This window comes from Novosphingobium aeonii (assembly GCF_052279045.1).
Lineage (GTDB): Bacteria > Pseudomonadota > Alphaproteobacteria > Sphingomonadales > Sphingomonadaceae > Novosphingobium.
The window spans coordinates 594,038-651,545 of sequence record NZ_CP176833.1; the positions used below are offsets into that span (position 1 = coordinate 594,038).

Here is a 57,508-nt window from a genome sequence, read left to right on the forward strand (position 1 = left end):
ATCCGATCGAACAGGCCGGGGCCACTGGCGATCGATGCAGCAAACCTCCTGCATGTAAGTCCAGATGCCGCGCTGCTGGCGGTGCTGATCGGCGCCTCGTCGGATTTCCTGACGCCGATCGGTCATCAGAACAATCTCCTGGTCATGGGGCCCGGAGGCTACCGGTTAAGCGACTACGCGCACATGGGTGCGCCGCTGGTTGCGCTCGTCGTGGGCTGCGCCGCGCTAACCCTCTCGCTCCTTTACGCCTGATCCGGGATTTCCCGGTGCGCCAGGCGCAAAACGATGAAGCCGGCCAGCCCCGAGAGGAGGGAGCCTGCAAGTATACCGATTTTCGCTTCTGACTGGAGTATCGGAGCACCGGGGAACGCCAGGAGCGTGATGAACACGCTCATGGTGAAACCGATGCCGCACAGCAGGGCAACCCCCAGCATCTGCATCCGGCTTGCGTGGGCAGGCGCATCGGCAAGACCAAACCAGACAGCAAGCGCGGTAAATCCGAAGACGCCAATCGGCTTGCCGAGAAACAACCCCACTGCGACGCCAAGCGTCACCGGCTCGGCAAGCGCGCGAAGCGGCAGGGTGAGTACCGGGACACCTGCGTTTACGAGCGCGAACAGCGGGACGATGATGAAGCCCACCGGCACGTGCAGCGCCTTTTCGAGCCGGTGCAGTGGACTGGCGGCGTCGCTGTCGTGCTTCCTCGGCGTGATATCAAGCGGAATGGTCAGGGCCATCGCGACACCGGCCATGTTCCATGGATACCCGAGCGGAAAACAAAGAACCACAGCAATGCGCCGACGAGTAGGTAAGGCAGCAGCCTGAGCACTTTCAGGCGGTTGAGAGCGATCAGGATCGTCACGACCCCGACCGCGCAAGCGAGGTCAACCATGGAGATTGTATAGAGGAGCGCGATGATGATGACAGCGCCGAGGTCGTCAATGATCGCCAAGGCAGCAAGGAATACCTTTAGCGATGCCGGAACACGGGTGCCGAGCAGCGAGATGACACCCAGCGCAAAAGCAATATCCGTCGCAGTAGGAATGGCCCATCCGCGTGCCGTTTCACCGCTATTGAGGCCAAAGAACAGCAATGCGGGGACAAGCATTCCGCCAAGCGCGGCGATGCCGGGCAAGAGACGCCGAGGCCACGAGGCGAGCTGCCCGTCGAGCATTTCGCGCTTGATTTCCAGTCCGACCAGCAGGAAGAACGCCGCCATGAGCGCATCGTTGATCCAATGCGCCAGCGAAAGTGGTCCGACATGAAAACGCAGGATTGCCTCATAGTCCGGGGCAAGAGGGGAATTGTCGAGGACGAGCGCAAGCGCTGCCATCGCCATTAGGATCAGGCCGGCATTGGCCTGACCGTCGAGAAAACGACGAAGCGCACTGGGGGATTTGAAGCGAGCGAGGCCATACGGACTCCGGGCGTGGTCTGACATGCAACGGCGGCCCGACCGATGCTACAAAACCTGCCGCCATTAATGGCGAACACCCGGCTGTCGCTATTGAAGACCGGAAAAGCATGACGCAAGGGCCATGGTTTCTGAAACTGACAACGTTCGCTTGTCCTTGAAACTTCAAGCAGTGCCGAGATAGGGGTTCGCGGTTTTCCCGAAACCTTTCCACGGGATCCACCGATCTCTTCACGGCCCGTCTCGAAAATCCTGAATGGGCAAACAAATCTGGACGCACGAAGGCTAGAAAGATCAGCGACCGAAAGACCGGTAAGCGGCGCTGTAGACGGACATAGGAGTTCGATCAGGCCGCACCTCTCGGTCAACAGCACGCAAGCCGGCATCGACGTAGTTCTTTCTGGCCACGGGATCGTCCGGAGTTTTGCTTATCAGGTAATGGATCATCTGAAGAACGGCAGGTTGCAGGAGATATTACCCAAGATTCCGAACCCGATCCTGCCGCTCATGCCATGAAGGATCGTCTCGAAGTGCTCCGGCCAGCGCGACAGTTAGAGGCAGCCATGCTCCAAGAAGCCGAAGCCGACGATCAGCCGAAGTGGCACCGCGGTCCCGTCTCCCTGAAGGAACAGTGCGGCAGTCGTCAATCTGCTCAAATCCGCGATAATAGCTCCTTCCTTTAAAGGAAGGCCTACGCAATGCAACTTTGCCGAGTTACAGTTTGGCGTCAGCTATTTCGGCAACGATGCTGTCGGACAGCCATTGCCCGAGGTAGGCGCCTGCCATTGCAGGGCCTGCTTTCTCCCCAAGATGCGCCACCAATTCGGCACAGAATGCGCCAAACGTGCCCCCCTTCGACAGGCCTGCCAACGCGTGCCCTTCGGCCGGTTCGAGTGTGCGGAAGGCCGGCGTGAACCCTTCACGCCAGACGAGGATCGTCGTCGGTTCAGGAAGCGGCTGCGCTGCCGGTGGCGCCGTGCCCTGCGAAAGGGCCGACCAAATCGCGGCGGCATTGCTGGTCGTGGTCAGCAGGGTCAGACTGGGGACGAAGTGCAGCCGGGCGTGATCCCACTCGATCGCGCCCAGACTGGCCGGATCGAGTGGAGCGGCATCCGGCGCGGTGAAGGCCTGTGCCAGCGCGTGTTCCAGAACAGCCAGATCCGCGACCTCCGGATCGCCCGGATAGAGCCGCCGGAGCGTGACTGCAAAGTCCGCACCGTAGGCATCCAGCGTCCAGCTGGTCGGCGCGGCGCGGTCGATATGCGTGGCTGCCGCAGCCTCGAAAGCGGCATCGCCCAGCCAGGCGTGGACGGTGCCATAGCTTTCTTGCAGGCAGTCCATCAGCTGGGCACGGTAGTTATTGAGATAGATGCTTAAGCCGGCCTCGAACCGGGCTGCGCAGAGAGGAGCGGGCCGCGCTTCGTTGGTGAGCCACTCGCGGAATCCTGCCTGCAGGGCCAGAAGGCTCATGCTGTCCTCCTCGCCGGATCGCAGGCGATACGGCGTGCCGTGTCCAGTTCGGCCAGCAGGTCGGCAAGCGGGGGGATCGCGTCGTCACGTTCGATCATCGTCGCGACCTGGCCGATGTGGGCGATCGCTTCGGCATAGAGCGACCAGACCGACGGCGGCACCAGCTTGTCGTGGGTGTCGATCAGCAGCTCGCGGCCTTGGCTGTGGCCGGCCAGATGGATCTGACGCACCCTGTCTGCCGGAATGCCTGCAAGGTAAGCGACGGGATCGAACCCGTGGTTGCGGGCGCTGACATAGATGTTGTTCACGTCCAGCAACAGCTCGCAGCCGGTTCGCTGGCACAGTGCGGCGAGAAAGGCCCATTCGCTCATCTCACCCTCAAGTGCCAGATAGCTCGACGGGTTCTCGATCAGAATCGTGCGGCCCAGACAGTCCTGCGCCCGATCGATATTAGCGCAGACCACGTCCAGCGCCTCGGCCGTATAGGGCAGCGGCAGCAGGTCGTGCGAGTTGAAACCACAGATTCGCGACCAACTCAGGTGATCAGAGACGAACAGCGGATCAATCGCATCGACCAGCGAGCGCAGGCGCCCGAGGTAGTCCAGATCTAGACCATCTGCCGAGCCGATCGACATCGAGACGCCGTGCAGGGCCACCAGATGACGCTCCCGAACGCGGCGCAGCACATCGAGGGGGCGCCCGCCATCGACCATGAAATTCTCCGAGATTACCTCGACGAAATCGACCGGGACGGCTGCTTCGCCGTCCAGGAAATCGCTGTAGTGCGGCTTGCGCAGGCCAAGGCCGAACTGGTGGGTCGCGAACATCGTATTGCTCCTGAAAAAATAGCCCGGCCAACGACAGAAGCGACGGCCGGGCCGCTCGATCACTTCGGCGGGGTCAGGCTGCCGCCATCGGCTGCGCACTGCTTGGCGCTCTCGGACTTGAAACCCTGTCCCTTGCAGTCGTTCTGGCCTTTGCAGTCATGGCTGGCGGTCTTGCAGTCTGACTGGCCCTTGCAGGCGTTGACGCCGAAACATTCGACCTGCTTGGCGCTGCTCTTGGCAAAGGCAGGCGCGGTGGCTGCGGTGCCGGACAGGGCGATGAGGGCGGCCATGGCGGCGAAACCTGCGGTGGCAGTGCTTTTGGATGGGGTCATGATGCTCTCCTGTAGGTAGATTTGCCGGATTGGCCCTTCTCCTACGCAGGTGCGTCGGTCCCGGTTACACACACCTACCAACGAAGAAGACGCGGCCCCAGAAAGGCACCGGCAAGTGCGGCCAACAGGATGCCCAGGCTGTACCAGGTGAGCACGAAGATCGCCGATACTTCAGGGCAATGCAGGCAATAGATCGTCGCTGCCCATGCCCCTGCCGCAAGTCCCGCAGCAGCGCCCGCTTCGCGCAGGCGCGTGGGCGCGAGACGGCGGAAGGACCACAGCAGGCCGATGAAGATCGGCATTGCCAACGTCAGCACCAGCCACGGACAGACCTTCCAGCTCGCCCCCAGCCACATGCCGAGCCATTCGCGCGACGGGGTGGCGGCAAGCTCGGCGATGCCGATCCCGGCAAGCAGCAGGACCGGCACGATCAGCCACCACAATCCGCGCAAGCCGGAGGATGTCGGGCGCGACAGGCGAATGACGGCAACGATTGCGCCGATGCCCAGCGAAGCGGTGTAGGTCCACTTCATCCAGAACGAGAAGCCGTGCATTGCGGTGTGGAGATCGGGCCGGATGCCCAGAACCTTCGCAACCAGCAGCGCCGTGACGAGCCTGATCTGCCCCCTTCTGAGTGGCCCAAAATCTGTTTTAGATTTGGCCACGAAGGAGGACTTGAATGGCGAGGAAGCACAAGCCGGAAGAGATCATCGGCAAGCTGCGTGAAGCGGAGATCGTGCTGGCGCAGGGCGGAACGGTGGCGGATGCGTGTCGCCGGATCGGCGTCACCGAGCAGAGCTACTACCGCTGGCGCAAGGAGTATGGCGGCCTGAAGATGGACCAGGCTCGGCGCATGAAAGAGCTTGAGAAGGAAAACGCTCGGTTGCGGCGGGCGGTGTCAGATCTGACGCTGGACAAGTTGATCCTACAGGAGGCCTCGCGGGGAAACTTCTGAGCCCCGCGCGCCGCAGGCGCTGTATCGATCATATCCGGGGCATGATGCCGGTGTCCGAGCGGCGGGTCTGCCGCGTGCTCGGGCAACATCGATCGACGCAGCGCAAAACGCCGCGTGGGGCGGATGACGAAGCAGCCCTGACCGAGGATATCATCGCGCTTGCCCGGCAGTATGGCCGCTATGGCTATCGCCGGGTGACGGCCTTGCTGCGCGATGCCGGTTGGCATGTGAACCGCAAACGGGTGGAGCGCATCTGGCGCCGTGAAGGGCTCAAGGTGCCGCAGAAGCAACCGAAGCGTGGAAGGCTCTGGCTCAACGACGGATCATGTATCCGCCTGCGACCGGAATATCCGGGCCATGTGTGGTCTTACGACTTCGTCGAGGGACGCACACATGATGGCCGCAAGTTCCGCATCCTGTCGATCATCGACGAGGCCAGCCGCGAGTGCCTCGCCTTACCCATCGCGCGACGGCTGCGCAGCGAGGACGTGCTGGCGACTCTCGCCGAGTTGTTCGTCACACGGGGGCCGCCGGCGCACATACGGTCAGACAATGGCCCTGAATTTATCGCCAATGCCGTGCAGCAATGGCTGGCGAAGATCGGCGTGAAAACGCTCTACATTACACCCGGCAGCCCATGGGAAAATGGCTACTGTGAGTCCTTCAACGGCTCGATGCGTGATGAGCTCTTGAACGGGGAGATCTTCTACACCTTGGCCGAGGCGAAGATCCTGATCGAGGCCTGGCGGCGGCACTACAACACCGTCAGGCCTCATAGTTCGCTGGGGTATCGACCGCCGGCCCCGGAGACGGCGACGGCGCCATGGCTGCCCTCCGGTTCCGCTACGCTGCACCTACGGCCAGCCATGGCGCCGGAGGCAATCTTACACTAACAAACAACCCGGACCACTCGGTGGGGGCCGGTCACGAGGGCGCGGGTTCAGGCCCGCAGCTCCGGACCATCCTGCGCCCTTCGCGACGATGACGGGCGCGAAAAGGGATTTTCACAGATGGCAGGCCATTCTCCCCAGCGGATCGACTGGGGCACATTCCTGGGTTGGGCGCGGGGCGTGCTGGCGCCAGACCGCGCTTTCATGACGATGGCGATGATCTACGGCGCTGCGATCGGCCTGCTGTCGCTGGCGACGCCGATCTCCGTGCAGATGCTGATCAACTCGGTGGCCAATACGGCGCTGCCGGTGCCGCTGTTCACGCTGGCCGCCGTGCTGTTCGGCCTGCTGGCGCTGTGGTCGCTGCTCGGCGCGCTGCGCACTTACGTGATGGAAATTTTCCGTCGCCGCCTCTTCGCGCGTTCAGTGGCCGAGATCACTCTGCAGGCGGTCCATGCCCAGAACCCGTTCTTCCAGGACGAGCGCCGCAGCGACCTGTTCAACCGCTTCTTCGAAGTGGCCACTGTCCAGAAAGCGGTGCCCTCCCTGCTGATCGGCGGCTTCACGATCTTCTTTCAGGCGATGATCGGCTTCATCGTCACTTCGTTTTACCACCCGGTATTCCTGGCCTTCAACCTGCTCTTCGTGCTGGCGGTCTGGATCATCTGGAAGATCTGGGCGCGCAGCGCGATGGAAAGCGGCGTGGCGCTGAGCCACCGCAAGTACGAGACCGCGCACTGGCTGGAAAGTGTGGGCGCCTCCAACGGCTTCTACAAGTCAAGCCGTCATCTCGACTATGCGATGGACATGTCGGAGATGCGCACGGCGGCCTATGTCGATGCGCACCGCGAGCATTTTCGCGCGACCTTCCCGCAGAGCGTGGCGCTGCTGCTGCTCTATGCGCTGGCCAGCGCGGCGCTGCTGGCGCTGGGCGGCTGGCTGGTCATTCGCGGCCAGCTCTCGATCGGCCAGCTGGTCGCGGCGGAGCTGATCCTGTCGAGCGTGTTCTACGGCGCCGCGCAGCTCGGGCCATATCTAGATACCTTCTACGACCTGGTTGCGGCGGTCGAGGAACTCTCGCTGTTCCATGCCATTCCGGTCGAGGACATGGCTCCGCGCGGGGAGGGCGATGCGCGGCCGCGCGACGGGGGCCTGTCGCTGCGCCGGGTGGCGATCGCAGCCGGGGGCGACCGCGCCCGCTTCGATCTCGACATTCCCTCGGGCACCCGTGCGGTGGCGGCAAGCGATCCGGGGATCGACCGGCTGCTCAGCCGGATGCTCAAGCGCCATTACCGCCCCGACGAGGGCCTCGTCACCCTGGGCGGTGCCGATATCGCCGCCCTCAACATCTACCGTCTGCGCAGCGACGTGATCGTGCTCGACCGCACGGACATCGTCGAGAGCACCATCCGCGACTACTTGCGCCTCGCCAATCCGCAGGCCGACCCGGCGCGCGTGCTGGACGTGCTGGATCTTGTAGGGCTGGGCGACCGGATCGTCAGCCTCGACGGCGGTATGGACTGCCTGCTGTCCTCCAGCGGCTGGCCGCTGACGCGCGCCGAGACCATGCGCCTCAAGTTGGCGGGCGCCCTGCTGGCCCGCCCGCGGGTACTCATTCTCTCGGGCCTGTTCGACATGGTGCCGGTGGAGGAACTGCGCCCCGCGCTGCGCCAGCTCGACGACCGCGAGACGACGATCATCGTCTTCACCTGCCGCCCCGATGCTTTCGAGTTCGACCACATGCTCTGGCTTGGACGGGATTCCCAATTGCTGACACAGGACCGCGCGGCCTTCGCCGCCGCCCGCAATGCCGCAAAGGCGCGTAACTCCGCGAAAGGAGGTTTCCATGCCCTTCCGCGATGACCATATCGTCCATTTCAAGACCCTCCAGGGCCTGCATCCGCCGCGTCCCGCGCGCGTGCTTGCCTGGATACTGCTGATCGCGATGGCCATTGTCGTCGCCTTCCTGCTGCTGGTGCCCTGGCAGCAGACGTCGAACGGCAACGGCTCGGTCATCGCGCTCGACCCGCGCGACCGCGTGCAGAACATCACCGCGCTAGTCCCCGGCCGGGTCGAGGAATGGTATGTCACCGACGGCGAACTGGTGAAGAAGGGCGACCGTATCGCCCGCATCGCCGACAACGATCCCAACCTGATCGCGCGCCTCCAGGCCGAGCGCGCGCAAGTCGATGACGAGATCGCCGCAACCCGCCAGGCGATGGGCGTCGCCCAGCGCGACGTCGGGCGCATGCAGCAGCTCTACGGCGAAGGTCTGGCGCCGCGCCGCGACCTCGAACTCGCGCAGATCAAGGTGGCCGACTACGGCGCCAAGGTCGCCAAGAGCCTGGCCGACCGCAACCGGCTGGACATCAACATCAACCGCCAGTCGGTTCAGATGGTCCATGCCCCGCGCGACGGGCGAATCCTGCGCATCCTTGGCGGCGACAATGCCACGATGGTCAAGGAAGGCGATGTGATCGCCACGTTCGCTCCCGAACAGGCGGTGCGCGTGGTGGAGCTCTACGTCGATGGGCGCGACGTGCCTCTGATCTATCCGGGCCGCCCGGTGCGGATGGAGTTCGAGGGCTGGCCCGCGATCCAGTTCAGCGGCTGGCCCTCGGTAGCGGTCGGCATGTTCGACGGGCAGGTGCGGGCCATAGACGTTTCCGCTTCGGCCAACGGACTGTTTCGCGTGCTGGTGGAGCAGAAGCCCGGCGCGCGGCCATGGCCGAAGGAGCCGTTCGTGCGCCTCGGCGCGAAAGTACGCGGCTGGGTGATGATGGATACCGTGTCGAGCGGCTATGAACTCTGGCGCCTGCTCAACGACTTCCCGCTGCAATATCCGGTGAGTGCCCTTGAAGCGGGCACTTATGCGGGCAGCGTGAGCGGAAACGGCGGCTCGGCGGAAAAGGAAGGCGGCAATGCCAAGTAAGCGCCTTTCCCTGTGGTCGCTGGCTGCTGGTCTCTGCGCACTTGCTGCGCCGGGGGTAGCCCAGCAAATCGCGCCCTTGCCCCGGCCTGCGCCGCTCGATGCGCCGGTGCTGCAACTGGACGACCTGCTCGCCAACTCCGCCCGGCAATCGCCGCAGATCATCGAGGCGCTGGCCCGCACCCGCGCTTCCGATGCCAAACGGCTGACCGCGGAAGGTGCGTTCGATACGGTCTTCTCCGCCGAGGGCGGATCGCGGCTGGTCGGCTATTACGGCGGCACTTATGCAGATGCGAAACTGGCGCGTCCGCTGGAGAACTGGGGCGGCCAGATCTATGGCGGCTACCGCGCATCCAGCGGCCGGTTCCCGATCTACGAGGACAAGAACTACACTAACGAGTTCGGCGAGATCCGCGCTGGTGCGGTGTTCTCCCTGCTGCGCGACCGGATGATCGACGATCGCCGCTTCGGCCGGGTGACGGCGGATGCCGATCGCGCAGTGGCCGATGCCGAGCGGCAGATGGTGGCCATCGGCGTGCAGCGCAAGGCGCTCGACGCTTACCTGAACTGGGTGGCGAGCGGCGAGCGGCTCAAGGTCTATCGCCATCTCCTCGATCTTGCGCAGGAACGCCAGCGAGGCCTCGATCGTGCCTATAGGGCCGGGCTGCGCCCGCGTATCGTCCTGACCGAGAACGACCAGATGGTGCTGCGCCGTCAGGCCATGGTCGTCCAGTCCGAGCAGGCCATGGCCGCCGCCGCCAATGCCCTCTCGCTCTACTGGCGCGACAGCGAGGGCAATCCCACGATCCCACGCCGCGAACAGTTGCCCGCCTCCCTGCCGGATCCGGTCGTCACGGCCATACCGCACGATCTGCAGCGGCCGGACCTGCTGGTCGCCGAACTGAAGACCCGGCTGGTGCAGGATCGTCTCGCGCTCGACCGCAATGCCCTGCTGCCACGCCTCGACCTCAACATGGAAGTGGCGCGCGACATCGGCGATATCGGTCCCGGCGGCGCCTCGCGCAGCGGCAACGACGTGCGTTTCGGTATCAAGTTCTCGGTCCCGCTCGAACAGCGTACGGCGCGCGGCAAGCTGATGCAGACGCAGGCGGAACTCGATGCCAACCAGACCCGCGCGCGCTGGCTGGACGAGCAGATCCGCGCCGAAGTGGACGGCATCGCCATCGCCTTCGATGCCGCGACGCAGCTTATCGCCCTGTCCCAGCAGGAAAAGCAGCGCGCGGATACGATGGCGGTGGCGGAGCGGCGCCGCTTCGAGATGGGCGCCAGCGACCTGTTCCTCGTCAACACGCGCGAGGAAGCGGCGGCCAGCGTTGCCCTGAACCTGCTAGACGGCCATCTCAAACGCCTCGCATCGAGCGCCGACTTGGCGGCCTCGTCCGGCAATGCCGCAGCATTGGGGCTTTAGAGGTCTGAACGCGCTTTTCAGTTGAGGTCCACACGTTCAACCGGACGAGGTGAAAACTACGGTATTGCGCGATTCACTTCTGGGCAAAGTAGATCGGGTTGGAATAGAACCAGAGATCACGCCAGGGATCTTCTCCGACGAAGTCAGGCTCGGGTTCGCCCTGCGGCGTGTTGGTGCCACGAATTCGCAGATAGGTGATTCCCTCCAAGACCTTCATCCGATGCGATACGATCAGACTATCGCCGTCGGCCCGAAAATCGCGCGACGTAAAGCGCTTCACGAGCCGAGTGCTGCGGTTGCGATCCCCCTCGACGCCGGAAGCGCCGCCCGCGATCAAATCGACATGATCGACCTTGGGAACTTGCCCGGCGGCATGATGGGGGGGCGCGGGGCGGAATCGAATAGTGATGGTGAGTTCATCACCTTTGTGTACCATCAGGGTTTCCCCCATGGCCGCCGCCCGTGACGGCCTCGGTCCAACCGCCGCCGTCACATCTAGTCGGTCCACCAAATTGCCGGTGGTTACGAAGACGCGCCCGTTGCGCAGTCCATCGAGTATGTCTGGGGCGTTCCGCTCGGCGAAGACCCAGGTCCTGGAATATTCCCCCGGCCAGAAGTCCGCGCCGCCTTCCCGCCAATGCCCGTGCGAATCCGAGTTGGCGGTAATGGTCCAGTGCATACCCTTCCCCAGTAGTGCATCCCATGCTCCTCCTAGCCGGGCGACCATCTGATCGAAACCACCCATGGTCGGGAAGCCGCCGTACAGACCACGCGAGCTATGCGCCTTGTCCGCGCCCGCTTCCGGTCTGGCAGCCTGATGCCCCGGTGCACCTTCCATGCCGATCACGACATTCGGAGCGGCGTTCTGCCAAGCAAGGTACTCGGCAGGCGTATGCAGGCCCCATTCGCCATGGCCTGTCGCTGTTCGCGATGGATGATTGCCGATCAGCACCGGCGGATGCTGAAGACCGGCCATGTATCGCAGCGCTGCGATCATCTGAGGCTTGGTGTTGCGGGTCGGATCGGCCGGAAACGCCTCGCGCTTGCCGAAGCGGGATTCGATATCGCGCAGCATCGCGCGCTCGGCGGCATCGGTCGGCAGGATCAGGCTGGCATGCTCTCCGCCCGGAACGTCGAATTCCATGCCGTAGAACAGGACCATGTCCGGCACCGCCTTGCGTGCTGCCACGACATCCGGCCAGGCACGGTCATGATTGAGCGCGGAATGCCCGGGCCCGCCGTGATCCGTCGCGACCATCCAGTCCAGGCCGAAGCGACGCGCCATCTGAATGTTCTGCAGGATCGTGTGGGAAGAATCGCCGCCGATGACGGACTCCGGCACGCGCTCGGGATGTTCGGGATCCGCTTCATAGCGGGCGCTGTAGATGCTGTGCACATGATGATCACCGGCTAGCCAGCGTCTTTGAGCCGCCTCTTCGGCACAGGCCGGCATGACATTTACCATGGTGATAGCCGGGGCGAGAAGCCATCCTGAACGCATCATCGATCGCATAGGCCTTCAATAGGAATACGGGGGACCGGTTCGAAACTCCGGCACGGTCCCCGCAATTCGTGGGGGCAGCAGGATCAGAACTTGGCGCGAACGCCGAAATTCACCGTCCGGCCGAACGTATGGATCTCGCTGACTTCGCTCTTGCTTCCGGCGAAGGAGACCTGCCGTTCGTCGAGGACGTTCACGGCCTGCATGAACATTTCAATGTTCGGTCTGATCTTGTAGCTGGCGCCAAGGTCGACGATGCCGAAACCCTTCTGGTAATATGCCACGACATCCTCGGGGCTGGGCAGCGAGGTCACATTGGCGCCGGAATCGGTCATGTAGTTGCTGCGATACGTGTAGCTGAGGTTGATCTCGAACGGCCCGGTCTCGAAGAAGGGCGTGATCGAGTAGCTGACATCCGACACACCCTGGATTCCGGCCGACTGGATGCCGACGCCCGTAGTGTTCAACTCCAGCTTGGATGTCGCGAAGGTCGCTGTTGCAGTGACGCCGAGGCCGAAAGGCAGCTTGTTGGTATAGCCGAACTCGACGCCCGAGATCGCCGCGTCGCCCACGTTGGTCGGGGTGGCCACCAGAATATCCACCGGCAGCGTGGAGCCGTCGTTGACGGCGAAAGCCAGCGTGCGCGTCTCGAAGTCCGATGCGATATAGTTGCTGATGTCCTTGTGGAAGGCGGCCACCGTGAACGCGCCGAACTTGTCGAAGTACCATTCGAACGATGCGTCAAAATTCCACGAGGTGTAGGGGCGCAGGTTGGGGTTGCCGCCCGACGCCTGCAAATTGAGCGTCGGATCATCCAGCGCCGCCGCACCCTGGTTGTAGATGCTCGTCACGGTAACACTGTTCGTATTGATCGAATTACGCAGTTCCGAGAGCGACGGGCGCGTCATCGTGCGCGCCACGCCCAGACGCAACTGCACATTGTCCGAGAACTTGAACATCGCATTGGCGCTGGGCAGGAACTCGCCATAAGTGGCGCGCGTGGTCGTGGGCAGGACTTCGGTGGTCACGCCGCCCGAACCGTTCGGGACGGGCGCTATGGCGGTGCCGCGCACTTCGGTTTCGGTACGCACGTAACGCAGGCCGAAATTGCCGGAGACCGGCACATCACCTACATCGGATTCGAAATCGATGCGGCCGTACAGCGCTTGGATCTTCTCGCCGATGCGGTAGGAGTTCTGAAGGTCGGCGGCTGTAGGCTCCAGATCAGATGCATTGGGGCTGACACCGTCATACTCGCTACCGAGCGTGTAGGCCTGGTTGAACAGCGCCCAGTCCACGTTGGTCCAGGCCTGCCGGTTCACAATCGACTGGTCGAAGGCATTACCTGGCACCGGATATTGCAGGAAGGCGTCGGTAAGTGTGAACCCGTCGCGCAGGCTCGCACTGTTGCGATCGCGGCGCTGATAGTCGCGGTAACGGTCCGAGATTTGCCCGCCGAAACGCAGCCTCGACAGGCGGATGCCCCCGACATCGAAATTCATCTCGCGCGAGACGTTGAGAATGAAGCTCTTGTCCTCGTCGATCGAATTGATCGGGCGGACGGCGAAGCTCTCGAACGGCATGAGCGAGGGATCGGTCAGGTCGAGATCGGTATAGAGTGAGGTGACACGGCCTTTGTTCAGGACATCGCCGCTGAAATCGAACGTGAGATTGCCGCCCCGTCCGCTGGCCGTGCGGTACTGCACGCGCTGGATCGGCGTATCGAGGTCACTGCTCGCGCGGGCATAGCTGACGCGCGGCTCGATATGCCAGTCGCCGAGGTCCAGCTTGATCGTTGTGTTCAGTTGGAGGTTCTGGTGCGACTGGTCCATGTATTCGCTGTAGTTGCGAACGCGCGCGCCGCGGATCGTGCCTGCAACAAGTCTGCCGTCCTCGACCACCGCGGTAGACAGGTCGAGCCGCGAAAGCTGGCTCGGGATGTAATACGTAAGGCGGCGCTCGGTCGTCTCGTTGTTGAACTGCGAGAACAGGCCGTCGACGTCGATCTCGAAACTAGGGGACGGGCGCCACTGCAGGCCGACGACGGCGCTGATGCGTTCGCGATCCTCGGTCTCCAGATAGGGCTGCGCATCGCCGGGGACCCGCAGCGTTCCGAGGCCTTCCACTTCGGCATCCTGCCATCCCATGCGCAGGCGATCGAACTGGATCTTGCGACGTGAATAGGACAGGCCCGCCAGTACGCCGAAGGTCTTGTCCTCATTGCGCCAGCCGGCAGAGATCGTGCCATTCGGATTTACCGTATCGGTACGTTCCTCATAGCCCGCATAGGAATTGGCGACGACGAAAGATGCGCGGTCAAGCGGCTTGATGAGACGAATGTCGACGGTCGAACCGATGCCGCTCTCGACCAGATCGGCCGTGGGCGACTTGGTAACGACGACGCTGTCGATCAGCGTGGCCGGCAGCACCTGAAGGCGGAACTGGCGGCCGGACTGGCCAGAGTTGCGGATGTTCTCATTGTAGGCGAGCGGCATGCCGTCGAACGTCACCGCCTGGAAGTTCGGCCCCAGACCGCGCACGCTGATGAACTGGCCTTCGCCGGCTTCGCGCACGATGGTGACGCCAGGCACGCGCTGCAGCGCCTCGGCCACGTTGAACGCCGGCAGCTTGCCGATATCGGCGGCGACGACCGCATCCGCGATCGAGTCCGCGTTGCGCTTCACGCCGAGCGAGCGCTCGACACCGTCCGAAAACGGCGCGGTTACGACGATTTCACTGGCCGGGGCCGGTTCGCCGTTCGCGATTTCGGGCGTTTGTGCGGCCGCCGCCGTCAGAGGGCGGACGATGAGCGCGCCGGAGCCGTCGCGCACGACGGTGAGCGACGTACCCGCGATCAGACGGCGAACGGCCGTCTCCGCATCGAACTCACCGGAAACGGGAGGTGCGTTCAGACGCGCCACCGTGTCGCGAGTGAACAGGATATCCTCTCCGCTCTGCCGCGCAAGCTGCTCCAGCGCCTGGTCCATCGGCTGAGCAGCAATCGCGATGCGCGCCTGGCGCGCCTGAGCATGTACAGAAGTCGCCAGAGATGCGCTTGAAAGAGCCAGCGCAAGCGCCGCCGATCGGCAAAGCTGCCGTTTGAAAGAAGTCATGTCCGATACCCCGTCCGGGCGCCCATCGTGAGCGCCGCTTACCTCGTCGTCGCTCTGGACGGGGTTTTCCTCACCCCCCGATGAATATAATTTTCAGCGGGTAGCTGTTATGCGGATCATGTCCGGCGCTGCCGTGATCTCTACGGGCAAAAGAACTTCCAGCGAGCGCGCGAAAGCCTCCGGATCGCCGACGCGGTAGACGCCGCTCAGGCGCAGGTTGGCTGCGCGAGGATCTGCGACGACCAGTTCGCGACGGCTATAGCGGTTCATTTCCGCCACGGCCTGCGCCACGGTTTCGTCGCGAAATGCCAGTCGCCCGCTCTGCCACGCCAGCAAGTCGTCAATCTCGGGACGGTCGAGGTTGTCCCGCCGACCCGGTTCCATGGCGATGCGATGTCCCGCCGAGAGCTCGACACGGGCATCGACCGACTGCACCTGCGCGCTGCCCTGAATCGCGGTGATCAGCACGACATCGTCGTCCCGGCGCAAGTCCAGCCTGCCCGATTGCGCGACGACGCTTCTGTCGCCCGCCTCGATGACGAAGGGCCGCACATCCCGTGCGATCTCGACGTCTACGCGGCCCGATGCCAGCGTCAACAGGCGCCGAGAATTACTCGCCGTGAAGCGCACCCGGGTGTTCGTGTCGAGCATTATGCGCGTATTATCGTCCAGCACGAAGCGCCGCTGCTCGCCGACTGCGGTCTCGTACACACCCGCAAGGGCCTGCTGCCAGCCTAGGCCCAGCCCGCAAGTCAGGGCCAGACCGGCTCCGCCCGCAAGGACCGCGCGCCGGGACATGCGGTCCGGCTGACGCAAGCGCGCAGGCCGAGGATCGTCGCGAAGACCGCCAACCGCGTCCCAGATCGTGGACGCATTCTCGAATGCGGGGGGGTGTGACGGATCAGCCTTCAGCCACGCATGGAATGCCGCCTCGTCCCGGGAGGATCGGTCATCCGCGTGCAGTCGAGCCAGCCAGTCCGCCGCCTGCCGGTTCAAATTCTCCGGCTTGCTGCGGAAGATCACGTCACCAATTCTCCATCCACTCGGCCAGATGCACCATCGCCTTGGCAATATGCTTTTCTACGGCGCTTTGGCTGATGCCGAGTTCCTCGGCGATCTCACGATATTTACGGCCGTCCAGTCGATACATCAAGAAAATCTGCCGCGTACGCGGGCTAAGCGCTTCGACCCCGACGCGCAACCGGTCGAGCCGCTCGCGAGCGATGAGCACCTCATCCTGCAGTGGATGGTTGTCTGCAACCGCAGCAACATCGGGACACCACACGAGAGTTTCCCCTGCCCGTTGTTCGCGTCGATAAGCATCGATACCTCGGCTCGTCGCAGCGCGGGCGAGTAGTGCATCGGCATTCCGAGCGAGGGTCGAGCCGGTGGTGACGTTGACCCATGCGTCGTGAAGCAGATCCTCAGCGTCGTCACGCCGCGTCATGCGAGCGACCTGATCCCGCAATCGTGCCCAACTGAACGCCGAGCCCGGAGCGCACTTCGGTGCATTCGAAAACCCCATCGGCGGCACTTAGAAAAACCAAAATGCGATTTGATGACACATCCAAGTCCATAGCATGACGCTTAAGCGCAACGACGCGGCATCCGATTGCGGGTGCTTGCATGGCTTGCCATTGCAGTCGGATATGTAGCCCGGCCTACGCCCTCATACGAGATTCCGCTCCCCCGATGGAGCTTGCCGGTGCGGGTCCTGACCCTAGGCTCTGTCGGCAATCTGGCGGTCGGCGACAAGCGAAGCATCGATGAGATTGCGGCCGGTCTGAGCAGCCGCCTCTGCGGTCATCGTCACCGCTACGCCATTGGGGCCGTCGAGCATGACGAGGCCGTCCTCGGCGATGGCAATTCCGGGGTCGGACCGCGGCTGCGGCGGGTTGGGAGATGATGGTGCGGTCATGGAACGGCTTCCGTGGTTGCAGGGGGGAGGGGCGTATCGTCGATGTAGAGATAGGATGGATCGAACTGCCCTCGGGCGGCCAAACGTGCAGGATCGGGTATTTCCACAAGGGAGGAACGGAACACGCACAGACCCTCTTCGCGCATCTGGCGCAGGACCCGGTTGACGTGGATATTGGTAAGGCCGCAGATTTCGGCGAGGTCGGTCTGGGTCAGGCCCAGCGCGAAACGATGCCCATCGCTGAGCCCGGCCGACACAAGGCGAACGTTGATTTCGCACAGGAAGTGAGCCACCCGCCCCATTGCATCGAGCCTGCCGAGGCGGAACAGCCACGCCCTGTGTATCGCAGCATCGATGAGCGTCGAGAACCACAGTTTGCGGGCCAGTTGCGGGCACTCGGCAATGATGGCGTCCAAGTGGGCATGCGGCACGATCGCTACGGTCGCCGCAGTCATCGTGGCCACGTCGTGGTCGAGAACCTTCAACGGATAGGCATGAAGGTCAACGAAGTCGCCCGGTACGTGAACGGCTACCAGTTGCCGCAGGCCCTGGCGATCGTCGATGTAGCGTGACAGGATTCCTTCGATCAGCAGAGTGCTGTCATTCAGATCTTGCCCGGCCCGAACCACGATCTTGCGCGGTTCAATCGTCCTGACTTCCGTTATCGAAGCTTCCAGCCTTGCGCGCTCTTCGGGCGAGAGGCTGACACCCCGTTTGTATCGCAGGAAGCGGTCGGTGAACACGGCTTGGTCCTTCAAAACGGTATAGGAGACGGGCTCTCTTCCGGCATAACCTCCCGCGGGGGAGCGCGTTGCAAGGCTGCGGACCGAAACGTGCTGATGCAGGTTAATATCCGGCCGGCCGGCGCAACTGAACGGTCATGGCTACTGTTACCTTCGGACTAGTCCCATCCAATGCCGCATTCGCGTGCCGCCCTCAGGCCGGTCAGGCGCTGCCGCATGACCTTTGATCTGGAGGAATGCCCCATGGCCAAGAAGCCAGCGAACCCGCATGCTCGATCGTCCGACACGCTGACCCCGACCGATCTGTCCGGGGCCGATGTGGGCGGCGAATCCCCGAACAAGGCATCTCCGGTGCCAGCCGACGCCGAGATATCACTGGCTTACGCAGAACCCCAAAAAGCAGGCGGCGAAACACATCAGGAGGCCGGCGGCGAAGTGCCCACGCTGACCACCCAGCAGGGCATCCCGGTCGCGGACGACCAGAACAGCCTGAAGCAGGGCGCGCGGGGGCCGACGCTGCTGGAGGACTTCCATTTTCGCGAGAAGATCTTCCATTTCGATCACGAACGCATACCCGAACGTGTGGTTCATGCGCGCGGATATGGCGCGCACGGGTTTTTCGAACTGACCGACAGCCTGTCGGACGTCAGCCGCGCCGACGTTTTCCAGCGGGTGGGCGAGCGTACGCCTGCCTTCGTGCGCTTTTCCACGGTCGCGGGTTCCAAGGGTTCCTTCGATCTCGCCCGCGACGTGCGCGGTTTCGCGGTCAAGCTCTATACCCAGGAAGGCAACTGGGACCTCGTGGGCAACAATATCCCGGTGTTCTTCATCCAGGATGCCATCAAGTTTCCCGACCTGATCCATGCCGCCAAGCCCGAGCCCGACCGTGCCTTCCCGCAAGCCCAGACCGCGCACGACAACTTCTGGGACTTCGTCAGCCTGACGCCGGAAAGCTTCCACATGCTCATGTGGACCATGTCCGACCGCGCCATCCCCCGTTCGTTCCGCACGATGGAGGGTTTCGGCGTCCACACTTTCCGGCTGTTGGACGCCGAGGGTAACTCCACTTTCGTCAAGTTCCACTGGAAGCCCAAGCAAGGCCTTCAGTCTGTGGTGTGGAACGAGGCCGTGAAGATCAACGGCGCCGATCCCGACTTTCACCGCCGCGACTTGTGGGAGGCGATCAGTTCCGGGGACTTTCCCGAATGGGAACTGGGCGTCCAACTGTTCGACGATGCCTTTGCCGACAGCTTCGACTTCGACGTGCTCGATGCAACCAAGCTGATTCCCGAGGAACTTGTGCCGATCCGCGTAGTGGGTCGGCTGGTCCTCGACCGCGTGGTCGACAACTTCTTCGCCGAGACCGAACAGGTTGCCTTCTGCACGCAGAACGTGCCGCCGGGCATCGACTTCTCAAACGATCCTCTGCTGCAGGGCCGCAACTTCTCGTACCTCGACACGCAGATAAAGCGGCTGGGCGGTCCCAATTTCACGCACATTCCCATCAATGCGCCCAAGTGTCCGATGCACCATTTCCAGCAGGACGGGCACATGGCGATGCAGAACCCCAAGGGGCGGGCAAATTACGAGCCCAACAGTTGGGGCGCAACGCTTGGCGGGCCGCGTGAGGATCCGGTACGCGGCTTCACCAGCTATGCGGAGGAAGCAGACGGCCCCAAGCAGCGTGTGAGGTCCGAAAGCTTTGCCGATCACTACAGCCAGGCCCGCCAGTTCTTCGTGAGCCAGATGCCGATCGAGCAGAAGCACATTGGCGACGCGCTGGTGTTCGAGCTTTCGAAGGTGGAGCGGCCCGACATCCGCTCGCGCACGGTTTCGCATCTGCTCAATATCGATCCCGGCCTCGCCGCAACCGTAGCGGATGGCCTGGGCATCGCGCTGCCAGATGCCGCCGTCGCGGCGCGAGAGCCGATAACCGACCTGCCTGCCTCGGCCGCGCTCAGCATCGTCAGGAACGCCCCCGACAGTTTCAAGGGGCGCAAGCTGGGGATACTGCTCAGCGAGGGCGCCGATGCGGCGATCTTCAAGGCGCTGCTGGCGGCCGTGGAAGCGGAAGGGGCCGTTTACGAGGTTATCGCTCCCAGGATCGCGGGCGTCACCCTGTCCGACGGCACGACGGTGGCTGCAAAGCAGAAGATCGATGGCGGCCCTTCGGTGCTGTTCGATGCCGTGGCGATCGTGGTGTCCGAAGCCGGGGCCGCGCTGCTGGCACTGGATGCGGCGGCGAAGGATTTCGTCACCGATGCCTTCGCGCATTGCAAGTTCATCGGCTTCACGCCCGAGGCGGACACGATCTTCGTCAAGGCCGGGATTGCCGATGACCTCGACGATGCCTGTCTTGAACTCGAACATGTCGAAGATGCGAATGCCTTCGTGGTCGCCTGCCGCGAACTGCGCCATTGGCCGCGCGAACTGGAGGTCGACCTGGATGCACGGCCCTCGGCTTGATCTCCCGGTCTTCGGCAATCTTCACCCCGGGGGCGGCACCGCGCCGTCGCCGGGCAATGGCCGGGCCGTTCTCCCGCCTCTGAAGATCGGTATCATCGCGCATCTGCGCTACCCGATCGTGGAGCCTTTCGCAGGCGGGCTGGAGATGCATACGCATCTTCTCGCTCGCGCCTTGAGGGGGCGGGGGCATGCGGTAACGGTGTTCGCCTCGGCACATTCGGAGCCGGACCTCGGGCTTGAGGCGATCTGCACCGAAACGGCGTTAGCCAATGTCGGCAAGGCCGAAGCGAAGGACATCGGCTTCTTCCGCGAACACCACGCCTATCTCAGCCTGATGAGCGAGTTGCGCCGGCGCGATTTTGACGTGATTCACAACAACTCGCTGCACTACCTGCCGGTGACGCTGGCCGATACGCTCGAAGTGCCGATGGTAACCACCTTGCACACGCCGCCCTTCTGCTGGCTGGAAAGCGGCGTGCGGTTGTGCGCGGGTGATGACCATGCATTTGTCGCCGTGTCGCAGTCGGTGGCAGAGCAATGGGAGCATGTCGCGAAGGCGGACGAGGTGATCCTGAACGGCATCGACATCGACAAGTTCGCTTTCCATCCCCGTTCCGACCAAGCGGGCTACCTGGTTTGGTACGGCCGAATCGTCCCGGAAAAGGGGCTGCATTTCGCCATCGAGGCGGCGCGTCTGATCGGCCTGCCGCTGCGTATAGCCGGGCCGATCCTGGACCCGGACTATTACCGCGCGAGAATTGCGCCGGAACTGGGCCCTGATACCCTGCACGTGGGGCATCTGGATCATACCGAACTGGCACGGCTGGTCGGGGGAGCCCGCGCGTTTCTGTTCACCCCGATGTGGGACGAGCCTTATGGTCTGGTCGTGGCAGAGGCGTTGGCCTGCGGGGTGCCGGTCGCGGCATTTGCGCGCGGGGCGGTTCCGGAAATTCTCGACGCAAGTTGCGGTGTCCTGGCCATCCCTGACGACGTGGCGTCGCTTGCAGCCGCGGGGCGTGAGGCGCTCACGCTTGATCGGCGCGCTTGCCGCAGGCGGGCGGAACGCATGTGCGATGCGGGCCGCATGGTCGATGAATACGAAGCATTGTACCGTAAAGGCATCGAACGGGCCGCTGCTCGCAATATGCGCCTCGATGTCCCATCCACAGTTCCCGCAAGGAAGTCGCAAGTCGCCGCCCGTGGCGAGCGGCATGGCTGATCTGGATATCTGCGTGTGCGTGCCCGCGCGCAACGAGGCGGGACGCCTGCCTACCCTGCTTGCGGCGCTTGCAGCACAGACCTGGCAGCGACCGATACCCGTGGCGATTGCGGTCAACAATACGAACGACGGCAGTCTTGCGGTGATCGAGCAGGCTCGTGTGCGTTATGCCGGACGGCTGCTCCTGCACGTCGAAAACGTGACCTTCGGCCCCGGTCAGGCCCACGCCGGCTCCGCGCGGCGCCTGGCGATGGACACTGGTCTTGCCCTGCTTCCGGCCCGTGAGCGCGGCGTGCTGGTCAGCACCGATGCCGATACCCGGCCACCTCCCCAATGGCTGGAGGCGATCGCCAGTGCCGTTAACCGCGGCGCGGATATCGTGGGGGGGCGGATCGAGATCGAGCAGGACGAACCTCTCCCCGAATCCGTGGTGCGCCTGCGTGCGGCGTGGGACCGCTATTGGCACGAGGTCCGCGCCATCGAGGATGCCGAAGACCCGGTGCCTTGGGATCCGGCGCCCCGCCACGGCGACCATACCGGTGCGTCCCTGGCCATCCGGGCATCGCTCTATGAACCGTGCGGAGGCGTGCCGTTGCTGCCTGCAGGCGAAGACGTTGCCCTCTTGAACGCCGCATTGGCACAAGGAGCGCGCCTTGCCCATCCGGCGGAGGTCTTCACTCATGTTTCCCCGCGCCGCGATGGTCGGGCTGAAGGCGGGATGGCGGCGGCCATGCAGATCTTGTTCGACCAGGCTGCGAGCGGTGTGCTCCCCCGAGCGCCCGCACTGCATCACTGGCACGACCGCGCCGTGTGGCGCCGCACGCTGCGTGCTCGCCCCGGGGGGCACGCCTTGATCGCCCAGCAGGAGCCTTCGCTCGCGCCGATGCCGCATGACATGGTGCTGGAGATGGGGGAATGACCGCCCGTCCCATCGGCTACTACGTGCATCATCACGGAGCCGGACACCGAGCGCGTGCAGAGGCGATTGCGGCAAAGCTCGAATGGCCCCTGGTCCTGATAGGGACGGGAATCGGGGCGTCAGGGATAGACCTGCCAGACGACCGCCCCGCATCTGGCCGCTTCGATGGGCGGGATGAGGCAATCGGCCGGCCAGCAGCGCTTCACTACGCCCCGCTGGACCATGCAGGCGTGCGTACACGCGTGGCGCGTATCGCGGCCTGGATTGCGGACCAGCAGCCTGCGCTGATGGTTGTCGACGTCTCGGTCGAAGTGGCTATGCTGACGCGTCTGGCCTCGGTTCCCACCATTTGCCTGCGGCTGAATGGGGAGCGTAACGACGGTCCGCACCTGGAAGCGTTTCGGAGCGCGGCGGCCATTCTGGCGCCGTTCCACGAAGCTCTCGATACGCCCGCCACCCCACCCTGGGTGCGCGACAAAACCCGATATTTCCCGGGGATCACCGCGGCCCCCGCCGCCGAACCGGCGGTGGACAACCGGGTGCTGGCGGTCTTCGGTCGGGGCGGTGCTCCGGGTGACGGCGAACGTCTGGCGGCAGCTGCGCGCGCGTGCCCCGAGTGGGATTGGCGGGTCATCGGACCGGCCTCCTTCCCTGCGAACATTCCGTCGAACCTCGAATTCGCAGGATGGGTCGAAGCGCCGGAATGCGAGATCGCCCGTGCTGCCGTGGTCGTCGGCGGGGCAGGTGATGGCCTGGTCTGCGCGGTAATGGCTGCAGACCGACCCTTCGTGTGTGTTCCCGAAGAACGCCCGTTCGCAGAGCAATGGGCCACGGCGGATGGTCTGAACGCGATGGGCGCGGCGATCGTCCTTCCGGATTGGCCACATGGCGAGCAATGGCCGGCGCTGCTCGGCCATGCGCTGGCCCTGTCCTCACAGGTGCGTCGCGGTCTGCACGATGCGAATGGTGCGCAGAAGGCGGCGGCGTGGCTGACGACGCTCGCGCTCGGCGCGACGATTTGCCGGGAGCATGCCGCATGATGTCATCCGCACTTGCAAAGGTGAGTGCCGCTAGTCCCGTGGAACGGGCAGGGGGGATCGCCTCGCGTCTAGCCGATCTGGGCACGGGCTACGATGCGGCCCCGGCTTTTCCCGCCGAAAGCATCCGCTGCCTTGTATCGGCGGGGCTGCACTGCGATTTCGCTCCCCCGGCGAGCGGCGGCCTGACTTTTCCGAACGCCGTGGATCGCCAGTTTGCACTGATGAATGTGCTGCGCATCGTCGGGCGGGCGGATCTTAGCCTTGGGCGGCTCTATGAGGGGCACGTCAACGCGCTCGCACTGTTCGGGTGGTACGGATCGGCTCGGCAGCACGCTCGCCTGCGGCGCGACCTGGAACATGGTGCCTTCTACGGTGTGTGGGCCACCGAGCCGCAACCCGGCGTTTCCATCGCCTTCCGCGATGGCGATTCATATGCGCTCAAGGGCAGCAAGTGCTTCGCCAGCGGGGCAGGCGGCCTCGCCAATGCGATCGTGACCGCACAGGCTCCCGGCAGCGCGCTGCGGCAACTTGTGATTGTACCTGCCGACGATCCGGCCCGTGCCGACGTGTCGCAATGGCGCGTGCGGGGCATGCGGGCGACCATCAGCGGGCTCTACGATCTTGCGGGCGTCGTCGTGGGGGAACCGGATCTGCTGGGCAGTGCCGGAGACTACGAGCGCGAGCCGCATTTTACGACAGGCGCCTGGCGTTTCACTGCCGTGCAACTGGGCGGCATGGAAGCCCTGTTGGCCGAGACACGGCTCGCCATGACGGAGACCGCGCGGGGCGATCCCCTGCAGCGGGGCAGGTTTGCCGATGCCGTGGCGGCGGTGCGTACGGCATACCTCTGGGTGCGTGAATGCGCCTTGCGTGCGGCGCGCGAGGATGAGGACGGCCCGGCGTTCGTCAGGATGACCCGCGGGGTCGTCGAGCGGGCCGCTTTCGACATGATGGAACTGGCGGCACGAATCGTCGGCACGCGCAGCGCCATGGAGGGGCAAAGGATCGACAAGATCACCCGCGACCTGTCGCTCTACCTGCGGCAGGCGGGGCCTGACCATGCCCGAGACCAGGCCGCGCTGGCCTGGCTGGATCAGGACGTCTGGGGCGACCAGGACACCTTGTGGTGAGCGCGCTGCTATCCGCGCAGCCTTGGCGGCGCCAGCGATGGCTGGTTCTGGCGCCGCACCCCGACGACGAGACTTTGGGCGTCGGCGCGCTCATTGCCCAGACGGCAGGCGATGGCCGGCTAGCGGGTGTGGTCTATCTTACCGATGGGTCAGGTTCGCACGGTGCCGACGGCACGCCCAAGCAGCGGCTCGTGTCCGCGCGCAAACGCGAAGCCGCCCATGCCCTCTTCCGTCTTGTCCGCAGGCGAAGCCGCGACCCGCTCCATCTGGGCTGGAAGGATGCTGCCCCCGCCGCACCGGAAGACCGGGCTTTTCTGCGCTCGGCTCGCAAGTTGGCAGCGCTCTGCATGCGGTTGAGGGTCGATGCCGTTGCCGTGACGGCGTTGCACGAAACCCATTGCGACCATGCCGCCGCGGCACGGCTGGCCTACGCGGCACAGGCCATGGCGAAGCGTAACCTGCTCGTGGCCGAATATACTGTCTGGGCCGATGCGCCCGGTGCGCAATCCTTCCGCGCCGTGCGCACGGAAGCGATGTTGCCGGGCCGGCGGCGCCATGCTTTGCGTGCGCATCGCAGTCAACTCACCGCTTCGCACGGTCCGGGCTTCCGGCTTCCCGCCGAGCGGCAGCGGATGTCTGATCGCGATACGCTGTATGTGCGGAGATAAGGATGACACGTCCAAAGGCCAGCCTTGGCCGCGACTATTTCGAAAGCATGTTCCAGGGTGACGAAGACCCGTGGGGCCTCGAAAACAGCCCGTACGAACAAGCGAAGTACAATCACACCCTTAGCGCACTGGCAGGGCGGGTCTATGCGCAGGGCTTGGAGGTCGGTTGCGCCAAGGGCGTTCTCACCAGCAGGCTGGCCATGCAGTGCGGGTCACTGCTGGCAATCGACGTCAGCGGCACCGCCCTCATGGCTGCAAGCGCCCGTTGCGCGCCTTACGGACATGTCGCCTTCGCCGAAATGGCTTTCCCGCATCAGGCGCCTGTCCACGCTTTCGATCTCGTGGTCCTGTCGGAGGTCGTCTACTACTGGGAGGACCGGGACATCCGGCGCAGCGCCGAATGGATCAGGCTTCATCTGGAAATCGGCGGTGACCTGCTGTTGGTCCATTGGACGGGCGAGACCGATTACCCGCAAAGCGGCGACGATGCCGTGGCCAAGCTGCAAGATGCGCTTCCGGCGGCGATGGACGTGATCGCCGCGGAGCGATGCCCGAATTACCGGCTGGACCTGTGGCGCCGCCGCGCAGCATGAGCCTGAGCGTGCTCACCATAGTGAGGAACCGTCCGGGCCATCTGGTGCAACTGGTCAAGGGACTTCAGCGCAGCAGTGTCCTTCCGGACGAACTGATCGTGGTCGACATGGGGAGCGACTCTCCGGTTGTCTTGGAGGACCTGCCATTTCCCGCGCGTGTCGTGTGGATGGACGGCGGCCGGCTTCCTCTTGCAGCTGCTCGCAATGCCGCAGCCAGGTCGGCCAGTGGCGATCATCTGCTGTTTCTCGATGTCGATTGCATTCCCATGCGCGGGCTGATCCGCGCCGTGCAAGGCGTTCTGGCTTCGCACAATGCCCTTGTCTGCGCGCAAGTGCTCTATCTTGGTCCGGACGAGGCGCGCGCCGAATGGGACGAGCAGGATCTCTTCAAGCGCGCGGCGCCTCATCCGGCGCGCAGCTTTCCCGGGCAGGGGGTGCGCAGTGAGGATAATGCGGGACTCTTATGGTCTCTGGTCTTCGGGATTACGCGGCAGCGCTTCTTCGCGCTGGGTGGTTTCGACGAGGAATTCGTCGGCTACGGCGCCGAAGATACCGACTTCGGGTTTCGGGCGAAGGCCGCCGGGGTGCCGCTCCTGTTCATGGGTGGGCCCGGCGCGTTCCATCAATTCCATCAGACTTTCGATCCGCCGCTGCAGCATCTCGAAGATATCGTCAGCAACGCCGGCACGTTCCATCGGCGCTGGGGCATATGGCCGATGGAGGGGTGGCTGAAGGCGTTCGCCGAAATGGGTCTGGTCGCCTTGAGTGAAGACGCCATCACTCTCCTTCGTCCAGCGAGTTGCGACGAATTGGCGCAGGCAGACAGCTCCCGGCGTTCCCACTGAGCGGGCCGGACCGGCGAGGCAGACCTCGCCGGTCCGTTGTTTCAGCGCTCCATCGAATGCTTGATGTCGCGCATTTCGTCATGGCCGGATTTCACCGAGGCATAACAGGTCTCGATCAGCCGAAGGATTTCGGGCGACAGTTCGCGGTCTCCCAGGGCATCTTCGTATTTGGCTTTGATATGATCTTCGCCTGCCTCGACTTCGTTGATGATCGCCTTGTCATCCTGGCCCGTCATGGTCGACTTGAGGTTCAGGAACATGCGATGTGCCCCGGCCAGGACAGTACCGTCGTCCTCCGCCTTGCCGCCCAGCCGGGTTACTTCCTGCTGCAGGCGCGACGCTACTTCCCGTCGTTCGCTGGCACGGCTCGTGAATAGCGAGCCGAAGCGACCACTCTGGCTGTCCTTGGCCGCTTCGGTGTAACCGTCGACGCTGTCGATCGTGGTTGCGATCAAGCTGTTGAGGGTCGAAATATCGTGGCTGGTATCGGGCATCGTCGTTCCTATCGAAAAGTTGGCAGCCCGAACGAAAAATCTCCGGGACGAGGTATCAACGGCGCGAGGTCGACAAAGGCCCTGGGAACACTGCGATACTAATCTGGATCAATCGGATTTTTCCGAAAGTTGGTCGTCGGAGCGGCGCAGCCGGATTGCAATCCCATCATCTCGATCCACGTATTGTGCAGTGCAGCAAATCAAGGATGGGTTTTGCTCCGTCCACGTTCTCTCCACTTGCACAAGGAATTCTGCGATGCGCAATATTTCCGATACGATCGCCCGGCTCAGCGCCTTTCGAGAACATGCGCTGTCCCAAGTGCCTTCGGAAAGCAGGGGGCGGCTCAGGGCCAAGGAGGATTTTGGCTCGAACCCGGGCGATCTTCGGGCCTACACCTACATTCCCGAAAATCTTCCGGCGCAGGCACCGCTCGTCGTCGTCCTTCATGGATGTACCCAGTCCGCAGCAGGGTACGACATCGGGTCCGGCTGGTCGGAAATGGCGGATCGTTATGGATTTGCGCTCCTGTTCCCCGAACAGCAGCGGCAGAATAATCCCAACCTCTGCTTCAACTGGTTCTCACCCGGCGACAGCCGTCGCAATTGCGGCGAGGCACTCTCGATCCGCCAGATGATCCAGGCCTTCGAAAGCGATCATCCGATCGACACCGGCCGAGTGTTCGTCACAGGTCTGTCGGCGGGGGGCGCCATGGCAGCGGTGATGCTCGCGACCTATCCCGAGGTATTTGCCGGCGGAGCCATCATTGCCGGGCTGGCCTACGGCTGCGCTGCATCGGTCCCCCAGGCTTTCGACCGAATGCGCGGCCATGCCATTCCGGAAACGGGGAAACTGGCCTCGCTCGCTCGCGGTGCCTCTGAATGCAACGGACCCTGGCCCTCGGTTTCGGTCTGGCAAGGCAGCGCCGATGCCACCGTCAGCGCGTGCAATGCAGATGCCATCCTCGGCCAATGGGGGGCGCTTCACGAGGTCGGTCCGCATCCCGATCGCATTGAGAACATCGGTGGGCACCAAAGGCGCGTCTGGTGCGACGCCGATGGGCGGGAGGTGATGGAGGCTTACTCGATAGCCGGAATGGCACATGGCACGCCTCTGGATACTTCAGGTGAAAACGGATGCGGGAAGAGCGGCGCTTTTATGTTGGAGGCGGGCATTTCCTCAACGGACCGAATTTGCATGTTCTGGGGCCTTGCCGACGACAGGACGCGGGGCATATTCGCACCTGCGGCAGGGCCAACCTTATCCGAAAGCCGGGATCTGGCGCGGTCTCGTTCCTTGAGCAAAGCCGGCAGTACTGGCGCGGTCCCCATCTACCCCGCGCCACTCCCGCATCCGGCAAACAACAAACAGGGCGCCGTGCGCAAGGTGATCGAGGATGCATTGCGCGCTGCCGGATTGATGCCTTGACGCTGCCGGCCGCTGTTCAGCTTTGGCAAAACCATCGGAATGATGCTTGTGCCAAAGTAGTCGTTTGACGGCGGAACCGGCCGCAGTGGCAATCAAGGCTCGTCGCCGGCCTCCTCTACGTTCCGCAGGGCGAACCGGCTTCCGGCGGCTGTGACGGTGACAGGTTCGATGCCGTTTTCCCGCAGCAGAGCGGCAATGGCGATTGCTCTGCGCTGGATGAGCGAGGGGTGTTCCGGGATATCCGCCGGCAGGCCCGGAACACCGAGCCTGCGCACGTTCCAGCGCCGCGCGGCCCATGCGGTGACCAGCACGCCTTCCCGCGCCGGGGCGTCCAGCGTGTCGTCGGTTCCGGTGAATCCGATCGGCGGGTAGGCTATGCGCGGCGGGGTGAGCACCACGTCCCACCCGTCCGCCTGCGCGGCGGCGCGGCGTTCAAGCGTACGGTAAGTGGCGAGCGAAGCGCCGGGCAGGGGCTCGGCAATCGCCATGGCGCGGTGATGATCGCGGTCGACGGTCACGCTGTCAGGTGCGATGCCTGCGGTGAGGGCCAGCATCTGGGATAGTCCGGTGATCCGCTGGGTCTCGATCGCGGCGGCGTCGCCTGCCTGGCGCATCTCTTCGCGCTGTGCTTCGATCGGGCCGGCGCCTGCTTCCAGCAGCACCTGGTCCAGCCGCAGCCTCAGCGGCCGTCCCAGCTTTGCCGTCAGGTCGCTCTGGAGCGCGGCATTACGCTGCATCCTGTCGCGCGGGGTGATGACGACGGCCCGCACCACCACCGGGTCGGCATCGAAGTCCATGTCGAGCTGGGCCACGCGGGCATCGGCGCCGAAGCGCTCGGACAGGAAGGAGCGGGTCTGGTTCAGGGTCACCGCCTCTCCTGCGATCTGCTTGAGCGAGATGCCCAGCGGAATGGCCATGGCGACGAAGACGAACAGCAGCACGAACGTCTGCGTCCAGCTTTGCTGGCTGCTGAGGTGATGCCCGAAGCCGTAGAAACGCGCCATCACCGTGGCGGAAAGCGCGATGGTCACGAAGTTCGTTACGAACAGCGCGAAGGCCCCGCCCAGCACCGGCATGTTCCAGGTGGCGAGCCCGTAGCCCACGACCGCCAGCGGCGGCATCAGCGCGGTGGCGATGGCAACGCCGACGATGGTGTCCCCGCGGCCGCGGATGATGGCGAAAGTCCCGGCCAGCGCCGCGAACAGGGCCACGGCAAGATCGAACAGGTTGGGCCGGGTACGGGCGATGATCTCGCTGGTCGGCGCCTGCAGCGGAGAGATCGCGACGATCAGCGCCGTAAAGACCACTGCGGTGACGGCACCCACCGCCAATGCCGTCAGCGAGCGGCGCATCTCGGCGAAATCGAAGAGAACAAGGCTGAAGCCAAGCCCGAGGATCGGGCTCATCAGCGGAGAAATCAGCATTGCGCCGATCACCACCGCCGGAGACGACAGCAGCAGGCCGAGCACGGCGATGCCCGCCGACATCATCACCATGAATGCATATCGCGGGGACCACCCGCTATCTTCGGTTATGCGGGCCATCACCGCTTCGTGATCGACCCGGCCGACGACGGAGCGCCGCCACCAGCGATAGAGCGCTATCTGCTCAAAGCGCTCCCGCAGCATGACATGCCTGTCCCAACTTGCTGACTGATCCACCCCCTGCATCCTCCCCTCTTGGCTCAGCTACACCAGGCAAGAACCCTTGATGTGCGATCCGGTTTCGCTGCCGCTGACCATCGCTGCGCGCGGCCCGAATACGCGCCTCGTGCACCGGGTTACCAGGGGTTCGTGCAGCACGTTCTGACACAGGCGATGCCCTTGAGAAAGCGGGCATCGCCAACATCGCTCTCGGGGATTGCTGCAATGTCGCACTTATGACACGCGCCGATGGACCTAGCCGATGTGCTCAAGATGGCCGCGAGCCTGCCCGGCATGCAGGCAGTGAGCCTCGGCACGATCGGCACCGCGCTGCCCGGGCATTCTACCTTGACGATCAGGGCGATGTCGCAGCCGCAACTACCGGCCCATCGACACGCCGCTTCGATGGGCCCCGTCCTGCGCTGCCAGGCATGGCCTTCAGCAAGAAGGCATATGTTCCCTCATTTCGGGTGGATTTCCTTGATCCTGCTGCCCCTGAGGCTGACGCCCGCCATCAATCCCTCCTGGCTGAAGACGAAGGCGTAGATCGCCTTGTTCAGGCTGGCCGTATCGAGCGAAGCCGCTGCACCCTTGTCGATAAGGGCGATGCCGGTATCCGAGCCGGCATCCCAGTTCGTGCCGTCCGAGACCTCAGCCAGTTTCTGGTCGCTCATGATGAACAGGGCATAGCCAAATCCCTGAGCGCCGATCTGGAATCCTACTGAGGCGCTTGAAATATTGAAGAATTTCGTGGCCTTGCCGTTCTTGAGCAGCACGCCGTCGCCGGATGCTCCCGCAATCACCAGCCCGCCCTTGATGATGTGGGGAAAGATCATGATGCCCTTGGCGCGCTTGCCGACGGCCGCCGCCTTGGGATTGGAGGCATAGAGTTCTTGCAGGGCGGCTCGCGATTTCGCCTCGATATCCGATGCCGATGATCTTGCAAGAACCGGGGCCGGAATGGTCAGGGCCAGCATGACTGCCACTGCACTGCGAACTGCCAGGCGACGCGTGATTTGCTGATAAGCTATCCTCATGGTTCGTCCCTTTTCCACAAAACTCGGTTAAACCCGCAGGAGCACGGAAGGCGGTTTTGCATGCTCGATGTCGATTACAGGCACCGACACTCCTCATGCCGCATGTGTGCAAGGTGACTGAGGCGCCGGAAGCGATCTATCGGGGTTAACACCGAGATTTCGGAGTGGTGTTGCGGTAGGACAGCCCCTGATCCCTCAATCGAGGCCGGTTACCGGCAATGGTTCGCACAAGGATGGGGGCCGCGCCCGAGCACGGTTGGAGCGAGCCGGCCTTATCGGCAAGGCGCGGCGCGGTCCCGGCATGGATCTCGCGCGGGTCTGCAGTGAAGAGCGTCAGCGCGGGGCGAGGCCGCGCACGATCAGCCGGGCGATCCCCGATGCGAAGGATAAGGCGGACTCCCGGGCGCCTTCGGGTACGACCTGAAACTGGTGATTGAACACCACGATCGACACAACGAATTGCGCCGCCTGGTTGCAGTCCGCATCTTCGGCGATCTCGCCGATCTGCTGCGCTTCCTGGAGGAGGATCCGGGCCGGTTCCAGGAACATGGACTGCGAAGCCTGCGTCAGTTCGCCGCGCAATTCGGCAAGCGCATCCGGGTGCATGGACAGCGCTTTCTGGAATGCCCTGGCGGCAGGGCGTTCGAGGAGATCGAGCACCGCGACCACATATTTGGCGATGCGGTCCTCCAGAGTGCCGGTCCTGTCGAACCTGATCGGCGCAGCCCCGCGCAGAACCTCCCGGACCGCCTCTCCGAACAGATGATTCTTGCTCGAATAGCGCGCGTAAACCGTCTTGCGGCTCAATCCGGCGGCCTGTGCCACCGCGTTTAGCGAGGCAGCCTCGCCGCGCTCGATCAATTCGGCGATCGCGGCGTCCAGAATGGCCCGATCGATGGCGGCGGCCTCTTCCAGACTTGGACGCCCCTTTGCGCGCGGTTCGCTCTTGGACTGCGATGTCATCGAATGTCTGCCTCCTGGCAGGCACTTAACCGTTTTCGCGATCCGGTATCAAACATTAAAGAAACACCATTGTATATTTAATCGCCGCTTGGTACCGCCGCATCCGGAAAAACGGGAATCGCGAGCAAGGCACGTCCATGGGTCTGAGGTTTGTCGGTATCGGGGCATTCGTGACCGCAGGGGCTGTGCTGTCCGCCTGTGCGCCTTCGGTTCAATTGCAGAGACCCGATCTCGCCGTGCCTGCCGCGTTCGCGGGCGGGGCGACGGCCGCGGCATCGTTGCAGGAATTTCCGCTCGACCGTTGGTGGTCGGCGTTTGCCGATCCGCAGTTGAACGATCTCGTCGAGACGGCTTTGGCCCGCAGCACCACGGCGCGGCTTGCAGCCTCCCGCCTCGCCGAAGCGCGCGCCACCCGGTCCGTCACGCGGGCGGGTACTCTTCCAAGCGGTAATCTTGCGGCCACGGCAACCGAGACGGGAACTCGCAGGCTGTGGGGCCATGGGGTCAATGCAGGCGGGGCTGACACTCTGCAGGCGACATTCTATCCCAGTTGGGAAGTCGATCTCTTCGGCCGCCTTGCCGCTACGCGCGAACAGGCAGACGTTGAGTACGCGTCCTCCAGCCTCGATTTCCATGCGGCCAGACTGGCGCTGGCGGCAGATGTCGCTTCGTCGCTGTTCGATGCGCGAAGTGCGGCAATCGATCTCGCCACTGCGCGTGAGCGGCTCGAAATCGCCGAACGGCTGGCGCAATCCGCCCGTATTGGTCTGGGACGCGGGCTGACGTCGGGGCAGGATGCGGACCGCCTCGAAAGCGATCTGGCTTCAGCACGCGCGGAAGTTCCGCGGCTTGAAGCGGAGCTTCAGGCGGCAAAGCGATCGCTGCTCATCCTCACCGGAACGCCGGACGCCGCCACAGACAGCCTCACGATCGAGGCAAGCCTTGCTGCGCCGCCGGTGCTGCCGGCGACCACGCCGGGGATATTGCTTGCCCGGCGGCCGGATGTCCTTGCTGCAGGTCTTGCGGTGCAATCGGCGGCGCTGGGGGTTCGGATCGACCGGCTCGCGCTGTTCCCGCGCTTCACGATAGACCCGGGCATCGGACTGACGGCAGCGACTGGCGGAGCAGGCGGGGGCACCGGGCTGTGGTCCCTGGCGGCCGGTCTCGCGGTCCCTCTGCTGGATCGCACACGTTTGATGGCGCAATTGCGCGTTACCGAGGCTCGGGGCAATTCCGCCGTCGTCAGCTACGAGCAGACCGTTCAGAACGCCTTCGGCGAGACGGAGAACGCGCTGGTCAGGCTGGCGGCAAATCGCCAGAGGATGGGCGATCTGGAGACTGCGGAACGCCGCTCGCGCTCGGCATATGACAGTGCCGCGCGCGGCTATCGGAACGGCCTCACCGACCTCACGACCCTGTTGCAGAGCGAACAGACCTGGCTCGCCGCGCGCGCTGCGCGTGATGCCGGAAGGCTGGCGCTCCTTACAGGCACGGTCGCTGCCGTCCGCGCGATGGGGGGAGGATGGGAGCCGGTCGCCGACATGCCGGCAGAGGCGCGAAAAATCGAGGCGCAGGGAGCGCAATGATGATGACTTCGAAGATGCCGGTTCTGGTTGCTCTTGCGCCGCTGCTGGCAGCGACGATGCTGGCAGGGTGCAAGGGCGAGGCGCCCAATCGCCAGTCCTTGCCGCCGCAGGTGGTGACCGCTGCAAGTGTATCGATGCGCGAGATGAACGGCGGTCTGTCCGCTTCAGGTCGTCTTGTGCCGCGCGAAGAGACGGCTGTGGCAGCCGATCTCGCCGGATATCGGATTTCAAGGGTCCTGGTCGAGGAAGGCGCTCTGGTTCGGAAGGGACAGACGCTGGCCGTACTGGACGACAGCCTGCTCGTTTCCCAGATCGCACAACTGCGCGCTACGCTCGCTCAGCAGCAGGTTGCCTTCGAGCAGGCAAGGCAGGAAGCTTCACGGGTCGATGGGCTTGAAAATCAGGGCGTATTGTCGAACGAGGCGATAGCGTCGCGGAAGTTCGCGGCACGCAACAGCGGGGCCGCGCGGGCCGCGACGCAGGCACAACTCAATGACCTGCTGGTCCGTCAGGCGCACCTTATCGTCCGGGCGCCATCCGCCGGTCTTGTCCTTGAGCGCACGGCCCGGCCCGGCGACACGTCAAGCTCGGGAACCGCGCTTTTCACAATGGCGCGGGACAACCTGATGGAGCTTTACGCGGAGCTGCCGGAAGCCTCGACAACGGAAATACACGTCGGCGACCCGGCTCGGGTCATCCTTGCCTCCGGCCGAACGCTCCAGGGCACCGTACGCCTGATCGGCGAGCGAGTGGACACGACCACGGGTCTTGTCATAGCCCGTATCGCATTGCCGGTGGACAGCGAACTGCGACAGGGCGGCTTTGCCAAGGCGACGTTCGTGCGGCCGGTCCGCGTGGCCACGCTGCCCGAAAGTGCCGTTCGCTACGATGCCGATGGGGCCAGTGTCATGGTCATCGATGGCAACACGCGGGTTCATCGGCAGGCCGTTCGCACCGGTCGCCACGCCGACAATCTTGTCGAACTCAGGGAAGGTCCGCCTGAAGGTACGCGGGTGGCGGTAAAGGGCGCTTCCTTCACGCTCGATGGCGATACCGTACGGATTGCAGGAGCGGTTCGATGAACCTTCGCATATCGGCCTGGGCGATCCGCAATCCCATTCCCGTTGCCCTTCTCTTCATTCTCCTGACGATTTCAGGGACGGTCGCTTACCTGCGGATGCCGGTAAAGCAGTTTCCCAACGTCAACCTGCCTATCGTCACGGTTACCGTAACCCAGAGCGGGGCCGCGCCTACCGAAATGGAGAACCAGGTCACCCGCCCGATCGAGAACGCGCTCACCGGTGTTCCCGGCATCAAGAACATCTCCTCTACGGTGACGCTTGGGGCTTCAGTAACCTCACTCGAATTCGAACTCGGCAGCGATCTGCAGAAGGCAACCGACGACGTGCGAACGACCGTGGAGCGTACGCGGGTGGAACTGCCCACCGGCATCGATCCGCCAACGGTTCAGCGCGTCGACCTCGATAGTGCGCCGATCGTCACTTACGCCGTCTCCGCACCTGGGATGAGCGATACCCAACTGGCGTGGTTCATCGATAACGAGGCCACGCGTACGCTGCAGGCCGAAGCGGGTGTCGGGCAGGTTTCGCGCATCGGCGGAGCGGAGCGCGAGATTACCGTGATCCTTGATCCGCAGCGCATGGCGGGCCTCGGCGTAACCAGCGCGCAGGTCAATACTGCGCTCGCCAGCTTTCATACCGATGCACCGGGCGGCCGTTCGGACGTGGGCGGGGTAGAGCAGACCGTTCGGGTGATCGGTTCGGCGCAGGATATCGATCAGATCCGCAATCTCTCCATCCCTGTCCAGGGCCGTTACGTGCGGCTTTCCGACGTTGCGGAAGTGGGCGACGGGCAGGGCGAGGTGCGCGGTTTCGCAAGGCTTGACGGCAGGCCGGTGGTCGCCATCCAGGTCTCCAAGACCAGCGAGGCGAGCGATGTCACGGTGGCGGACGGCGTGGAAAAGGCGGTCGAGCATCTTTCGCAGCTGCATCCTGCCGTCAAATTCGAGAAGATCGTTTCCACCGCAGACCTCACGCGCAGGAGTTTCCACGCGACTTTCGATGTGCTGATCGAAGGCGTCATTCTCGCAATCGTGGTGGTCTACCTGTTCCTGCGCGACTGGCGAGCGACAGCCATCGCAGCGGCGGCCATGCCGCTCTCTCTGGTGCCGACATTCATCTACATGGCGGCGATGGGTTTCAGCCTGAACGGCATCACCCTGCTGGCTCTCACGCTTGTTATCGGCATTCTCGTCGACGATGCGATCGTGGAAATCGAGAATATCGAGAAGCGCATCGAAAAGGGCGAAAGTCCGTATCAGGCCGCATTGGTCGGGGCCGATGCCATCGGACTTGCCGTGATCGCGACGACCGCGACGATCATTGCCGTATTTGCGCCGGTTTCGCTCATGCCCGGCCAGGCGGGGCAGTTCTTCAAGGAATTCGGCCTCACCGTCGCGGCTGCGGTGACGTTCTCTTTGGTTGTCGCCCGTTTGCTGACGCCGCTCATGGCGGCCTATTTCCTCAGGCCGCACCACCTGCGCAATTCCGCCGTGGCCGGAGGCAAGCTGGATCCGCGGCACGAGCGGGCGCTGGCCTGGGCGCTGGCCCGCCCGAAACTGTGCGCCGGCATCGGTGTCGGACTTTTTGTTCTGGCCATTGCTATCGCCGCGACGCTTCAGATCGGTTTTCAGGCAACCCAGAACCGGAACTACGTCTATGTGGCGGTGGAAGGCGCGCCCGGCGCGACGCGTGAGGATATGAACCGTGCGGTCCAGCAAGCGACAACCATCCTCATGGGCGAGCCTGATGTCGAAAACGTGTTCGCCCAGGTCGGTTCGACGGGGGGCAGCCTTGGCGGCGGAGGGGCGGACCTTACCGACGGGACGCTGACAGTGCTCCTGCGCCGCGATCGCTCGGAAACATCCGAGGAATTCCAGGCGCGGATCGGCCCCAAGCTCCGTGTCATTCCCGAGGCGCGATTCCATAATCAGGGTAATTTCGGGCAAGCGGCTGTCTCGGTTGTCATCGCGGGCGCTGACGGAGCGGCGCTCGAGCGCACGCAGTCGCAATTGCTGCGGGAAATGCGCAAGCTTCGTTCTCTTGCCGATCCGCGCCTGAGCCCCTCGGCGCCGGGGCCGGAACTTGTCATCACGCCGCGGCCGGATGAGGCCGCCCGGCTGAATGTCGACACCACGACCCTCGCCAATACCGTGCGCATCGCGACGATCGGCGATATCGACGCATCGGTGGCCAAATTCTCGGAAGGCGAACAGCGGTTGCCGATCCGTGTGCGATTGCCGGAAACGATGCGGGGCAGCCTTTCGGGGATCTCCGAATTGCGGGTTCCTACGAGGGACGGCAATACAGCGCCTCTCTCGGCTGTTGCGGATATCCATTTTCAGGCCGGACCCGGAAAGATCATCCGATACAATCGCGAACGCCGTGTCAGCGTGGAGGCGGATCTTGGCGTTGGCGAAGCGATCGGGTCGGCCATGGGCGACGTTCGCACTTTGCCGACGATGAAGAAGCTGCCCGCCGGCATCCACGAAGCGCATCAAGGCACGACGCAGATCATGGAAGAGATGTTCGTCGGCTTCATCCTGGCGCTGTTTGCCGGGGTGGGCCTGACTTATACCGTGCTGGTCCTGCTGTTCCGCGGGTTCTTCAAGCCGGCGGTCATCATGGGGGCTCTTCCACTCAGCCTGCTCGGTGCCTTTGCGGCCCTGCGCCTGCTGGGCTTCGCAATAGACATGCCGGTCCTCATCGGTCTGCTGATGCTGATGGGACTGTGCGCAAAGAATTCGATCCTGCTCGTGGAGTTCGCGATAGAGGCCGAACGGGACGGAAAACCGATGAGGGAGGCCTTGATCGAGGCCTGCGCGCAAAGAACCCGGCCCATCATCATGACTTCGATTGCGATGATCGCGGGAATGTTGCCGACGGCGTTTGCCATCAGCGAGGGATCGGAATCCCGCCAGCCGATGGCGATTGCCGTCATTGGCGGCATCCTGAGTTCGACCCTGCTGTCGCTTGTGCTGGTGCCGGTGATCTACGAACTGGTCGATTCATTCGAGCAGCGCCTGCGTCCCTGGCTTGCGAGACTGGTAACCCAGCCCGAGCCGCAGGATATGCGGAAGCCCGCCTGACCCTAGGCCCTAAACTGAAAACGGAGCCATTTTACCTCGAAGATCGATGGGGCCGGATCTGTCCACGCCGCCTACCGGTGCCAGGTCGTGAACTGGGCTGAGGACAAACGTTCGCTGACAAGGCCGTTCTCGGTCGCGGACGAGTCCGCATGCCCCAGTGCCATGCCTGACAGGATGATATGGTCCTGCGGAATGTTCAATTGGTGGTGGACCACTGCGCCAAAGTCGCACCACGCCTGCTGGGGGCAGGTTTCGAGGCCTCGAGCCCGCGCGGCGATCATGACGTTCTGCATGAACATGCCGCAATCGAGCCACGCGCCGAGGGCCATCTCGCGCTCCATCGTGAAGAAGAGACCTACCGGTGCACCGAAGAACTCGAAATTGCGCAGCATCGCCGCTTCGCGGGCAGGAAGGTCGTCCCGCGCGATCCCGTACTTTTCGTAGAGCGCATATCCGATCGCCCTGCGGCGCGACATATAGGGTTCTTTCATCGCGGGCGGCAGGTAGTTGTATTCGAGGCTTCGCTCACCGCTCTTCGCCGCGTGAATGACCGCCTCGCTCAGCTTTCTCAGCGCCGCGCCGGTCGTCACGTGGACGAGCCACGGCTGGATGTTCGTGCCGGATGGCGCTCTTGCGGCGATGTCCAGGATTTCCCGGATCGTGTCTTCCGCCACCGGATCTGGCAGAAAACGGCGAATCGAGCGGCGGCCGCTTATGGCTTCGATGGCATCCATGCCGCTCTCCGGTAGCGCAATCACGCCCGAACGCCCAATTCTTCCAGTCTGCGCTGCTTGAGCATGAATCTCTGGATCTTGCCGCTGGGCGTCCGGGGCAGGGCGCCTATGAAATGGATCGCGCGCGGGTATGCGTGGGCTGCATAGTGCGTCTTGACCCATCGTTGTATTTCCTTCGCCAATTCCGGGGAGGAGACTGTGCCGTCCTTGACGACGACATAGGCCTCGATGACTTCGCCCCTGACTTCGTCGGGAACGGCGATGACGGCGGCCTCTGCGACGGCGGGGTGCGTCGACATGCTCGCTTCGACCTCGAAAGGTCCGATGCGATAACCTGCCATGATGATGACGTCATCCTCGCGCGCTGAAAAGCGGAAATATCCGTCCTCATCGACGAGACCGTTGTCACCGGTCAGGTAGTATTCCCCGTTAGCGGTGAATTTTCCGGCTGTTTTCGCGGAATCGCCGTCATAACCGGTGAACCACATCAGCGGGCTTTCGCTGACCTTCATCGCCACGCGCCCTGCCTGACCCGGCGCGAGTTCCACATCCTTTTCCGGATCGAGGATGACGGCCTTCCAGCCGGGCATCGCATGTCCCATCGAACCGGGCCTTACGTCATGATGAAGCATGGGATGGTGGTGATTGTTGATGAGCATTCCGGCTTCGGTCTGTCCGTAATGGTCGTGTACCGTCACGCCCAGCACGCTTCTGGCCCAGAGATTGACCTCCGGGGTAAGCGGCTCACCGGCGCTGGAAGCGCAGCGCAGCCGAAGCGGTCCGCTTACGACAAGATCGGCGGAGCGAAGTGCCCGGTAGACGGTGGGGGCTGCCGCGAAATTCGTTACCTGTTCGCGAAACAGGATTTCCATCGTGGTTTCCGGTACAAAGCCTCCTTGGAGGAGGACGCTGGGGGTTCCCGTGGAAAATGTCGCGAGGATGCCGAAGTAGAGCCCATAGGCCCATCCCGGGTCGGCCGCGCACCAGAACACATCGTCGCTTCGGAGCCCCAGGCCGAACTCAGCATAGGTACGAAATGCCGCAAGAGCTCTCAGTGGCACGACCACACCCTTGGGATCTCCGGTGGTTCCGGAGGTGTAGATCTCGATGAGCGGTGCGTCCGGGCCGAGTGTTGCGGCCGGAAAGCCGGGTTCGTGTTGCTCCGTTATGCCGGCGAAGCTGTAGCCCTCCTGACCGGGCTGGCCAGTACTGATGACGAGAAGCGACGAGGGCATGGCGACATCGCCCTCAGCCGAAAGTTTCCCCCGCTGACCTTCGTCGCAGACGATCGCGCGGGCCCTGCTTCCGTTCAGACGCATGGCGATCGCCGATGGCGCGAAGGCCGTGAACAGGGGAACGTGAACGGCCCCGAGCCGCCATATTCCAAGCAAGGTGACCAGGTATTCGCGGCTCTTGCCCATCAGCGTGGCGATCCGGTCTCCGGGACGGAGGCCGAGCTCGAAAAGAGCGGCAGCAAACCTTTCGGATTCCCGCCGCAATTCGCCGTAAGTGATGTCTTCGGCGCTCAGGTCGGGAGAAATTACCCGATATGCGACAGCGCTTTCACCCCATTGGTCGCAAAGCAGCCATGCCGCGCTGGCGTCCCTGCTGTCGTAGATGGCGCGAAGCTCGGCTACGCGATCATGAGCGGCAACATGGCTGGCCTCGATCGCCGAATTGTCGTTGACTGACTGCATTCGTCCGCTCCTTGATCGCCGGCGCTGAGTGCGGGTTGAGGTGGAACTGCGCCTTCGGAACCGCGCTCTAATTTTATGCCTACCGAACGATCGGTAATAATCAAGGCCGGGCTTGCCAAGGCGAAAAATCATACTAAACATTCAGTAGATAATGCGCGAAAAGCGGACCACGTCATAAGATATGGGTCCGGAGATGCGCGTCCAAGCGGCTTGCGCCGCCGGATGAGGAGACGGGGGACATGCCGAAAATGAAATCCAGGGCACATGCGACCGGCAGGGCGCTTGGTCTTCTCCTACTCGCCGGCTGCGGGGCTGTTTCGTGGCAGGCGGTTGAGGCGGCTTCGACTGTGGACCGTCCGGAACCGGGCAAGCAGGGCGAGACCATGGAGGCCGAGGCGGGCAAGGTGCTGGCCGTGCCATACTCGAAAGGCGTCGATGTCGTCGGGCATTCCGACATTGGAGGGAGAACGGGCAACCTGGCCATGGCGTGGTCCGGTTCGTGCGCCTATGTCGCCTCGGGCATGACGATCAAGCCCGATGGGCAACTGCTCAAGCTTCCCGTCGATGCGACATCGGGGGTCGCCGTGATCGACGTAAGCAAACCCACCGCTCCCAAGACGGTCCGCTATCTGCAGGACAAGGGCGCCATTTACGCGACCGAAACCCTGAATGCCCTGACGACAAAGGACAAGGCCATCCTGGCTGCCAGCACTTATGGCGGCGTTGCCGGAATGGGGGAGCAGGAGGAGGGGTGGCTGTCGGTCTACGATGTTCATGCCTGTGCGGACCCCCAGCTCAAATCGGAAGTGAAGTGGCCTGAGGCTGTACATACGATCACGATTTCGCCGGACGGACGGTTCATATACGGAACCGTTCTCAACCCCTTCACGGGGGCTGGCGGCATCCAGATCATGGATATTTCCGATCTCGCCAGGCCCAGGTTCGTCGGCAAGTTCGAGGCGACGCGTCCCGATGGCACCAGCTTCCAGTTCGCGCCGCACGAGCTTGTGTTCAGCCCCGATGGTTCGCGCATCTATGTCGGTGTCACGACCTCGCAGGGGGCGGATGCGGAACACGAGTTTCGCAGTTCCAAGCCCGGCCTCCCTTCGCCCGCAGCGGTGGGCCAGGATGCCGGAGGCTTGTTCATTTTCGACAATAGCGACTTTGCGCAAGGCAAGCCCGATCCCAGGCTCCGGCTGGTCGGCGCGGCCCCGCATGCCGGGTGGCATTCCCCTGTTCGTGCCCGTATCGCGGGCGTTTCCTATATCGTGAATGCCGGCGAACTCGGCGCCTGTCCGGGGGCATGGCCGCGCATCACGTCCATCGCGGATGACAGAAATCCGAAAATCGTAGGCGAATTCCGGCTTGCGATGAACCGTCAGGAGAACTGCCCGTCGCCCAACCCCATAGAGAAGGCCACCGGGGGGATCGTGGGCCGGGCCGGGACGGCGTCCACGCACTTCCAGGATGTGGATGACGCCGACAATACGACGCTGGGCCTGTTCCCGTTCATGTATGCCGGACTTCGCATCGCCGATTTGCGCAATCCCGCCGACCCTCGCGAGATCGCCTATTTCAAGCCCGGCGATCCCTGCATGTCGCATGTCCATTTTGTGAAGGATAGCGGGCAGATCTGGTTCGCCTGCAACGCAAGCGGCTTCTACGTGATCGCACTTAAGCCGCAGCTGCGCAAATCGCTGGGGCTGTCGATGCCGCGCCGCGCGCGATGATCGGGAAGGGATGTATGTCGGCATGGACCAAGATATCTGGGATCGACGCGGAGTGCTGGGTGCTGCTTTTGCCGGCGCGGTGGGATTGACCTTGCCGGGCATGGCAGGTGCCGGTGAACAGGCTCCGACTGGTGCGGTCGAGACGACCTCGGGAAAGGTGCGGGGAACGCGCGCAGGCGGTGTATCCCGTTTCCTGGGGATTCCTTATGGAAGCGACACCGGATTGCGGAGATTCCAGCCCGCGACCGCTCCCGCGCCCTGGACCGGCGTGCGTGATTGCAATGCCCTGGGCCACAAGGCGCCCCAGGGCGTGATCACTCTGCCGGGGATCATGGGTAAGGTCGATCCCCGCGCAAGAGGCCTTTCGGTGGTGATGGCAGTCGCCAATCTGACCAATGCCCAGCTTGCGGAGAGCGAGGACTGCCTTGTCCTCAACGTCATCACGCCGGACGCTTCTTCCGCGAGAAAGCGCCCGGTGATGGTCTGGCTCCATGGCGGCGCCTTCGCGATGGGGTCCGGGCTGGACCCGATGACAGACGGCAGCGAGCTTGCCCGGCGTGGCGATGTCGTGTTCGTCTCGCTCAATCATCGCCTCAATGCCATGGGCTTTCTCTATCTCGGCGGCTTGCACGAGGATTTCGCAGACAGCGGCAATGTCGGGATGCTCGACATTGTGCTCGCGCTGGAATGGGTGCGGGACAATATCGCATCGTTCGGCGGTGATCCGGAGAACGTCACCATCTTCGGGCAAAGCGGTGGCGGGGCCAAAGTTTCCACATTGCTGGGTATGGGCCCGGCGAGCGGACTATTCCACAAGGCGATTGCGATGAGCGGCCCGATCGTCTCGCTCGTCACCAAGGCCGATGCCGAGGAAATCGCCGGACAGACTATCGCTCGCCTCGGCATTTCCGGATCCGATGTTCACGCACTGCAAAAGGTGGACCGCCAGAAGGTGATCGCGGCGGCTTCTGCGGTCCGCCTGCCATCAGCCGGGACAGGGCTTGCGGCGGGAACGCTTGCGCCGATTGTCGATGGCCGCTCCATCCTTGCCGATCCGTTCGACCCTGCAGCTACCGATATCTCCAGAAACGTGCCGCTCATGCTGGGTTCGGCGAAGGATGAGGCCACGCTCTTCATGGCCAGCGATCCCGAACTTGGCGCAATGAGCGAAGACCATGCCCGGGCGCGCTTTGCGGCGGTTCTCGGTGATCGCGGAGCGGCATCGTTCGATGCCTATCGCGCCGCCTATCCCAAGGACGATCCGAGCTACCTGGTGACATCGATGATGACGGACAGACTGTTCCGTTCGGATTCTATCGCAATGGCGGACCGCAAGTCGGCGCAAAATGCGGCGCCGGTTTACCTCTACCGGATCGACTACGAACCCCGTGTGGTCGATCGCCTGCTGCGCAGTCCCCACGGTACCGAAGTCCCGCTCGTATTCGGAACCAAGGTTCCGGTCGGTTTCATCGGCGAGGGGGCCGAAGTCGATGCGCTTTGCGATGTGATGATGGCGGCATGGCTCGATTTTGCGAAAACCGGAAAGCCTTCCGGCAGGCACCTTGACTGGCCGCGCTACAACGCCCGCTCACGCCCGAACATGATCTTCGATGTCGTGCCGCATCTGGTGAACGATCCCGACCCGGTCGCGCGCAGCCCGGTTGCGAGAGGCCGTGCATGACAAAGCGGAAAGGTCGCGCAAATCCTCAGGAGCGGCGATCCTCCATCATCGAGAACGCCATCGGAATGTTTGCCGAGCTTGGATTTCATGGCCTGACGGTCCACGGCCTTGCCGATCGCTGCGGGATGTCCGGTGCGGGCCTTCTCTATTACTTCAAGTCCAAGGAAGACCTTCTTCTCGCGGTTCTGGAGACGATCGAGACGCGCGAAAGTGCGGCGGTCATGCCTTTGATCGAGGCGGTGGAACAGGCGCAGGGAGAGCCGGCACTGGCCTGGCAATCGATCGTCGAACTGATGCGGCAGATGTTTCGCCGTTCGGTGGCGGACCCTGTCATCACGCGTTTCGTGCTGCTCCTGCAGGCGGAATCGCTGGAAGTTGGGCATGCGGCGCATGACTGGTTTCGCAATCGCGAGCAGTTGGCGCTTGAACTCCTGACGCAATTGCTCACCCCCTATATCGGCGAACCTGTGTCCAACAGCCGGCACATCATGGCGTTGATGCAGGGGCTTGCCCAGCAATGGCTCCGCCAGGTGCGCGGGTTCGACGTTGCTGCCGAGTGGGACAAGGCGCTCGAACCCGTACTGTCCCGCGGCAGGCTTGCCGGCGGGATGTCCTAGGAACAACGAAACCGGCAACGCGGCAGTGCCGGATCGGGAGAGTGGCGTGCGCACGTTTTTAGCGCTTCTTGTCTGTTCGGGTACCTTGGCCCTCCCGGCTTTGGCTCGTGCTGAGCCGGAGCAAGGAGGGCCAATCGCGCAGATCGTCGAGAGCGGCGATGCACTCTTGCGCGGGTTCCTCGACCCGCCGATGGAATCCCGGCCTCGAACCTGGTGGCACTGGATGAACGGGAATGTCACCACGGCCGGCATTCACAAGGATCTCGAATGGATGAAGCGCATCGGCCTTGGCGGTGTCCAGGCATTCGATATCGACTACTTCGCCACGCCCGTCATCGTTGACAAACGCCTCGCCTACATGTCGCCGGAATGGAAGGATGCATTCCGATATGCGGCGGGCGAGGCGGATCGTCTCGGCCTTGAACTGACGATCGCGAGTTCTCCTGGATGGAGCGTGACCGGCGGACCCTGGGTGGCTCCCCGCGATGGCATGAAGAAACTTGTCTGGAGCGAGACGAGCCTGAGCGGAAGGCGACGGTTCCGGGGGAAAATCGCTCTTCCGCCATCTTTCACCGGTCCGTTTCAGGATATCGTTCTTCATGAACCGAGTGCCAGCACCGCGCAGCGCCTCCATCCGCAATTCTATGAGGATGTCGCGACATTGGCGGTGCGCGAGCGGGAAGATCCGCCGCTACCCTTGCCGGTGATAACCGAAGCGAATGGGAAGGCGCTGGACGCCGGGCTGCTGACGGACGGCAAGTTCGAACAGGCACTCGACATAACGCGTGACCCGCAGGCAGGCGCGGCCATGGTCGTTATCACCTACCCGGTGCCTGTCACGATCCGGTCGGCGACGGTGTTCGTGCCGGGAAGCGCCGACATGTTTTCAGGCCCGACAATGAAGGTCAGTCTGGAAGTCGGTCATGGAGGTGCCGACTGGAAACACATTGCCGAGATCGTACCGAGCCTTGCACCTTCCACTGTCAGTTTCGATGCCGTTACCGCAGAACGCTTCCGCCTGACGATCAGGCCCGCCGGGCCCCTGAATCCCTACGACGCCGATGCGGCGCCCGGATACCTCGGCTATCGGCCGACTTCGGCTGGCGCGGCAAGCGCGGTGAAGCTGGCGGAACTGCATTTGTCGCCGCAAGAGCGCGTGAACCAGTTCGAAATCAAGGCCGGTTTCGGAATGGCCCGCGATTATCACGCTCTTGGCACAAGTGGAGGATCGGGCACGCAAGATACTTCCGGTAGCCAGGTGATCGACCTTACCTCGCGCCTGAAGGCAGATGGTACCCTCGACTGGACGCCGCCGGCCGGGACGTGGAAAGTCCTGCGCATGGGATACTCCCTGACCGGGCGAACGAACGGTCCTGCATCGGCCGAGGCGACGGGGCTGGAGGTCGACAAGATCGATGCGGAGGCCGTAAGCCGATATCTCAATACTTATCTGGACACGTACAGTTCGGCGGTTGGCGGCGAGCTCATGGGCAATCGGGGCGTCCGAGCGCTACTCACCGACAGCACCGAAGTGGGCGCCTTCAATTACACACCGGGCCTCTTCGACGCGTTCCGGAAGGCGCGGGGCTATGATCCGCGGGCATGGCTACCGGCGTTGACGGGCGTGGTCGTCGGTTCGCGGGCCGGCAGCGAGGCGTTTCTCTCAGACTGGCGCAAGACAATCGCCGAACTGCACGCGTCCAATCACTATGGGACGATTGCGAGGGTCGCGCATGAACGCGGGCTCAAGGTCTACGGCGAATCTCTGGAAGGTTGGCGCGTTTCACTCGGCGACGACATCGCGATGCGCCAATACGCCGACGTGCCGATGGCCGCCATGTGGACCTACCGGCGCGATCTTGGTCCGCGCCCCAATCTTCTGGCGGATTTGCGCGGAGCGGCGTCGACCGCCCACATCTACGGACGGCGCTTTGCCGCAGCCGAATCCTTCACGTCCACCCGCTACCCCTGGGCACATGCACCCTCCGACCTGCGGCGCGTCATCGATCTGGAGTTTGCCAGCGGCATTAACCTGCCCGTGATACACACATCGGTGCACCAACCGCTGGACGATCGGCAGCCCGGTCTCTCGATGCGGCATATCGGCCAGTTCTTCACCCGACACGAAACCTGGGCGGAAATGGCGCGTCCATGGATTGACTACATCGCGCGCAGTTCGTTCCTGCTGCAACAGGGGCGCTATGCCGCTGACGTCGCTTACTTCTATGGGGAAGAAGCTCCGGTAGGGCCGCAGGCGCAGGATGGCTACTTCACGGACACGCCGGCGCACTTCGGTTACGACTTTGTCAATGCGGATGCGGTGCTGTCCCTGCTGAAGGTGGAGGACGGCAGCCTCGTGGCTCCGGGCGGGATGCGTTACCGTGTACTCTACCTGGGCGGCAACAGCAGCCGGATGACGTTGCCCATGCTGCGGCGGATTGCAAGGCTGGCGGAAGACGGGGCTGCGGTGGTCGGACTGCCGCCAGAAGCATCGCCGGGGCTGGGAGAAGACCCGCAGGAATTTGCTGCACTCGTCGCCAAATTATGGCCCGTCTCGCTGGTGACCGAAGTCGGCAAGGGCAAGATCGTCGCCAGCCGCGATGTCGAGGAGGCGCTCGCCAGCCTCGATGTCTTGCCGGATTTCGAGGCCGCCTCGGGCGATGACCTCCTGTTCCTCCACCGCATTCTCGCAGATGGCGATGCGTACTTCGTGTCCAATCGAAAGGCGGCTGCGATGCGAACGGAGGCGGCCTTTCGGGTGGTGGGAAAAATCCCGGAAATCTGGCGCCCCGATACCGGCACGGTCTCGGCGGCCAGCTATCGGATCGACGGTGGGCGCACTTTCGTCACCCTGCCTTTCGAAAGCGAGGAGTCCTACTTCGTCGTGTTCAGAAAGCCGTCTGCCGGCCAACGACGGGCCGAGCCCGGCACGCGTTTCGACGCATTACGGGATTTGTCGAATGACTGGTCTGTCACGTTCCAGCAGGGCAGGGGCGCTCCTGCTGCAATCACCATGCCGCAGCTGCGTCCCCTCAATGAGGTGGCGGATGCGGGTGTTCGGTACTTTTCCGGCATCGCAACTTATTCACGGAGTTTCAAGCTAGATACCCGCATTGCGAAATCCGGAGCGCTCTGGCTCGACCTTGGAGCAGTGGGCGATCTTGCCGAGGTGCGGGTGAACGGCAAGTCTGTCGGCACCTTGTGGCACGCACCCTATCGCATCGACATAGGTCGGCAGATCCGCTCCGGGCGCAATACGGTGGAGGTGCGGATCGCCGATCTCTGGATGAATCGGCTGATCGGAGATGCCCAGAAGGGCCCTGACAAGATCGCATATACGATCATGCCTACATACAAGGCCGAGGCACCGCTGCGTCCTTCGGGGCTGATCGGTCCCGTCCGGCTGATGGAGCAGGTTACCGTGACTGGAGGAGAAGCCGGAAACCCATGAGAAGGCAGGCCGCGGCGATCAGCGGGCGGCCAGTCCGGGGTTGCCGGCTTCCAGCGGCAGTCGCAGCGCGTTCTGGAAATAGGCGACCAGCGTGAATTGGCCGATCAGCACGATCAGTTCGAAAATCTGCTCGGTGTCCAGCGTGCGCGACAGCACGTCCCATGTCTCGTCGTCGACCGAGGCGCGGGCTTGCAATTGCTCCGCACATCGCAGAACCGCGCGTTCGTGTTCGGACCAGAGCGGCGATGCCGATCCTTCGGCGGTGATCCGCTCGATCTCGTCGGTGGTGATGCCCAGGGCCTTTGACTGATGGACGTGTTCGCCGAATTCGTAGGGTGCCTGAAGCAGCCATCCTGTTCGCAGGATGGCCAGCTTCTGGTCGCGCCGGGCAAGTCGGCTTGCGGGCCCCATGACGGTCATGGACAGTCCCATGATCCGCTCCCACAAGGTGCCGAACGGCAGCATCGTCACCATGATCTGGGGAACCTGCTCGATCGACAGGGACGGCACATTGCCAAACAGGGAGGCGCGCAGCCGGTCGGTAGCTTCCAGGATCTCGTCCGCACGCGCCAGGCGATCCACTGTCTCGACCCGTGGCGGTTTGCCGAGAATCTCGGCTTCCCTCAGGCGGATGCGTTCAAGTGTTTGCGGGGCCAGAGGCGCAGGGGTGGGGCAATCGCTCACCAGCGAACTCCTTCCTCGCGGGACTTCCATGTGTAGGGGCGCTCATAAGAAGGGTCATCCGTGCTCCACAGGCCTTTGAGGAAACCCTGGACGTTCTTTGAATGGATCCAGGTGCCGTCGCAGTCGGCCGTGGCCTCGATCGTGCAGCGACGCACGACGATGCGCCATTCGCCGTTCCGCTTTTCCAGTCGATCGAGATAGCGACCGATGGCAATGGTCGTGCTTTTGCCGTCGAGCCAATAGAGGCCGCCGATCACGTAACTTTCGCAATGCGCCACGTCACCTTCCAGCTCGCAGATGTGGTTGGTGATGTTGTGGCTGGTCATGTTGAAGTTCGTGTAGTGGCCCTTGTTGGCCTTTTCCGGATAATCCGGTGCGAACGTGACGCTGGGCCCATGCTCGTCGACGCCGTCCTCCCACCAGCAACCCGTAATCTGATCGACATCCTGACGATCGCGCGCCCGGCTCTCGCGCTGGATGCAGTCGAGAATGTCCTGCCGATCCTTGAGATAGGTGACTGTTGCTTTCAGATCCGCGAGTTCCTGTTCCAGGCTCATGTCGTGCTCTCCCAATGATTATTTTTATGCGGGCCGCTCGTCATCGGAGACGGCTGACCACTGCTTTGCGCAGATCGGCGGTCTTGATCTTCGAGCTGCCGGTGGTCTTGAGTTCGTCGTCGCCGAAGAACAGCACCTTGCGGGGCACCTTGAAACTGGCGAGACGGCTACGCGCGAAGGACCGGATCTGGTCGGCCGACAGGGCTGCGCCTTCCAGCGGCACTACGCAGCTGACCACAATTTCGCCCAGCAGAGGATCGGGCACTCCCACCGTCTGCGCAATTTTTACGCCAGGGCAATCACGGAGCACCGCATCGATCTCCAGCGGGGAGACGTTGGCGCCGCCGGTCTTTATGATGTCGTTGAGCCGGCCTTCCCAGAACAGGCGGCCTTCTGCGTCCAGCCAACCGCCGTCCCCGGTTCGAAAGAAGCCTTCATCGTCCAGCGTCTCGTCGAGTGGCACGCCAAGATAGCCCAGCATCAGCGTGGGGCCCTTCGCCGCGACTTCGCCGCGGTGCCCGAGTGGCACGGTTTGGCCTGTCACGGGATCGACGATCCGGATGGTCGATCCTGCCGTGGGGCGGCCATGACTTCCCGCTGTTTCACCTTCCGGAGTGCCGGCCGGAAAGACCGAAATCAGTGTGAATGTTTCGGTGCTGCCGTAGGCGCGAGGCTCCGTCCAGTTTGCCGAAACGCTCGGGTGGTGGGCCAGCGGAAAGGCGCCATCCACATAGCGCAGCGCGGACAGGTCGGCCTTGGCATAAGCAGGCACGGCTTCGAGCTGCGGCCATTGGTGCGGCCAGGCGAGTAGCATCGTCGCCCTTTCCGCCTGGATCAGGGCGAGCGCGGCTTCGGGATCGAACCAGCGCTGGAGCAGAAGACAGCCGCCGGACGAGAGCGTTCCGCCCAGCGCCATGGTGAAATTGCCCGAGAAGAAGAAGCCGTTGGCGGACCATGTTCGTGGCGGGTCCGTGATCCCGTACCAGCTCTTCCAGCGCCAAAGCTGCAGGCAGATCGCCCGGTGGGCGGACAGTATGCCTTTTGCCTTGCCCGTCGAGCCGGACGAAAAGAACAGGGTGCCTGGATCGCTGGGGAGCACCGCCGCGGCGCAAGCCTCGATCACGCCGTCGGGAATGGTGTCTCCGCGCGCCAGAAACGAGGACCAGCCTTCTACCGCGCCTGTTCCCTCATCCCCGTCGACGCGCGCAACATGGCTGAGGAACGGGAACCGGGCAGAGAGGCATTGGTCGGGAATGCCTGTTGCGATACCAGGCTCCAGTTCGCCCAGCATCGCCGCGAAGTCCTTCTTGAGCACGTGCCGCTCAACCAGCAGGATAGCGCAGCACGACGCTTCCAGCACCTCACCAATTTCCGGCGCGGTGAAGAAGGTGCTGATTGTCGTGGCGACGCCTCCCGCTAGTGCGGTGCCGAACAGGCAGGAAAGGAACTCCAGCCGGTTGGTCATGAGCAGGCCGACGCGCGTGCCTTTCCCTACGCCGCAGGCCTTGAGCGCCCGGGCCACTTCGTTGGCGCGCGCCCAAAGATCGTCATAGCTCCAGCGGATGACTTCGCCGTCCAGATGGATGACGGCTGCTTCACTGGCACCATGTCGCTGTACAATCTCTTGAAGATAGGCACCCAGCGTCAGGGCGCCGCAAGTTGTCTCTTGCGAAAGCGGAATGCCGCGCGCGTAGGATAGTGCCGTTTCCTCGCTCGTCATCGATGTGCCGGCCATCGGAAATCAGGTGGTCCGGATGCCGGTGGCATCATCGGGACGGAAAACCGGAATCTCCCCGGCTGCCTTGAACATCACCAGCGGCAGTACGCGCGCGGTGGAATTCTGGTAGGTTTCGTAGAAGGGATGGCAGTCGATGAAGAAGGACCACACCTTCTCGCGTTCGGCACCTTCTGGCTCACGCCAGGTTCCACGGAATGCCTGGGTCGCGATCTGGAACTCGATTTCCGGTTGCTCGACGATATTGAGATACCAGGCCGGATGATGGTCAGCCCCGCCCTTCGATGCGCAAATCACCACTTCGCCGCCGATGTCGGCGTAGCACAGGGGCGTGATGAAGGTTTTCCCGCTCTTGCGCCCCTCGTACTTGACCAGGCAATGCGTTGCGAAGGCACGGCCACCAACGGCGGTGATGTCCATGATGTGACCCTTCGCCCCGCCGGAAGAAAGGTACATCTCTCGGTGTTCGCTCACCCAGTCGCGCCGGGCTTCGCGGATCACCTGCATGTTTTCATCGCTCATTCCATTTACTCCGTTTCATCGCCGTGGCGAAGAACGAGATGTGTCGGTTCGCCTTGAGGGCCCATCGGGGAGTCGTAATCGATCACCGAACAGACCGGGTTGGCATGGCTGGCGAACAGGCGCCGCTCATCCTCCATCGTCATCGGCAGACGCGCGGGATCGGAAATGATGCGCTGGGAGGCTTCGAAATCCTCCCGGCTGTTCCACCAGATCTCCATCAGGCAATCGTAGCCGGAATCGTGGATTTCACCGGTTATGGGGTTCCTTTCGGGCGTCAGATACCGGCGTACATAGCGCATCGCATTGGGTAGCGCGGGCTTCGCACCCATCTTCTTCGCAAGCTGGGAATGCTGGTTTTCATAATAGTCGAGGAAGGCGTCCATCGACATATCCGGCCGCTTCCGGAAGAAGCAGATCTGCTTGAACATCGAGCACCCTCGCTTGTCATTATGGACCGAGCATTGCGGCAAGCGGGGTATGAGGTCTAATGCTGAATTCGTGTATCTCCATGCGGATTGTTTATGGATCTCTCACTTGGCAAGTTGCAGCACCTGCTCGCCGTCGCACGCTGCGGCAGCTTCTCGCGCGCTGCGATCGAGCTGAACCTCAGCCAGCCGGCATTGAGCCGAAGCATAGCGACGATCGAGGAGCGCTACGGCTTTGCGATTTTCAATCGCGTCGGCCATGGTGTGGAGCCGACCGCAGCCGGGCTTCAGGTTCTGGAGCAGGCGCGTCCTCTGCTACAAGGGTTGCGGGTCTTCGAAAGCAATATGGGACTTCTGGCTGGTGGGCGTAGCGGGCGGCTGTCGATGGGGATGGCGCCGTTGCTGGCCAGCGAGCTGGTTCCACGCTTCTCCGGCGACTTTTTCGGTGCCAATAATGTGCAGCTTCGCGTCATGGTCCGGCCGGGGGAAGAACTGATCGAGGCGCTTGCCAACGACGAGGTCGAGCTGATCTTCTTTCCCGGTCCGCATGTTGCCGATGCCGGGGAAATCGATCTGCAACATGTCGGCGATGCGCGCCCGGTGTGCGTGGTACGTCAGGGGCATCCCCTGCTTGCCCGCAAGCGTCTCCAACTTGCCGATCTGGCTGATTATCCATGGGCGAGTTCTGTCGAAGATCCGGTCGGGCCGCCGATCCCGAGCCGTTCGCGCATGGTCTGTGAAAACTATCACATCCTGCGGGACGCGGTTATGGCCGCAGATATGGTCTGCATCTGCTCTCAGGCGTTTATATCCGAGGAATTGCGCGATGGCCGGCTGGTAGCAGTCGCCATCGAGGGAATGCCGCTTCCGCCAACCGCGATCTTCGCGGGCCGGCTCAAGGGCAGGGTCCATTCCCCGCTCGCCGCAAGAGGGTTGGCGGCGATACGCGGATATCTGGCGGGATGACGCTGCGGTTCATCCCCGCCGATCGGCTTGCACTTCGCGTTTCATTGCACGGCGTAGCTTGATGCCTCGTTGGGGTCGCCGCTTACGTATCGCACCTGCTGCGGGTAGGGGGCGATGGGCGCCGAGCGCCTGACCGGGCTTTCCGGCGGGGTCTCGATGACGATCGAATCGGGAGCCTTTCCGTTTTCAACCCAGTCCACCATCAAGGCATAGAACTGGCCCGGCGCGACGAGTGGTGGGTGCGCATCGGGATTGGATGTGCCGTTCGGCGACATGTGGCCGACACCGGGCAAGAGGTAGAGACGGAAGAAGTCGTGCACATTCTGCGCGCCGCCCATCTTTTCAAGCACCCGGTCGTAATAGCGGATCGTGCCCTGGACCGGAATCGCCTCGTCGTTCCAGCCGTGCCAGCTCAGGAACTTCCCGCCGCGTGCCTTGAACGCGGAGAGATCAGGATCGTCGCTTGCGAGGCCGCCGAACGTGCTGTCGAGTTCGGTCCCGCGGTCGAAGGCGTGGGAGAGTTCCTGATAGGTCAAAGCGGTCCATCCCCCCTCGCCGTTGCCGGACGCATTGCGAAAGGTTGGATTGGCCAGGCGCGGGTTGGCCAGTTCCAGCGCGACCTGATCGGCCACGTATCCTTCGTGCGCATTGGAACTGCCGTAGCCGATATTGGCGAAGTAGGCCTGATAGAGCGATGTGCCGCGCATCAGCCCATACCATTTGCGTGGGCCGGCAAGCGCCGTTCCCGCGCCGTTGTCGCGATGGGGATCAGGTGCCGAGCCGTCACTGGTCATGCCGTACCACATCTGGTTGACGACACGCGCCTGGGATAGCGAAAGGGCATCAGGACTGGTATTCGTGCCGCCGTCTTCCACGTGCAGCACTGCGGGGTCCTTGGTCGGATCGTAAGTGCAGGCAAGGTTGTCCGTCACATATCCCATGTGCTGCCCGCCAACCGTGTCGCAGGCCGCGATCGCTGCATTGGAGACGAGGTCCATCTGGGCCTTGGTCAGGTAACGGCCGCAGAGTTCCCGTTCTACAACGAGGCTGCGATAGACATCGGCGGTAACCCATTGGGCCCAGTTGAGTGCCGGAAGGCTGGCAATGATGCCGTCGTAGTCGCCCGGATACTGCTGGGCGAGCCGGTAGCCATGGCGTCCGCCGGTCGATACGCCTTCATAATAGGCGTGGTGCGCCGGCTTTCCGTAGTAAGCCCGCGCGATCTGCTTGGTCTTCTCTGCCATCACATGCATCGCCCGGTGCGCGTAGTCCTCCCAGAGCTGCCTGGCAGGGGACCCATCCGGATTCATGGCCCAGGCACCATTGGTGGGGGCATGGCCGGAATCGGTGCTGGCGGAAACTGCGCCTTTTCCGCCCGCCGTCAGTGCGGCATAGGGCCAGCCGATTGCGTCCGGAGAGCTGTGCTGACCGCCGTCGAAGCCGCCAAGGCCGCCGATATTGTGTATCCTTCCATTCCAGGCAGCGGGCCTGGGCAGCCATACTTCGATGCCGATGCCGGGCGAAGTGGAAGGCGCGCCGACAGGGCCCGGATTGCCCGGTCCCACCACCAGCTTGATCAGGCAAAGGTCCGAGGGTGCGACGGCGGTGTGGGCCGAGGCCGGTTCCGAAATCACCAGCGGTTCGCCCTTGTGAAACTCCCGAACGAGCAGGACGTGCGTAAGGCCGTCGGCCTCGATGTCGGTCTTGAGATGTGCAGGTATCATGCAGAACGCTCCGCTGGAGGCGTAGGAAGGGATGGCGAGGGTCAGATTGCAAAGCGCAGGAGCAGCCAGGAACAGGATGGCCGGCCCGAAAGTACCGGCTTTCCGCCGGCGCTGCCGTGCAGAGGCAGCGGTCCGGCTGAAAGGGTGTGGGACACGTTCGAAGATGTCACGCAGCACGGCACAGCCTCGTGGCGCGGTGGCGCGCTCTCATGGTTCACTCTCCCGCTTGCCTCGTGGACTCTGTCTTTGCGAATGGCAGCGCTTGTCGTTTGCGCCTTCCTGAGGCAGGTATCCGGGATGAAAAACCCCCAAATGGGGGCTGTGGCCAAGCGCGGCAGGAGCGCATGCAAGTTTCAACAGCCATTGGCGAAATGACCCAGGCGCTGCTTGACGGCGCATATGAAAAGCCTCTGTGGGCTTCGTTTCTTTCGCTGCTCGCTCGTGAAACCGGCGCGGATTTCGTCGTGCTGTTGTGTCAGCCGCCCGGCTGGAAACAGGACGATTGCCTGCAACTTGTTTCGGGCAACATGCGGGTGGAAGACAGCAACGAACTCTATCGCCGCTACTTCGTCGATCGCAATCCGACGGCGAGCGAGTTGATGCAGGAAGGCAGAGCCTATTCTCTTCAGGAGCTTATCGCGCTCGACCGGGGCGAACATGAGGCGTTCTACGCCGACCTCGTGACAACACACCGTGTGACGGACCTGCGGCAGATGCGTGTGCGGGAAGCCGGCGGCGTGGATGCGCGCCTCACGATCGTCAGTCTGAGCCGCTCGTTCGATGTGCAGACCGATCGCTTGCTTTGCGCTTTGGCTCCCGTACTGAGAAGCGTCCTGCGCAACTACATCGTCCTTGAACGCGAACGCTTCACCGCTTCGCTTGCGGAGGAGGCCATTCGCAGGCTGCAGTTCGGCTGGATTGCCCTTGATGCAGGCGGTGGGATCGTCGACAGCGATCCAGTCGGTGAAATGCTGCTTCGCGAATCCGGGGTGATTGGACGAACGCCCAGGGGAAGGCTGACAATTGCCGACCGGGCTGCCGAAAGGACACTGCTTGCCACGATCCGCACAATGGCATCGCAGCTGGAGGCAAGCCCCAAAGCCGTTTCCCTCTCGAGCGATCCCTGGTTCGACATGCTACTGGTGCCCGCACCGCACAGATTGCTCGGACCGATAGGCAAGCCGGTGATCGTAGCTTACGTGCACGGTGACAGTTGGGGCACCGCCGATCGCTGCGAGCAACTGATGGACCTCTTTCGACTCACGCGGAGGGAAGCCCGGCTCGCGCTGGAAATCTGCCGAGGACGGTCCATTGCCGAGGCCGCTTGCCAGCTGGATTTGCAGGTCGAGACAGTCCGTGGCTATTCGAAACGCATTTTCGCCAAAACGGGCGCGCGCGGGCAAACAGACCTGGTCAGAATACTGATGGGGAGCGTTCTCGCCTTGACACCTGACGGACGTATCGGAGCACCACGTCCTGCCTCTCGTTGACAGGGTGCTTGCGTGATGTGATCCCTTTTCCGCTCCTGCGGTATGTAGCTGGCGCAGCCTGTGGCGTCTTTCGCGCGGCGAAGCGCATCGATAGTTTCGCGCACGAAATCGGGAGAAGCAGGACTTGGAGACTGAGCCGGCATTTGTCTTCGTTCACGGCGGCGGACAGGGAAGCTGGGTGTGGGGCGATACTATCGCGGCACTGGGACTGCAGGCCCCTGGAGTTCGTACCTTTGCAGTCGATGTCCCGGGTTGCGGGTCAAAAAGAGAGCGGCTCGATGGCGGCATCGGTCTGGACGAGGTCGCGGCCGAGCTGCTTTCCGACATCGAGGTCGCCGGCATGGGGCCGGCGATGCTCGTTGGACATTCCCAGGCCGGGCAAGTCATGTCGCTGATGCTGGAACGGCGGCCGGACCTGTTTCGGAGGGCGGTCTACGTCACATGTTCGATCCCTCTTCCCGGGCAAAGCGTGCGCGCGATGATGGGGGAGGGCATGCACGGAGCGAGGCCTGATGAAGTCGGCTGGCCGTTCGATCCCAAGACAGAAGATCTGGCGGCGCGTTACCCGCAGATGTTCTGCAACGATATGGATGACTTACAGAAAAGCGCATTTCTCGCGAAGCTTGGAGTGGATCGCTGGCCGCTTGCTACCTACGACTTTACGTGCTGGCGGTACGATCATCACGAGGCCGTTCCAGCCAGCTATGTCGTTTGCCTGAAGGATGGGATATTGCCAGTGGAATGGCAGGAGCGCTTTGCCGAACGGTTTGCTGTGGACCGCGTGATTTGCATCGATGCCGGCCATCAGGCGATGATTACGAGGCCGCAGGCCCTGGCCGAGATCTTGAGAAACGAATGCCGTTGACCGAAAACCTCCCGGTGATAACAACAGCGATCGTGTTTGATAAACCTTGCGCGTTTTACTGACTGATCGGTAAAGGTGCCTGATGGCAACCAGGATCAAAAAAGGGAACCGCGAAGACGCTGCGGTTCGTCGCGCCCAGATCATCGATGAGGCAATCCGCCAGATCGGTCAGATCGGCTCCCGTGGTTTTACGATCCAGGGCCTTGCCAGCAAATGCGGAATTTCTAACGCGGGGCTGCTCCACTACTTCGGATCCAAGGACGGCGTGCTTATCGCACTGGTCGATGAGATCGAGAGCCGGGAGGAAGTAATAGTCGCGCCTCTGCTGGCGGCGACCAAGGCGTCAAGCGGAAACGGAGAAGACGCCTATGTCGCGATGGTGCGGCTGTTGCGACGGATCATCGAGCGTTACCGGGAAATTCCGGAGCTGGGGCGTTTTCTCATCGTCCTGCAAACCGACGCCATGGACCCTGCGCACCCTGCCCACGCCTGGTTCCTCGCGCGCGCGGAGGAGACGGAGGATCTCTTCGGCCAATTGCTTGCTCCCTGGGCTGTCGATGCTCAAGAAGCAGCCAGAATGTGCTACGCCCTGATTTTTGGACTTGCCCGTCGCTGGTATGACAAGCCGGAATCTTTCGATCTGGGGCAGACGCTTGAGCGTGCGGTCCGTGCGATCGTTCCTTTCGAGAGCGATTGACGCCGAAGAGACGCAATTTTCAAGCGAACTGTCAGGGGCGCAACTGAGCCAAGCAGGCGGCGAGGTTACGGTGCCCGCCGCCAGGCAGCCGTCAGTCGATGACCCCGGCCTGACGCCCGGATTCCCCGATCCTCAGCATGCCTCTGTCGCCGGGGACACAACTCCAGTTCGCACCATCCTTTACGTCGCCTTCGCCGCTGTAACGCGCCATTTCG

Annotated in this window: 48 protein-coding genes and 1 pseudogene (2 of these 49 cut by a window edge); 25 read left to right on the forward strand and 24 right to left on the reverse strand. The window is 63.3% G+C overall.

The window, feature by feature from the left end; all coding sequences use genetic code 11:
- Positions 1 to 252 carry the 3' portion of a hypothetical protein gene (locus ACLIMP_RS18355; protein ID WP_443478763.1) on the forward strand. The gene continues 15 nt to the left of window position 1, outside the view, so the window shows 252 of its 267 coding nt (coding positions 16–267); its start codon lies beyond the left edge, outside the window; it ends in the stop codon at positions 250 to 252.
- Here ACLIMP_RS18355 and nhaA read toward each other — a convergent pair.
- The 5 genes and pseudogenes from nhaA to ACLIMP_RS18380 form a co-directional block, all read right to left on the reverse strand.
- Positions 243 to 1,441: pseudogene (gene nhaA, locus ACLIMP_RS18360) on the reverse strand (Na+/H+ antiporter NhaA). The gene ACLIMP_RS18355 and the pseudogene nhaA sit on opposite strands and share 10 nt — an antisense overlap.
- 687 nt (positions 1,442 to 2,128) lie before the next feature.
- Complete coding sequence (locus tag ACLIMP_RS18365) at positions 2,129 to 2,884, reverse strand: HvfC/BufC family peptide modification chaperone (protein ID WP_443478764.1); 756 nt, start codon at positions 2,882 to 2,884, stop codon at positions 2,129 to 2,131.
- On the reverse strand, positions 2,881 to 3,711 hold the full coding sequence (gene bufB / locus ACLIMP_RS18370) for an MNIO family bufferin maturase (protein ID WP_443478765.1): 831 nt from the start codon (positions 3,709 to 3,711) through the stop codon (positions 2,881 to 2,883). The genes ACLIMP_RS18365 and bufB overlap by 4 nt, the downstream gene beginning before the upstream one ends.
- Positions 3,712 to 3,770: 59 nt before the next feature.
- Positions 3,771 to 4,043, reverse strand: coding sequence for a BufA2 family periplasmic bufferin-type metallophore (bufA2, locus tag ACLIMP_RS18375; protein ID WP_054436105.1), 273 nt, complete (start codon positions 4,041 to 4,043; stop codon positions 3,771 to 3,773).
- A 74-nt stretch (positions 4,044 to 4,117) separates the two neighbouring features.
- On the reverse strand, positions 4,118 to 4,708 hold the full coding sequence (locus ACLIMP_RS18380; protein ID WP_443478766.1) for a DUF1109 domain-containing protein: 591 nt from the start codon (positions 4,706 to 4,708) through the stop codon (positions 4,118 to 4,120).
- 14 nt (positions 4,709 to 4,722) lie between these two features.
- On the opposite strand from ACLIMP_RS18380, the gene ACLIMP_RS18385 reads away from it, so the two are divergent.
- The 4 genes from ACLIMP_RS18385 (at position 4,723) to ACLIMP_RS18400 (ending at position 10,246) form a co-directional block, all read left to right on the forward strand.
- A protein-coding gene (locus ACLIMP_RS18385) for an IS3 family transposase (protein WP_443478072.1) occupies positions 4,723 to 5,891 on the forward strand; the annotation gives its coding sequence in 2 pieces (ribosomal slippage) (positions 4,723 to 4,984 and positions 4,984 to 5,891; 1,170 coding nt in all).
- 117 nt (positions 5,892 to 6,008) lie between these two features.
- The gene (locus ACLIMP_RS18390) at positions 6,009 to 7,751 is read left to right on the forward strand and encodes an ABC transporter transmembrane domain-containing protein (RefSeq protein WP_443478767.1); all 1,743 of its coding nucleotides are present in this window, start codon (positions 6,009 to 6,011) and stop codon (positions 7,749 to 7,751) included.
- On the forward strand, positions 7,735 to 8,820 hold the full coding sequence (locus ACLIMP_RS18395; RefSeq protein ID WP_443478768.1) for an HlyD family secretion protein: 1,086 nt from the start codon (positions 7,735 to 7,737) through the stop codon (positions 8,818 to 8,820). Before ACLIMP_RS18390 ends, ACLIMP_RS18395 begins: the two co-directional genes overlap by 17 nt.
- Positions 8,810 to 10,246 (forward strand): TolC family protein, encoded by a 1,437-nt coding sequence (locus ACLIMP_RS18400; RefSeq protein ID WP_443478769.1) that lies wholly within the window; start codon positions 8,810 to 8,812, stop codon positions 10,244 to 10,246. Before ACLIMP_RS18395 ends, ACLIMP_RS18400 begins: the two co-directional genes overlap by 11 nt.
- Positions 10,247 to 10,319: 73 nt before the next feature.
- On the opposite strand, the gene ACLIMP_RS18405 is transcribed toward ACLIMP_RS18400, so the two are convergent.
- From ACLIMP_RS18405 to ACLIMP_RS18430, 6 genes are all read right to left on the reverse strand, one after another.
- Positions 10,320 to 11,711 (reverse strand): CehA/McbA family metallohydrolase domain-containing protein, encoded by a 1,392-nt coding sequence (locus tag ACLIMP_RS18405; RefSeq protein ID WP_443478770.1) that lies wholly within the window; start codon positions 11,709 to 11,711, stop codon positions 10,320 to 10,322.
- Between the two features lie 122 nt (positions 11,712 to 11,833).
- Positions 11,834 to 14,860 carry a TonB-dependent receptor gene (locus ACLIMP_RS18410; protein WP_443478771.1) on the reverse strand — a complete coding sequence of 1,009 codons (3,027 nt, stop codon included), beginning with the start codon at positions 14,858 to 14,860 and terminating at the stop codon, positions 11,834 to 11,836.
- A 93-nt stretch (positions 14,861 to 14,953) separates the two neighbouring features.
- Positions 14,954 to 15,883: a FecR family protein gene (locus ACLIMP_RS18415; protein ID WP_443478772.1), complete on the reverse strand. Its 930-nt coding sequence runs from the start codon at positions 15,881 to 15,883 to the stop codon at positions 14,954 to 14,956.
- A gap of 1 nt (position 15,884) precedes the next feature.
- Positions 15,885 to 16,307 (reverse strand): RNA polymerase sigma factor, encoded by a 423-nt coding sequence (locus ACLIMP_RS18420; protein WP_231635590.1) that lies wholly within the window; start codon positions 16,305 to 16,307, stop codon positions 15,885 to 15,887.
- 273 nt (positions 16,308 to 16,580) lie between these two features.
- Positions 16,581 to 16,778 carry a hypothetical protein gene (locus ACLIMP_RS18425; RefSeq protein ID WP_054435541.1) on the reverse strand — a complete coding sequence of 66 codons (198 nt, stop codon included), beginning with the start codon at positions 16,776 to 16,778 and terminating at the stop codon, positions 16,581 to 16,583.
- On the reverse strand, positions 16,775 to 17,521 hold the full coding sequence (locus ACLIMP_RS18430) for a Crp/Fnr family transcriptional regulator (protein ID WP_185999498.1): 747 nt from the start codon (positions 17,519 to 17,521) through the stop codon (positions 16,775 to 16,777). The genes ACLIMP_RS18425 and ACLIMP_RS18430 overlap by 4 nt, the downstream gene beginning before the upstream one ends.
- Positions 17,522 to 17,764: 243 nt before the next feature.
- Between ACLIMP_RS18430 and ACLIMP_RS18435 the strand changes: the two genes are divergently transcribed.
- The 8 genes from ACLIMP_RS18435 to ACLIMP_RS18470 all read left to right on the forward strand — a co-directional run bounded on the left by ACLIMP_RS18435 (position 17,765) and on the right by ACLIMP_RS18470 (position 26,401).
- Positions 17,765 to 19,987 (forward strand): catalase, encoded by a 2,223-nt coding sequence (locus tag ACLIMP_RS18435; protein WP_443478773.1) that lies wholly within the window; start codon positions 17,765 to 17,767, stop codon positions 19,985 to 19,987.
- Between the two features lie 79 nt (positions 19,988 to 20,066).
- Positions 20,067 to 21,206, forward strand: a complete 1,140-nt coding sequence (locus ACLIMP_RS18440) for a glycosyltransferase (RefSeq protein WP_443478904.1) — start codon at positions 20,067 to 20,069, stop codon at positions 21,204 to 21,206.
- Positions 21,199 to 22,125 (forward strand): glycosyltransferase, encoded by a 927-nt coding sequence (locus tag ACLIMP_RS18445; RefSeq protein WP_443478774.1) that lies wholly within the window; start codon positions 21,199 to 21,201, stop codon positions 22,123 to 22,125. The genes ACLIMP_RS18440 and ACLIMP_RS18445 overlap by 8 nt, the downstream gene beginning before the upstream one ends.
- Complete coding sequence (locus ACLIMP_RS18450; RefSeq protein WP_443478775.1) at positions 22,122 to 23,165, forward strand: glycosyltransferase; 1,044 nt, start codon at positions 22,122 to 22,124, stop codon at positions 23,163 to 23,165. Before ACLIMP_RS18445 ends, ACLIMP_RS18450 begins: the two co-directional genes overlap by 4 nt.
- Positions 23,162 to 24,295 (forward strand): acyl-CoA dehydrogenase family protein, encoded by a 1,134-nt coding sequence (locus tag ACLIMP_RS18455; RefSeq protein ID WP_443478776.1) that lies wholly within the window; start codon positions 23,162 to 23,164, stop codon positions 24,293 to 24,295. Before ACLIMP_RS18450 ends, ACLIMP_RS18455 begins: the two co-directional genes overlap by 4 nt.
- Positions 24,292 to 24,963 (forward strand): PIG-L deacetylase family protein, encoded by a 672-nt coding sequence (locus ACLIMP_RS18460; RefSeq protein ID WP_292635961.1) that lies wholly within the window; start codon positions 24,292 to 24,294, stop codon positions 24,961 to 24,963. The genes ACLIMP_RS18455 and ACLIMP_RS18460 overlap by 4 nt, the downstream gene beginning before the upstream one ends.
- A 2-nt stretch (positions 24,964 to 24,965) precedes the next feature.
- A complete protein-coding gene (locus ACLIMP_RS18465) occupies positions 24,966 to 25,556 on the forward strand; it encodes an SAM-dependent methyltransferase (protein ID WP_443478777.1) in 591 nt (196 codons plus the stop codon).
- Positions 25,553 to 26,401, forward strand: a complete 849-nt coding sequence (locus tag ACLIMP_RS18470) for a glycosyltransferase family 2 protein (RefSeq protein ID WP_443478778.1) — start codon at positions 25,553 to 25,555, stop codon at positions 26,399 to 26,401. The genes ACLIMP_RS18465 and ACLIMP_RS18470 overlap by 4 nt, the downstream gene beginning before the upstream one ends.
- 41 nt (positions 26,402 to 26,442) lie before the next feature.
- Here ACLIMP_RS18470 and ACLIMP_RS18475 read toward each other — a convergent pair whose 3' ends face one another.
- On the reverse strand, positions 26,443 to 26,895 hold the full coding sequence (locus ACLIMP_RS18475; RefSeq protein ID WP_054435547.1) for a PA2169 family four-helix-bundle protein: 453 nt from the start codon (positions 26,893 to 26,895) through the stop codon (positions 26,443 to 26,445).
- A gap of 256 nt (positions 26,896 to 27,151) precedes the next feature.
- On the opposite strand from ACLIMP_RS18475, the gene ACLIMP_RS18480 reads away from it, so the two are divergent.
- Positions 27,152 to 28,321 carry an extracellular catalytic domain type 1 short-chain-length polyhydroxyalkanoate depolymerase gene (locus ACLIMP_RS18480; protein ID WP_443478779.1) on the forward strand — a complete coding sequence of 390 codons (1,170 nt, stop codon included), beginning with the start codon at positions 27,152 to 27,154 and terminating at the stop codon, positions 28,319 to 28,321.
- A gap of 92 nt (positions 28,322 to 28,413) precedes the next feature.
- On the opposite strand, the gene ACLIMP_RS18485 is transcribed toward ACLIMP_RS18480, so the two are convergent.
- From ACLIMP_RS18485 to ACLIMP_RS18495, 3 genes are all read right to left on the reverse strand, one after another.
- Complete coding sequence (locus ACLIMP_RS18485) at positions 28,414 to 29,991, reverse strand: DUF389 domain-containing protein (protein WP_443478780.1); 1,578 nt, start codon at positions 29,989 to 29,991, stop codon at positions 28,414 to 28,416.
- A 434-nt stretch (positions 29,992 to 30,425) separates the two neighbouring features.
- Positions 30,426 to 31,001, reverse strand: coding sequence for a lipid-binding SYLF domain-containing protein (locus ACLIMP_RS18490; protein ID WP_185999507.1), 576 nt, complete (start codon positions 30,999 to 31,001; stop codon positions 30,426 to 30,428).
- Positions 31,002 to 31,334: 333 nt separating this feature from the next.
- Positions 31,335 to 31,964: a TetR/AcrR family transcriptional regulator gene (locus ACLIMP_RS18495; RefSeq protein ID WP_054435515.1), complete on the reverse strand. Its 630-nt coding sequence runs from the start codon at positions 31,962 to 31,964 to the stop codon at positions 31,335 to 31,337.
- A gap of 137 nt (positions 31,965 to 32,101) precedes the next feature.
- Between ACLIMP_RS18495 and ACLIMP_RS18500 the strand changes: the two genes are divergently transcribed.
- The 3 genes from ACLIMP_RS18500 to ACLIMP_RS18510 are packed head-to-tail and all read left to right on the forward strand — an operon-like array spanning position 32,102 to position 37,718.
- Positions 32,102 to 33,550, forward strand: coding sequence for an efflux transporter outer membrane subunit (locus ACLIMP_RS18500; RefSeq protein ID WP_185999508.1), 1,449 nt, complete (start codon positions 32,102 to 32,104; stop codon positions 33,548 to 33,550).
- Entirely contained in the window at positions 33,547 to 34,632 is a 1,086-nt protein-coding gene (locus ACLIMP_RS18505) for an efflux RND transporter periplasmic adaptor subunit (RefSeq protein WP_443478781.1), read from the forward strand. Before ACLIMP_RS18500 ends, ACLIMP_RS18505 begins: the two co-directional genes overlap by 4 nt.
- Positions 34,629 to 37,718 (forward strand): efflux RND transporter permease subunit, encoded by a 3,090-nt coding sequence (locus ACLIMP_RS18510; protein WP_443478782.1) that lies wholly within the window; start codon positions 34,629 to 34,631, stop codon positions 37,716 to 37,718. The genes ACLIMP_RS18505 and ACLIMP_RS18510 overlap by 4 nt, the downstream gene beginning before the upstream one ends.
- Positions 37,719 to 37,789: 71 nt before the next feature.
- On the opposite strand, the gene ACLIMP_RS18515 is transcribed toward ACLIMP_RS18510, so the two are convergent.
- On the reverse strand, positions 37,790 to 38,452 hold the full coding sequence (locus tag ACLIMP_RS18515) for a nitroreductase (protein WP_443478783.1): 663 nt from the start codon (positions 38,450 to 38,452) through the stop codon (positions 37,790 to 37,792).
- A 20-nt stretch (positions 38,453 to 38,472) separates the two neighbouring features.
- Entirely contained in the window at positions 38,473 to 40,149 is a 1,677-nt protein-coding gene (locus ACLIMP_RS18520) for an AMP-binding protein (RefSeq protein WP_443478784.1), read from the reverse strand.
- Between the two features lie 239 nt (positions 40,150 to 40,388).
- On the opposite strand from ACLIMP_RS18520, the gene ACLIMP_RS18525 reads away from it, so the two are divergent.
- From ACLIMP_RS18525 to ACLIMP_RS18540, 4 genes are read left to right on the forward strand one after another with little or no spacing between them, the layout of a single operon-like run.
- Entirely contained in the window at positions 40,389 to 41,879 is a 1,491-nt protein-coding gene (locus ACLIMP_RS18525; RefSeq protein WP_443478785.1) for an LVIVD repeat-containing protein, read from the forward strand.
- Positions 41,880 to 41,901: 22 nt separating this feature from the next.
- On the forward strand, positions 41,902 to 43,560 hold the full coding sequence (locus ACLIMP_RS18530) for a carboxylesterase/lipase family protein (protein WP_443478786.1): 1,659 nt from the start codon (positions 41,902 to 41,904) through the stop codon (positions 43,558 to 43,560).
- Positions 43,557 to 44,177: a TetR/AcrR family transcriptional regulator gene (locus ACLIMP_RS18535; protein ID WP_443478787.1), complete on the forward strand. Its 621-nt coding sequence runs from the start codon at positions 43,557 to 43,559 to the stop codon at positions 44,175 to 44,177. The genes ACLIMP_RS18530 and ACLIMP_RS18535 overlap by 4 nt, the downstream gene beginning before the upstream one ends.
- 25 nt (positions 44,178 to 44,202) lie before the next feature.
- Positions 44,203 to 47,628: a glycosyl hydrolase gene (locus ACLIMP_RS18540; protein ID WP_443478788.1), complete on the forward strand. Its 3,426-nt coding sequence runs from the start codon at positions 44,203 to 44,205 to the stop codon at positions 47,626 to 47,628.
- An 18-nt stretch (positions 47,629 to 47,646) separates the two neighbouring features.
- On the opposite strand, the gene ACLIMP_RS18545 is transcribed toward ACLIMP_RS18540, so the two are convergent.
- From ACLIMP_RS18545 to ACLIMP_RS18565, 5 genes are read right to left on the reverse strand one after another with little or no spacing between them, the layout of a single operon-like run.
- Positions 47,647 to 48,312: a carboxymuconolactone decarboxylase family protein gene (locus ACLIMP_RS18545; RefSeq protein WP_443478789.1), complete on the reverse strand. Its 666-nt coding sequence runs from the start codon at positions 48,310 to 48,312 to the stop codon at positions 47,647 to 47,649.
- Entirely contained in the window at positions 48,309 to 48,869 is a 561-nt protein-coding gene (locus tag ACLIMP_RS18550) for a nuclear transport factor 2 family protein (RefSeq protein WP_054435492.1), read from the reverse strand. The genes ACLIMP_RS18545 and ACLIMP_RS18550 overlap by 4 nt, the downstream gene beginning before the upstream one ends.
- A gap of 40 nt (positions 48,870 to 48,909) precedes the next feature.
- Entirely contained in the window at positions 48,910 to 50,604 is a 1,695-nt protein-coding gene (locus ACLIMP_RS18555) for a class I adenylate-forming enzyme family protein (protein ID WP_443478790.1), read from the reverse strand.
- A 6-nt stretch (positions 50,605 to 50,610) separates the two neighbouring features.
- Positions 50,611 to 51,126 carry a nitroreductase/quinone reductase family protein gene (locus tag ACLIMP_RS18560; RefSeq protein WP_324699444.1) on the reverse strand — a complete coding sequence of 172 codons (516 nt, stop codon included), beginning with the start codon at positions 51,124 to 51,126 and terminating at the stop codon, positions 50,611 to 50,613.
- Between the two features lie 5 nt (positions 51,127 to 51,131).
- Entirely contained in the window at positions 51,132 to 51,554 is a 423-nt protein-coding gene (locus ACLIMP_RS18565) for an EthD domain-containing protein (protein ID WP_443478791.1), read from the reverse strand.
- A gap of 93 nt (positions 51,555 to 51,647) precedes the next feature.
- Between ACLIMP_RS18565 and ACLIMP_RS18570 the strand changes: the two genes are divergently transcribed.
- The gene (locus tag ACLIMP_RS18570) at positions 51,648 to 52,517 is read left to right on the forward strand and encodes a LysR family transcriptional regulator (protein ID WP_054435486.1); all 870 of its coding nucleotides are present in this window, start codon (positions 51,648 to 51,650) and stop codon (positions 52,515 to 52,517) included.
- Between the two features lie 41 nt (positions 52,518 to 52,558).
- Here the strand turns inward: ACLIMP_RS18570 and ACLIMP_RS18575 are convergent, their stop codons facing one another.
- A complete protein-coding gene (locus ACLIMP_RS18575) occupies positions 52,559 to 54,241 on the reverse strand; it encodes a tannase/feruloyl esterase family alpha/beta hydrolase (RefSeq protein ID WP_443478792.1) in 1,683 nt (560 codons plus the stop codon).
- Between the two features lie 344 nt (positions 54,242 to 54,585).
- Here ACLIMP_RS18575 and ACLIMP_RS18580 point away from each other — a divergent pair, with 344 nt between their 5' ends.
- From ACLIMP_RS18580 to ACLIMP_RS18590, 3 genes are all read left to right on the forward strand, one after another.
- Positions 54,586 to 55,731, forward strand: coding sequence for a helix-turn-helix transcriptional regulator (locus ACLIMP_RS18580; RefSeq protein WP_443478793.1), 1,146 nt, complete (start codon positions 54,586 to 54,588; stop codon positions 55,729 to 55,731).
- A 124-nt stretch (positions 55,732 to 55,855) separates the two neighbouring features.
- Positions 55,856 to 56,596 (forward strand): alpha/beta fold hydrolase, encoded by a 741-nt coding sequence (locus tag ACLIMP_RS18585; RefSeq protein ID WP_443478794.1) that lies wholly within the window; start codon positions 55,856 to 55,858, stop codon positions 56,594 to 56,596.
- Between the two features lie 82 nt (positions 56,597 to 56,678).
- Positions 56,679 to 57,293, forward strand: coding sequence for a TetR/AcrR family transcriptional regulator (locus ACLIMP_RS18590; RefSeq protein WP_054435387.1), 615 nt, complete (start codon positions 56,679 to 56,681; stop codon positions 57,291 to 57,293).
- Positions 57,294 to 57,384: 91 nt separating this feature from the next.
- Here the strand turns inward: ACLIMP_RS18590 and ACLIMP_RS18595 are convergent, their stop codons facing one another.
- Positions 57,385 to 57,508, reverse strand: the end of a protein-coding gene (locus ACLIMP_RS18595; protein WP_443478795.1) for a tannase/feruloyl esterase family alpha/beta hydrolase. Its footprint extends 1,805 nt past the window's final position; the window shows 124 of its 1,929 coding nt (coding positions 1,806–1,929); the start codon falls outside the window, past its right edge; its stop codon occupies positions 57,385 to 57,387.

Excerpts from the sequence above, each read along its gene's own strand:
- ACLIMP_RS18515 (WP_443478783.1), bottom strand. The coding sequence starts at position 38,452 with ATGGATGCCATCGAAGCCATAAGCGGCCGCCGCTCGATTCGCCGTTTT.
- ACLIMP_RS18425 (WP_054435541.1), bottom strand. The coding sequence starts at position 16,778 with ATGACCGCACCATCATCTCCCAACCCGCCGCAGCCGCGGTCCGACCCC.
- ACLIMP_RS18455 (WP_443478776.1), top strand. The coding sequence starts at position 23,162 with ATGATGTCATCCGCACTTGCAAAGGTGAGTGCCGCTAGTCCCGTGGAA.
- ACLIMP_RS18365 (WP_443478764.1), bottom strand. The coding sequence starts at position 2,884 with ATGAGCCTTCTGGCCCTGCAGGCAGGATTCCGCGAGTGGCTCACCAAC.
- ACLIMP_RS18535 (WP_443478787.1), top strand. The coding sequence starts at position 43,557 with ATGACAAAGCGGAAAGGTCGCGCAAATCCTCAGGAGCGGCGATCCTCC.
- ACLIMP_RS18505 (WP_443478781.1), top strand. The coding sequence starts at position 33,547 with ATGATGATGACTTCGAAGATGCCGGTTCTGGTTGCTCTTGCGCCGCTG.
- ACLIMP_RS18550 (WP_054435492.1), bottom strand. The coding sequence starts at position 48,869 with ATGAGCCTGGAACAGGAACTCGCGGATCTGAAAGCAACAGTCACCTAT.
- ACLIMP_RS18530 (WP_443478786.1), top strand. The coding sequence starts at position 41,902 with ATGGACCAAGATATCTGGGATCGACGCGGAGTGCTGGGTGCTGCTTTT.
- ACLIMP_RS18590 (WP_054435387.1), top strand. The coding sequence starts at position 56,679 with ATGGCAACCAGGATCAAAAAAGGGAACCGCGAAGACGCTGCGGTTCGT.
- ACLIMP_RS18400 (WP_443478769.1), top strand. The coding sequence starts at position 8,810 with ATGCCAAGTAAGCGCCTTTCCCTGTGGTCGCTGGCTGCTGGTCTCTGC.
- ACLIMP_RS18405 (WP_443478770.1), bottom strand. The coding sequence starts at position 11,711 with ATGGTAAATGTCATGCCGGCCTGTGCCGAAGAGGCGGCTCAAAGACGC.
- ACLIMP_RS18445 (WP_443478774.1), top strand. The coding sequence starts at position 21,199 with ATGGCTGATCTGGATATCTGCGTGTGCGTGCCCGCGCGCAACGAGGCG.
- ACLIMP_RS18480 (WP_443478779.1), top strand. The coding sequence starts at position 27,152 with ATGCGCAATATTTCCGATACGATCGCCCGGCTCAGCGCCTTTCGAGAA.
- ACLIMP_RS18575 (WP_443478792.1), bottom strand. The coding sequence starts at position 54,241 with ATGATACCTGCACATCTCAAGACCGACATCGAGGCCGACGGCCTTACG.
- ACLIMP_RS18510 (WP_443478782.1), top strand. The coding sequence starts at position 34,629 with ATGAACCTTCGCATATCGGCCTGGGCGATCCGCAATCCCATTCCCGTT.
- bufA2 (WP_054436105.1), bottom strand. The coding sequence starts at position 4,043 with ATGACCCCATCCAAAAGCACTGCCACCGCAGGTTTCGCCGCCATGGCC.
- ACLIMP_RS18470 (WP_443478778.1), top strand. The coding sequence starts at position 25,553 with ATGAGCCTGAGCGTGCTCACCATAGTGAGGAACCGTCCGGGCCATCTG.
- bufB (WP_443478765.1), bottom strand. The coding sequence starts at position 3,711 with ATGTTCGCGACCCACCAGTTCGGCCTTGGCCTGCGCAAGCCGCACTAC.
- ACLIMP_RS18570 (WP_054435486.1), top strand. The coding sequence starts at position 51,648 with ATGGATCTCTCACTTGGCAAGTTGCAGCACCTGCTCGCCGTCGCACGC.
- ACLIMP_RS18565 (WP_443478791.1), bottom strand. The coding sequence starts at position 51,554 with ATGTTCAAGCAGATCTGCTTCTTCCGGAAGCGGCCGGATATGTCGATG.
- ACLIMP_RS18420 (WP_231635590.1), bottom strand. The coding sequence starts at position 16,307 with ATGACGCGGCGTGACGACGCTGAGGATCTGCTTCACGACGCATGGGTC.
- ACLIMP_RS18500 (WP_185999508.1), top strand. The coding sequence starts at position 32,102 with ATGGGTCTGAGGTTTGTCGGTATCGGGGCATTCGTGACCGCAGGGGCT.
- ACLIMP_RS18495 (WP_054435515.1), bottom strand. The coding sequence starts at position 31,964 with ATGACATCGCAGTCCAAGAGCGAACCGCGCGCAAAGGGGCGTCCAAGT.
- ACLIMP_RS18485 (WP_443478780.1), bottom strand. The coding sequence starts at position 29,991 with ATGCAGGGGGTGGATCAGTCAGCAAGTTGGGACAGGCATGTCATGCTG.
- ACLIMP_RS18450 (WP_443478775.1), top strand. The coding sequence starts at position 22,122 with ATGACCGCCCGTCCCATCGGCTACTACGTGCATCATCACGGAGCCGGA.
- ACLIMP_RS18490 (WP_185999507.1), bottom strand. The coding sequence starts at position 31,001 with ATGAGGATAGCTTATCAGCAAATCACGCGTCGCCTGGCAGTTCGCAGT.
- ACLIMP_RS18390 (WP_443478767.1), top strand. The coding sequence starts at position 6,009 with ATGGCAGGCCATTCTCCCCAGCGGATCGACTGGGGCACATTCCTGGGT.
- ACLIMP_RS18475 (WP_054435547.1), bottom strand. The coding sequence starts at position 26,895 with ATGCCCGATACCAGCCACGATATTTCGACCCTCAACAGCTTGATCGCA.
- ACLIMP_RS18395 (WP_443478768.1), top strand. The coding sequence starts at position 7,735 with ATGCCCTTCCGCGATGACCATATCGTCCATTTCAAGACCCTCCAGGGC.
- ACLIMP_RS18410 (WP_443478771.1), bottom strand. The coding sequence starts at position 14,860 with ATGACTTCTTTCAAACGGCAGCTTTGCCGATCGGCGGCGCTTGCGCTG.
- ACLIMP_RS18520 (WP_443478784.1), bottom strand. The coding sequence starts at position 40,149 with ATGCAGTCAGTCAACGACAATTCGGCGATCGAGGCCAGCCATGTTGCC.
- ACLIMP_RS18525 (WP_443478785.1), top strand. The coding sequence starts at position 40,389 with ATGCCGAAAATGAAATCCAGGGCACATGCGACCGGCAGGGCGCTTGGT.
- ACLIMP_RS18580 (WP_443478793.1), top strand. The coding sequence starts at position 54,586 with ATGCAAGTTTCAACAGCCATTGGCGAAATGACCCAGGCGCTGCTTGAC.
- ACLIMP_RS18555 (WP_443478790.1), bottom strand. The coding sequence starts at position 50,604 with ATGGCCGGCACATCGATGACGAGCGAGGAAACGGCACTATCCTACGCG.
- ACLIMP_RS18435 (WP_443478773.1), top strand. The coding sequence starts at position 17,765 with ATGGCCAAGAAGCCAGCGAACCCGCATGCTCGATCGTCCGACACGCTG.
- ACLIMP_RS18560 (WP_324699444.1), bottom strand. The coding sequence starts at position 51,126 with ATGAGCGATGAAAACATGCAGGTGATCCGCGAAGCCCGGCGCGACTGG.
- ACLIMP_RS18465 (WP_443478777.1), top strand. The coding sequence starts at position 24,966 with ATGACACGTCCAAAGGCCAGCCTTGGCCGCGACTATTTCGAAAGCATG.